Below are 57,671 nucleotides of genomic sequence, written 5' to 3'. Positions count from 1 at the left end.
GTTCCTGGTCGATAGCGAGCTGGTCAACCTGGATGGGCGCTACGAGTGGTTCTTCGAGCCGGGCGAGTATGTCACCGTCGGCGCGTTCTACAAGAGCATCGACAAGCCGATCGAAGCCATCGTCAACGATGCGCCCGGCGGCGGCATCGTGCAGAGCTTCATCAATGCGCCCGAGGCCACCTTGTACGGCATCGAGCTGGAGGCCAAGAAATATCTGGACCTGCCGATCGCGGCCGACTGGTGGGGCGACAAGCGGGTGTTCGTGTCCGGCAACTACACGCGCACCAAGTCGGAGGTGAGTGCCAGCGATGGCGACACCGTGCAGCCCTTCGGCTTCACCGCACCGGTGCAGGCGACCTTGTTCATCCGCGATGGCTCGGCCTTGCAGGGGCAATCCGATGACATCGCCAACCTGCAGATCGGTGTGGAAAGCGAGAGCACCCACAGCCAGGCCACCTTGATCGCCAACTATGTCGGCGAGCGGGTGTCCGCGCGTGGTCGACCGGGGCAACCGGATTACATCGACAAACCCGGCACCTCGCTGGATCTGGTGATCAAGAAGGGCCTGGTATGGTCGGGCAATACGCTGTCGTTGAACTTCGCCGCACGCAACCTGCTCAAGACCAAGTACCAGGAATATCAGAGCCTGGGCAGCAATCGGGTGGACCTGTACGAGTACCAGCCCGGCGTGACGTATGACCTGAGTGTGACAGCGCGCTTCTGATCCGACGCCCGCTGCCGGTATCGCACACGCCCGCCCTGCCTCGCATGGCGGGCGTTTGCATCTGGGTCCGTGTCGCCGTGTGTCGGCCTGTGTCATCACTTTCTTCGAACTGACACATTGCTGCCGCATTCTGTCACCAGACCGCAATCCTGAGACGGATGTCCGCTTTGCAGCGCGCTTTGCCCTCCTTGAAACCCCTGATGTCGGCGCGCGGCCGCAGCGCACTGGCCTGCGTGCTGCTGGCCTTGCTCGCGTTGCAGTGCGCGCGCGTGATGTGGTTGGTGATCGCCCCGATCGGGCCGTTGGGCACCGCCCAGGTCGCCACGCCTGCACAGGCGCAGCTGCCGGCACTGCGCCGCGACGTGTTCTATCGCAGCGTTGCGGAGGCCAGCAGCGACGGCATCGTGTTGCATGGGGTACGCGCGGGTGGCGCGCAAGCAGCCGCGTTCCTGAGCAGCGGCGACGGCAGGCAGGGGGCGTATCGCATCGGCGATGGCGTGGTGGCTGGCGTGACGGTGCAGGCGATCGCGAGCGATCACGTGCTGCTGCGTACCGGTAGCGGCGTGCGACGTCTGGCCTTGGTGGAATCCACCGCGTCTGCGGCGGCCACATCGCCGGCACCGGCAACGGCAACGGCCGCGCCCGCAGCAGTGGGCGGCGCACCTGCGGTGACCTCGAATGTCGGCACCGCGGCCGGCACGGCCACGGCGGCGGCCGTCGACCCGCAACAACTGCTCACCACCGCCGGTCTGCGTGCAAGCGAAGACGGCAGCGGCTTCACCGTGATGCCGCGCGGCGATGGTGCGCTGCTGCGCCAGGCCGGCCTGGCGCCGGGCGATGTGCTCACCCAACTCAATGGCCGCACGCTCGATGCCGAACACCTGCGCGAGCTGCAGGACGAACTGCGCGATGGCCAGGCGGCCACGCTGACCTACCGCCGCGACGGCCAGACCCACACCATGACCTTGAAGCGCCCGCAATGACTGCCGCCCGCCCAGTATGGCTGCTTTCGGCCACGTTGTTGCTCGCCCTGCCGGTGGTGCCGATGCTGTCGCTGCAGGCCGCCGATGCACCTGCCGTGCGTTTACAAGATGTGGACCTGCGCGCCTTCATCCAGGATGTGTCGCGCGCCACCGGCATCACCTTCATCGTGGACACGCGCGTGCAGGGCACGGTCAACGTGGCGCGTGCGCAGGCGATGTCGGAACAGGATCTGCTCGGCATGCTGCTGGCGGTCTTGCGCGCCAATGGCTTGATCGCGGTGTCCAGCGGGCCGTCGACCTACCGCATCATTCCCGACGATACCGCTGCACAGCAGCCGGCCAGCGCCGCCAACGGCAACCTGGGATTTGCCACGCAGGTGTTCGCCCTGCAACGCGTGGATGCGCGCAGCGCCGCGGAGATCCTCAAGCCCTTGATCGGGCGCGGCGGCGTGATCATGGCGATGCCGCAGGGCAACAGCCTGTTGATTGCCGACTACGCCGACAACCTGCGCCGCGTGCGCGGCCTGGTCGCGCAGATCGACACCGACCACGCAGCGATCGACACGGTGAGCTTGCGCAATAGCTCGGCGCAGGAACTGGCGCGCACGCTGACCTCGCTGTTCGGGCAGGCGGGCGAGCGCAGCAACGTGCTGTCGGTGCTGCCGGTGGAAAGCAGCAATTCGCTGATCGTGCGCGGCGACCCGGCGCTGGTGCAGCGGGTGGTGCGCACCGCGGTGGATCTGGACGGGCGCGCCGAACGTCGCGGTGATGTCAGCGTGGTGCGGCTGCAGCATGCCAGCGCCGAGCAGTTGTTGCCGGTGTTGCAGCAGCTGGTCGGGCAGACCCCGGGCAACGAGGCACAGCCCGGGCAGGACGCGCGCTCCAACGCGGTGGATGTGGCCGCCGCCGCTGCAGGCGCTGCGCAGACGCAGGTGATCACACCGGCTGCCGGCAAGCGCCCGGTGATCGTGCGCTACCCCGGCTCCAACGCCTTGATCATCAATGCCGACCCGGAAACCCAGCGTGCCCTGATGGATGTGATCCGTCAGCTGGACGTACATCGCGAGCAGGTGCTGGTCGAAGCGATCGTGGTGGAGATCTCCGACACCGCCGCCAAGCGCCTGGGTGTGCAGCTGCTGCTGGCCGGGCGCAATGGCACGGTGCCGTTGATTGCCACGCAGTACAGCGGCGCCTCGCCGGGCATCGTGCCATTGGCCGCGGCAGCGGCCGGCACGCGCAGCAACAACGGCGACGACGATTCGGTGCTGGAACAGGCGCGCAATGTGGCCGCGCAATCGCTGCTGGGCCTGAGCGGCGGCCTGATCGGGCTGGCCGGGCAAAGCAACGATGCGGTGTTCGGCATGATCATCGATGCGGTCAAGAGCGACACCGGCTCCAACCTGTTGTCGACCCCGTCGATCATGACCCTGGACAACGAGCAGGCGCGCATCCTGGTCGGCCAGGAAGTGCCGATCACCACCGGCGAAGTGCTGGGCGCGGCCAACGACAACCCGTTCCGCACCATCCAGCGCCAGGACGTGGGCGTGGAGCTGGAAGTGCGCCCGCAGATCAATACCGCCGGCGGCATCACCCTGGCGATCAAGCAGGAAGTCTCGGCGATTGCCGGGCCGGTCAGCGCGCAGTCGTCGGAGCTGGTGTTCAACAAGCGCCAGATCGAAACCCGCGTGGTGGTGGAAAACGGCGCCATCGTCGCGCTCGGCGGCCTGCTCGACCAGAACGACCGGCAGACCGTGGAGAAGGTGCCGCTGCTGGGCGATGTACCTGGGCTGGGAGCGCTGTTCCGGCACAAGTCGCGCAATCGCGACAAGACCAATCTGATGGTGTTCATCCGCCCGACCATCATCCGCGACGCGGCCGATGCGCAGCGCATGACCGCGCCGCGCTACACCTATCTGCGCGATCGCCAGTTGGCCGATGGCGACCCGGAAGCCGCGCTCGATGCGTTGGTGCGCGACTACCTGCGCGCGCAGCCGCCGCAGCTGCCGGCCGCGCCATCGTCGGCCGTGCCCGCACCGGCAACAACGCCTGCGGCCGGCGCGCGTCCCGCGCAGCGCTGATGCCATGAACACCGCGCGCGCCAGCATTTCCTACGCGTTTGCCAAGCGCCACGGCGTGGTGCTGCTGGGCAGCGACAGCGCCGCGCAGATCGGCCTGCGCGAAGGCGGCGACGTGCAGGCGCTGATCGAGCTGCGGCGTGCGCTGGGCATGCCGTTGCAGGTGCGCACGCTGGCGCCGTCGGTGTTCGACCGGCATGTGTCGGAGATCTACGCCGATGCCGGCATGGAGCAGGGCGTGCAGGTCGAGGCGCTGGACCTGCACGGCAGCCTGGATTCGTTGATCGACGACATCCCTACCGCCGATCTGCTCGACAGCCAGGACGATGCGCCGATCATCCGCCTGATCAACGGCATCATCGCCGAGGCCGCGCGCCTGGGCGCCTCGGACGTACATCTGGAATCCTACGAATCGCGGCTGCGCGTACGCCTGCGCGTGGATGGGGTGATGCGCGAGGCGGCCACCTTGCCCGGACGCATCGCGCCGTTGCTGGTGTCGCGGGTCAAGGTGATGGCGCGGCTGGATATCGCCGAAAAACGCATCCCGCAGGATGGCCGCGTGTCGCTGGTGATGGGCGCCAAGGCACTGGACGTGCGCGTGTCCACGCTGCCGACGCGCAGCAGCGAGCGGGTGGTGCTGCGCATCCTGGACAAGGAGCAGGGCACCTTGTCGCTGGCCCAGTTGGGCATGCCACCGGCGGTGATGCACACCGTGCAGCGCGCCCTGCAGGTGCCCAACGGCATCGTGCTGGTGACCGGGCCGACCGGCTCGGGCAAGACCACCACCCTGTATGCGGCGCTGAGCCTGCTCAACGATGGCTCGCGCAACATCCTCACGGTGGAGGACCCGGTGGAATACGCCATCGACGGCGTCGGCCAGACCCAGGTCAACGCACGTGTCGGCATGACCTTCGCGGCCGGCTTGCGCGCCATCCTGCGCCAGGATCCGGACGTGGTCATGATCGGCGAAATCCGCGACGCCGAGACCGCGCAGATCGCCGTGCAGGCCAGCCTCACCGGCCACCTGGTGCTGTCCACCGTGCACACCAACGATGCGGTGGGCGCAGTCACGCGGCTGCGCGACATGGGCATCGAACCGTTCCTGCTCGCGTCGAGCCTGCGGCTGATTCTGGCGCAGCGCCTGGTCCGTCGCCTGTGCACGCAGTGCCGCGCACCGCGCCTGCTGGATGCCAGCACGCGGCAGATGTTGCAGGCGCCCGACGATGCAAGCATCTACGCCGCCGTGGGCTGCGCGGCCTGCCACCACAGCGGTTATGCCGGGCGCGTGGGCATTTACGAAGCCATCGCGGTGGACGATGCGATGCGCCGCCTGATCGGCGACAACGCCGACGAGGATGCCCTGGCGGCAGCGGCCTTCGCACGCGCAGCGCGCCTGGGCGATGCCGCGCGCGCCGCTGTGCTGCAAGGCCTCACCACGCTGGAAGAAGCGCTGCGGGTCACCCGCCAGCAGGACGATGCGCATGCCGCGGTTTGACTACACCGTGCTCGACCTGCATGGGCACAGCCGTCAGGGCGTGATCAGCGCGGACACGGTACAGGCTGCGCGTGCGCAACTGGAGCAGCGGCAGTGGGTGCCGGTACGCGTGGAGGCGGCGGTGGCGGCCAGCAGCGTGCGTCCGGCGCGTTTCAGTGGCAAGGATCTGGTGCTGTTCACCCGTCAACTCGCCACGCTGGTGGAAACCGCGCCGCTGGAAGAAGCGCTGCGCACCATCGGCACGCAATCCGAGCGGCGCGGCGTGCGCCGTGTCACCGGCCAGACGCACGGGCTGGTGGTCGAGGGCTTCCGCCTGTCCGATGCGATGGCGCGCCAGGGCACTGCGTTTCCGCCGCTGTACCGCGCGATGGTGGCCGCGGGCGAGAGTGCCGGGGCGCTGCCGCAGGTGCTGGAGCGCCTGGCCGACCTGCTGGAGCGGCAGGCGCAGGTGCGCAGCAAGCTGCAGTCTGCGTTGGTGTATCCGGCGGCGTTGGCCCTGACTGCCGGTGCGGTGGTCATCGTGCTGATGACCTTCGTGGTGCCCAAGGTGGTGGACCAGTTCGATTCGATGGGCCGCGCGTTGCCATGGCTGACGCGCGCGGTGATCGGCGTGTCGAACTTCCTGCTGCATGCTGGCATTCCGCTGTTGGTTGCACTGGTCATTGCAGTGGTCGCAGCGCTGCGCCTGCTCAGGCGCCCGCAGCTGCGCCTGGTGGCCGACCGCGCGGTGTTGCGTGCGCCCTTGCTCGGCAGGCTGATTCGCGACCTGCATGCTGCACGCATGGCGCGCACGCTGGCGATCATGGTCAACAGCGGGCTGCCGTTGATGGAAGGCCTGATGATCGCCGCGCGCACCGTCGACAACCGCGCCTTGCGGCTGGCCACCGACACCATGGTCACGGCGATCCGCGAGGGCGGCAGCCTGGCCGCGGCGATGAAGCGCGCCGGCGTGTTTCCACCGACGCTGCTGTACATGGCCTCCAGCGGCGAAAACAGCGGGCGCCTGGCGCCGATGCTGGAGCGCGCCGCCGATTATCTGGAGCGCGAGTTCGCGTCGTTCACCACCGCGGCGATGAGCCTGCTGGAGCCGGCCATCATCGTGCTGCTCGGCGGGGTGGTGGCGGTGATCGTGCTGTCGATCCTGCTGCCCATCCTGCAATTCAACACCCTCGCGCTTGGTTGAGCGCGGACGCTTATCCCTGGAGATCCTCATGCAGTCCATCCGTCACCGCCAACGTTCTTGCTCGCTGTCCTCGCAAGCGCGAATGCGCGGCTTCACCCTGGTCGAGTTGATGGTGGTCATCGTCATCATCGGCCTGCTGGCCACGGTGGTGATGATCAACGTGATGCCCAGCCAGGACCGCGCCATGGTCGAGAAGGCGCGTGCCGACGTAGCGGTGCTGGAGCAGGCGCTGGAGACCTATCGCCTGGACAACCTTAGCTACCCGAGCACCGAACAGGGCCTGCAGGCCTTGCTCAATGCGCCGAGCGGATTGACCCGGCCCGAGCGCTATCGCCAGGGCGGCTACATCCGCCGCCTGCCGGAAGATCCGTGGGGCCACGCATACCAATATCGTCGCCCGGGCCGCAGTGGTGGCTTCGACGTCTACTCGTTCGGTGCCGATGGTGCCGAAGGCGGCGACGCCGACAATGCCGATGTCGGCAACTGGCGCTGAGTCGCAGCAGTGCTCGCGCAAACCGCCATCGCAAGGCAAGCACGGGCATGTGCGTCGCGGGCGCAGGCGCGCGGCTTCACCCTGCTCGAACTGCTCGCCGTGCTGGTGATCACCGCACTGGCCAGCACCCTGGTGGTGCTGACCTTGCCGGAGACGCGGCGCGACCTGCACGACCAGGCCGATGCATTGGCCAGTGCCCTGCTGCATGCACGCGACGAAGCCATCCTGAGCCTGCGCATGGTCGAGGTGACCGTGGATGCGGGTGGCTACAGGTTCCGCCGCCAGGCGCAGCAACGCTGGGTGCCGCTGGATGAAAAACCGTTCGCCGCGATGCGCTGGCCTGCCGGCGTGCAGACGCAGTTGCCGGTGGGCGGGACGCAGGTGAGCGTGCGCTTCGATCCCACCGGTGCGGCCACGCCGCAACGCATCGCGCTGGCCGACGGCCGGCAACAGCTGCGGGTGGTGGTGGACGCCGCCGGCGTGGTGCGGGTCGATGCGCCCCTGCGGTAAGCCCGATGCCTGCGCCGGGTTTTCGCTGCTCGAACTGATGGTCGCGCTGGCGATCTTCGGCATGGCCGTGGTTGGCCTGCTGAACCTGTCCGGCGAAAGCACGCGCACCGCGGTGGTGCTGGAAGAGCGCGCCCTGGCTGCGGTGGTTGCGGAGAATCAGGCGATCGACGCAATGCTGGCGCCCACCGCCGCAGCAGTGGCGCCGGCGAACGGGCAGGAAATGCTGGGCGGACGCAGCTGGGACTGGCGGCGTACGTCGCTGCCGGCCGGCACTACCGGCAGCGTGCGCATCCAGGTGCAGGTGCGCGCCGCAGCGCAGGCGCAGGAAATCGCCAGCCTCAGCGTCCTGCGGAGCGCCGAATGATCCGCACACCCGGCAGCGCAGCGGGCAGCCGTGGCAGCGCGGGCTTTACCTTGATCGAGCTGCTGGTCGCCCTGGCGGTGTTCGCGCTGGTGGCGGTCGCGGCGGTGGTGGTGATGCGCCAGAGCATCGACCAGCGCGATGCGGTGCGTGCGCGTTTGCAGCAGGTCCGCGAGTTCCAGCTCGCGCATGGCCTGTTGCGCAGCGACCTGCAGCAGGCCGCAGTGCGGCGCACGCGCAACAGCGGGGGCGGCGCTGCGCGCACCGCGTTCGTCGCCAGCCCGCCCGGTGTGCCGGGGCCGCTGTTTGGTTTTGTACGACGCGGCTGGAGCAATCCGGATCAGGCGCCGCGCGCGTCGCTGCAATATGTGGAATACCGCGTGGTCGATGGGCGCCTGGAGCGCAGTGCACGCCCCGCACTCGACGGTGCAATCGCCGGTCCGCCGCAGGTGGTGTTGCGTGGGGTGCGCGCGGCGGTGGTCGGGTTCCATTATCGCGCGCAGTGGAGCGATGGCTGGAGCGGCGGGCTCGACGCGCTGCCGGATGCGGTCTCGCTGGAGCTGGACCTGGAGCAATGGGGCCGCGTGCGCCAGTTGTTCCTGCTGCCGGAGGGGCGCGGATGATGGCCTTGAACGTACGCCGGCAGCAACGCGGCATCGCACTGCTGACGGTGCTGTTGCTGGTGGCGGTGATGACGTTGCTGATGGTCGCAGTGCTGGACGATCTGCGCTTTGGCCTGCGCCGCAGCGGCAATGGCGAGGCGATGACGCAGGCGCAGTGGTATGCGCTGGGCACCGAAACCATCGCCCGGCAACGCCTGCAGGCACTGGCCAGGCGCGACCCGATGCGTACCACGCTGGAGGGTGGCTGGAACGATCAGCCGCTGACCTTCCCGCTGGACGACGGCGCAGTGAGCGTGCGGCTGCGCGACCGCGGCGGCTGCTTCAATCTCAACAGCGTGGTCGCCGGTGCGCCCGAGCACTGGCAGCGCAGCGACGACGGCGCAGCGCAGTACCGCGCCTTGCTGGAGGTGCTGGGCATCGCACCGCAACAGGCGCAGGCGCTGACCGATGCGCTGGTGGACTGGATCGACAGCGATAGCCAGCCCGGTGCGCAGGGCGCCGAAGACGATCGCTACCTGCAATCGGCAGTGCCGTTGCGCAGCGGGGCGACCCTGCTCGCGGGCGTCAGCGAGCTGCGTGCCATCGCCGGCTACACGCCGCAGGTGATCGCACAGTTGCGGCCGCATGTGTGCGCACTGCCGGAGGCGCGGCTGTCGCCGGTCAACATCAATACGTTGCGTCTGCAGGATGCGCCGGTGCTGGTGGCGCTGACCGAAGGCGCCCTGGCGTTGCCGGCCGCGCGCCGCGTCATCGCCGCGCGGCCGGCCGGCGGATGGCGCGACGTCAGGACCTTCCTGAGCCAGCCTGCGCTGATCCAGGCCGAGCTTTCCAATGCAGTGCTGGAACAGATCGCACTACGCACCCATTATTTCTCCCTCTACAGCCAGGTCGACCATGCCGGCGCGCAGGTCGTGCTGGACGCCTTGCTGCAGCAGGATCCTGCCGGGCGCGTGCGGCTGGTGGCGCGCCAATGGAGTTCCGACGAATGAGTACCAGCTTGCTGTTGCTGCCTGCCGATGCCACGGCGCAGGCGATCGCCGTGCGTGTGGACGCGCATGGCCAGGTACTGTCGCAGCGCGTGGCCAGCGCGCCGTACGAACCGTCCCGGCGCACCGTGCTGGTGGTACCGGGCGTGGATGTGCATCTGCGCTGGCTGAGCCTGCCCGGCCGCAGCATCGCGCAGTCGGTCGCGGCCGCGCGCCTGCAACTGGCCGAACACCTGGCTGTGGAGACGCCGGCGCTGCATGTGGTGATCGCCGAGCGCAGCGAGGCCGATGGCACGCGCCTGGTGGCTGCGGTGGATGGCGCAACGATGCGGCAGTGGTTGGCGCGCGCAACGCAGCTGGGCGTCGTCCCCGATGCGGTGGTGCCCGATTGCCTGTTGCTGGAGCCCGGCGCGGACGCTGCGGCGGCAGTGGTGGACTGGGACGGTCGCTGGTTGATCCGTGGCGCAGGCCTGGCCTGCAGCCTGGAGCCGCAGGCCGCGCGCATGCTGCTGGGCGAGCGCGCGCCGGCACAGCCGCCAGCGCACGACACCGCGCACGCCATTGCCTGCCTTGCGCAAGGCGCCACGCGCGCGCCGATCAACCTGCTGCAGCACGCATTCGCTGCAAGGCCGGCGGCTGCGCACACGGTCACTACGCGCCGTCTTGCGGCGCTGGCCGCGCTGGTGCTGCTGTCGCCGCTGCTGCTGTTGCTGGCGCAGACACTGCGCTACGAAATCGGCGCGCGCCTGCTGCAATCGCGCGCCGCCGCGCAGTTGGGCGTGCGCGATGCAGCGGCGGTGCCGGCCGCGCTGCAGGCACGCCGGCATACCGGTGCAGCGGCCGATCGCCTGGCCGTGCAGCTCGGCGACTTGTTCGCAGCGGTCGATGCCATGCCGGCGGCGGAACTGGATCAGATCGACTATCACGCCACACAGCCGCTGCGCGGCACCCTGCTGCATGCCGATGGCGCCAGCCTGCAACAGCTGTCCACGCGGCTGGCCGGGGAGGGGTGGCAACTGCAGCCCGGCAGCAGCCAGGGCGAGGGCGATCGCCTGCGGACGCCGTTCGCGCTGGAGCCATCGCGATGACTGCACCTGTGCAACGCGGCATGCAGTGGTGGCAGGCGCGTGCGCCGCGCGAGCGGCTGATGCTGGGCGTGATGTGCACCGCCGTGGCCGCGTTCGTCGCCTGGTATGCGCTTTACCTCCCGTTGCGGCAATGGCGTGCCCAGGCGCAGGCGCGCTATGCCGCTGCGGCGCAGCTGGTGCTCGACGTATCTGCGCAGGCATCGGCGAGCAGGCGTATGGCCGCACCTGATACGGCGGCACTGGCCGAGCTCATCGCAAGCAGCGCACACGATGCCGGCGTCGGCATCACCGCCCAGCAGCGCAACGCAGCGGGCGGGGTGGAGGTGCAGATCGAGACGGTCAGCGCCGCCAGCTTGTTCGGCTGGCTGGAGCGGCTGCGCCAGGCGCATGGCCTGGCACCGACGCAGCTGAGCATCGTGCGCGACCAGGGCCAACTGCGGGTACGCTGCGGGTTTGCGGAGCCTGCACCGTGACGCGCCTGCGTTGGATCCTGGTCTTTTTGTTGATGGTGGGCGTTGCACTGCTGGCATGGCTGCCCCTGCGTCTGGTGCTGCCACGCGAGGGCTTGCCGTTCTCGGCGCTGGACGTGGATGGGCCGGTATGGGCCGGCACCTTGCGGCAGGTGCAATGGCAGGGCATCGCCTTCGGCGATGTCATGGTGCGGCCGCGCATCTGGCCGCTATTGCGTGGACAGCGCCAGGTGCACTTGCGGGCCCCGCAGCTGCAAGTGCTGCTGGTGGACGGCGCGCAACACGGTATCGGCGATGCGCAGGGCCAGCTGCTGCTGCGCCAGCCGGCGGGCATGGCCCTGATCGATCTGGCGGTGGAGCTGCAGCTGCAGCAGGTGGATCTGCTGTTCGATGCCACCGGGTGCGTGCAGGCAGGTGGCCGGGTCGGCCTGCAACTGCTGGCGAGCGGGGCGGGCGAGCTGCCCGGTCTGCCGCCGTTGCGCTTGTCCGGGCAGCCGCGGTGCGTGGACGGCGCCGCCGTGCTGAGCCTGCTGCCCGACGCCACGCTGCCTGCCGGCGTGCAGGCCGATGCACAGCTGCACGTGTGGCGCGATGGGCGTTGGCAATTGCAGTCACGCATCGATCCGGGGCAGGACGCAGTGTTGGGTGTGGGCCTGCAGCTGCTGGGCTTTGCCGCCACCCCGGAGCGCAGCTTGTTGCGCATCGACCAGGGGCAATTGCGCTAGCAGTACGGTTGCGCGCGGCGCGGCAGGAAATCTGTGGTCTGCACCATTAGCGTGCATGGGTGATGGCTGGCGGCTTGCCCTCGGTCGATGCAATGGCGCACCTCATCGATCCGTTGACAACGTTGTCTACGTCAAACCGCTGGCAGTCATTGCAACAGTCGACGGGCTGCATGGGTGCAGCAGGGATGCTGCCCCCGATCACGAAGAAGCACGCGGTGACGGACTGTGATGCAGTCCGCAACGCGTGCGCCGCTTCGGGCACATTCCGGATCCGTCAGAATTGGTCTGGTTGCTGAAAATTGGTCAGTCACAGGTCCTGTGACAACGATGCCCGCTACGCACCGGAATGATTCTTTACGCACCGTCGAAGTTCATTAAACACAGGGATTGGGAGCAGTCGCAGCCGCCGTTCGACCACTTTCGACAGTGACTGTTGACAGGATCTTTTAAAGACCATAAGAATCAAATCCACTGAATTGGTATTTGCCAGTCAGGGCCGTTGATCAGCAATGGCATGCGATGTCCGTCCTGGGAGGGAGGCGGCATCGGCACCCACGGGGGGGCCGTACGGGGTGCTCGCAGACAACAGATCGCAGGCGGTTCCGGACGTCCGGAACGGGTGGCCTGTGCGCGTGTGGGCGGGTTGCCCAGCGTCGTGATCTGTCATTGCTGATCGATCGGAATGCCAGCCGCGTCGTCGTCCAGCCCTTCCACTCAGGATCTCCCATGTCACCTGTCCCGCATGCCTCGTTGCGTCGTTGTTCGCCCTCCTCGCTGTCCGTCGCCATCGCGCTGTCGCTGCTTGCCTGCGGTTCCAGTGCGCAGGCGCAGCAATCGCCGCCGCCGGCATCGGCGCAGATCTCCCAGCTCGATACCGTCAAGGTCACCAGCTCCTACCAGAAGAGCCTGATCACCGCGATGGACAACAAGCGCGACGATGTGCGCATGACCGACGGCATCTCCGCACAGGACATCGGCAAGTTTCCCGCCGAGAACATCGCCGAGGCGATCCAGCGCATCCCCGGCGTGCAGATCTCCACCATCAACGGGCGCGGCTCCACCATCAGCGTGCGTGGTCTGGGCCCGCAGTATTCGGCCACCACCATCAACGGCCAGGTGATCAAGAGCGCCGACTTCACCGACGGGTTCCGCTACGACATCATCCAGCCGGAAGTGGCCGCCGGGATCGAGGTGGTCAAGTCGCCGTCGGCGGACATGGATGCCGGTGGCCTGTCCGGCACGGTCAACATCAACACCACCAAACCGCTGGACTACCAGCAGACCAAGCTGTTGTTCTCGGCCAAGACCCAGTACGCCGAGTTTGCCGGCGGCTCGCCGACGCCCAAGGGCGTGCTGACCTATATCGACCAGTTCAAGTTCGGTGGCGGCGATCTGGGCGTGTTCCTCAGTGCCGGCTACCAGAAGCTCAAGGACCGCGCCGATTATCTGTGGATCGACCGCTGGTACACGCAGGCCACCGACGCCGGCACCTTGTACATTCCGCGTCGCCCGCGCTATCGCTCGATCGAGCGCGAGACCACCCGCAAGATGTTCAATGGCGGCCTGCAGTGGAAGCCCAACGCCCAGCTGGAGATGAACCTCACTGCGCTGTATTCGCAGGACAAGACCGCCAACGACATGAACCAGCTGGTGTACTCGTTCGAGCGCAGCCCGCTGACGGTGCTGCAGACCAACGGCCTGACCGCCACGCAGGTGTCGGCATCGGACTACTGGCTGGAGAACAACCGCCAGATCGAACAACACGATCTGTCCACGCAGTTGCTCAGCTACGACTTCAAGTGGAAGGGCGATGCCTGGACGCTCAGTGGCGCGGCCAATTACACCCAGGGCAAGACCGACGAGAACGAACGCGCCGCGATCCTGGGCCGGATTCCCTCGGCAACGCTGCTGGATACCTCCAATCCCGACGCGATCTCGCTGACCACCGATGCCGACGCCACCGATGCCAGCGCCTGGGACAAGCGCAATCTGGTGCGCAGCGAATATCCCAACGGTTCCATCCAGTCGCTCAGCAACAAGGAATGGTCGCTGCAGCTGGATGCCGAACGGTATCTGGAACTGGGTGCATTGAATGCGGTGCGCTTCGGTGCCAAGTACCGCCGCGAAACCTTCGAGCGCGACGTGCGCCGGCGTGACTTCCTGTACCTGCTCAGGACCGGTGCGGTGTCGGGCTTCGACATGTTCCCGGAGCTGTCGGCCGCCAACAGCACGGTGAGCAACTTCCTCGACGGGCAGCTGGCCTCGCAGGACAGCTGGGTCACCCCGGACATCGCCGCCTACGCACGCTCGCTGGCGGCGGCCGGCATCAGCGTGCCGGTGCTGTTCGCACCGCAGAGCAGCTACAGCATCGAGAACGACATTTCCTCGGCCTATGCGATGGCGCGCATCGATACCGACATCGGCAGCATGCGCCTGCGCGGCAACCTCGGCCTGCGCTACGAAAACACCAAGCGCACCACCGACACCTACCTGACCCAGGCGCAGGCGGCCAGCGACGACGCCAATGTGGTGATCGGCACCGCGCGTGCACCGTACGAGTATTCCAACTGGCTGCCCAGCCTGAATCTGGTGCTGGACATGCGCGAAGACCTGCTGCTGCGCTTTGCCGCCGCCAAGGTACTGGTGCGGCCGATCCTGGACAGCAATACCGCCATCGCCTCGACCATCTCCACCGGCACCAATACCGGCGGCACCACCACCTATGTCGTCACCCAGGGCCAGACCGATCTGAAGGCACTGACCGCCGACCAGGCCGACCTGAGCCTGGAGTGGTACTACGGCAACGGCGGCGCGCTGACCGTGGCCGGGTTCTGGAAAAATATCAAGAACGGCACCTTCAACCGCATCGTCTGCCCGGCCGCCTTCAACGGCACCGCGCTGTCCAGCAACGCGGCCGGCGACTGCGTGGACAGTGGCGGGGATATCTACGAGATCACCGCCACCAGCAACGACCCGAGCAAGGTCAAGATCCGCGGTTACGAACTGGGCTGGACGCAATCGCTGGATGCCTGGCTGCCGATCGACGGCTTCGGCGTGACCACCAACTTCACCCGGGTGATTCCGCAGCGCGATACCGATTTCCAGATTCGCAACCTGTCCGAGCAGACCTGGAACGCCACCGCGTACTGGGAGAGCGCGCATTACTCGGCGCGCGTCTCGCTCAACCATCGCAGCGAGTACGAACAGGACAGCAGCGACAGCTTCTTCGCGCGCGAAGGCCACACCATGAAGGCGCGCACCCAGCTGGATGCGGTGCTCGGCTACCAGGTCAACGACAGGCTGAGTTTCCAGCTGGGCGGCCTGAATCTGACCAACCGAAAGGAGGATGCGTACAAGGACATCGCCAGCCGCTGGCAGATGACCGGCGCCACCGGCCGCAGCTACTACCTGTCGATGCAGTGGGACATGCTGTGATGCCGGGCCAGCGAGCACTGCGTCGGCAGGCATCGCTGCGGGCGGCGGCCGGCACTGCAGGCAAGGCCGCAGGCGAGATGGACGCGCGCCACGCAGCGGCCGCGCGCGTGGCTGCGCCGCATGCGTCACGGAGCACGCCTGCGGTGCAGGCTGGCGGGCGCCGTCATGCGCAGGCGTGAGTTCCTTGCCGGCAGCGTCCGCGCCTCGTCGCTGCTCGGCGTGCCGGCGCTGCTGCCGGGCGCGGCGAACGCTGTAGCGACACACGCGGGCAGTGGCGGCACGCCGCGTGCCGCGCCACCGCCAGCGGGCACCGATGACGCTGGCCAGTGGCTGGACCTGGACGAGGGCTGGCGCTTCCATGCCGGCGATCTGCCGTTGCCGCGCCTGCTTGCGCAGGACGAGACCTACGACAACGCCAAGGCCGGCCGTGCCTGGGGTGCGGCGGCGCCGGACTTCGACGACACCGGCTGGCGGCAGCTGCAATTGCCGCACGACTTCGTGGTGGAGCAGGCAGTGCGCGCCGACGCCAATATCGCGCAGGGCTATCGCCCGCGCGGCATTGCCTGGTACCGGCGCACGCTGCGGCTGGACGAGTCCGTGCGCGGACAGGCGGTGGAACTGCGGCTGGACGGCATCGCCAGCCATGCCAGCGTGTGGATCAACGGCATGCTGATGGCGCGCAGCTGGAGCGGCTACAACGGGCTGGTCATCGATCTCACGCCGGTCGCGCGCTACGGCAATGCGGTGAACAGCATCGCCATCCGCGTCGATGCCGAGGCGATGGATGGCTGGTGGTACGAAGGCGGCGGCATCTACCGGCACACCTGGCTGGTGCTGCGCGCGCCCTTGCATATCTCCGGCGATGGCCTGGCGGCGGTACCGCGCGAAGGCCCGGGCGATCTCTGGCAGCTGCCGGTGCAGCTGGACCTGGTCAACAGTGGCGAACAGCCTGCCGAGGCGTGGGTGGATGTGGCGCTGCGCGACCCAAACGGTACTGTCGTGGCGAGTGGCGAGACGCAACTGCGCGTGGCTGCATTCGGCACCGCGCAGGCCGTGATCGACGTGTCGGTGTCGCAGCCGCAGCGCTGGAGCGTGGACACGCCGGTGCTGTATCGCGTGCACGCCAGCGTGCGTGGCGCAGACGGCCGCAGCGACCGTGCCGAGTGCGAGATCGGTTTTCGCAGCCTGCGCTTCGATGCCGACCACGGCTTCTTCCTCAATGGCCGCCCGCTCAAGATCAAGGGCGTATGCCTGCATCAGGACCATGCCGGGGTCGGCGTGGCGCTGCCCGATGCCTTGCACGCGTTTCGCCTGCAGCGCCTGAAATCGATGGGCTGCAATGCCATCCGCCTGCATCACGCGGTGGCGCCGGAACTGCTGCAGGCCTGCGACCGGCTCGGCATGCTGGTGATGGCCGAGAACAGGCTGTTCAATCCCGCACCCGAGTATGTGGCGCTGCTGCAGAACATGGTGCGGCGCCAGCGCAACCATGCCAGCGTGTTCCTGTGGTCGCTGCTCAACGAGGAGCCGCTGCAGGGCACCGCCACCGGTTACGCCATCATGGCGCGCGCCGCCAGCGCGGTGCGTGCGCTCGACGACAGCCGCCCGATCACCGCCGGCATGAACGACGGCATGTTCGCCACCCGTGGCGCGGCCGATGTGGTGGACGTGCTCGGCTTCAACTATCGCCAATACAACTACGACCGCGTGCATGCGGCGCGGCCGCGCACGCCGATGCTGTCCAGCGAGGACACCAGTGCGTTTCAGACGCGTGGCGCGTGGTTCACCGACCTGGACGCGCACGTGGTGGCCGAAGACGACAGCCTGGCCGCGGACTGGGGCAACACCCACCGCCGCGCCTGGCAGCTGATTGCCGAACGTCCGTTCGTCGCCGGCGGTTTCGTGTGGACCGGCTTCGATTATCGCGGCGAACCCACGCCGTTCGAATGGCCGTCGGTGGGCGCGTTCTTCGGCATCATGGATCAATGCGGATTTGCCAAGGGAGCCTACTGGTTGCGCCGCGCGCTGTGGATCGACGACGCGCCGGTGCTGCACCTGTTGCCGCACTGGAACTGGCCCGGCCGCGAAGGCCGGCCGATCAAGGTGATGGCGTTCTGCAATGCCGCGCAGGTGGAGCTGTGGCTCAATGGCCGCTCGCTGGGCAAACAGGCGGTGGATCGCGCGCAGATGAATCAGTGGCAGCTGGACTATGCGCCGGGCGTGCTGGAAGCGGTGGCCTGGCGCGACGGCCGCGAAGTGGCGCGTACGCGGGTGGAAACCACCGGCACGCCTGTCGGGCTGCGGCTCACGCCCGACCGCCCCCAGCTGCGCGGCGATGGCCGCGATGCGCAGCCGGTGACCCTGGAAGCGGTGGATGCGCAGGGTCGCCACGTGCCCGATTGCAATGCGATGCTGACGCTGCAGGTCAGCGGCGGCCGCTTGCTGGGTGTCGGCAATGGCGACCCGAATGCGCACGCCGCCGATCAGGGCTCGCAAGTGGCCCTGTTCAACGGGCTGGCGCAGGCGATCGTGCAGGCCGGGCGTGGCGCAGGCGTATTACGGCTGCAGGCGCGCTGTGCAGGCGTGCGCGATGCGGCGATCGGGATCGCGTGCGTGGCGGTGCCGCTGCCCGCCACGGTGCCGATCGTGGCGCCGGTGATGGTGGTCGAAAGCTGGCGCCACACCGCTGCCTTCGCGCAGCCGCCGGCGCCGGATCTCTCGCGCCGCCCCAACGACAACAACAGCTGGAGCAATACGTTGCCCGGCACGCTGGAAAGCGCGCCCGAACGCGCCGGCTACGTGTTGTACCGCACCCGGTTCACGCCATGGCAGGGCGTGCAGACCCACGGCGGCATGCTCGACCTGGGCCGCCTCAGCGGGCCGGCGCAGGTGTTTCTGGATGGCCGCGCGGTGGCCCAGGCAGCGGCCGGCACCCCGATCACCGTGACGCTTGCGCCGGCCGCCGGCGCGCGCACGCTGGCGGTGATCCTGCAGGTCGCTGCCGATCAACCGTTTGGATTCCACGACGTCGTCACCGTGCAGTACCGGAACTCGCCATGATTAGCTCATCGTTTTTCCCGTCCTCGCCCGCGCGGCTGTTCGCCGGCACAGTGCTGGGCGCCTTGCTCGCCATTCCCGTTACCGTGCTGGCCGCACCGCCCGCACAGGCGGTGCTGCAACGCCTGATCGGTGCGCGCGCCGCCCAGTTCGAGATGCGCGTGGCACCGCGCGGCGACGACGCGGACTGGTATCGCATCGATGCCGGCGGCGACACGGTGCGCATTGCCGGCTCCTCGCAGGTGGCCTTGGCGCGTGGCGCCTACGCCTATCTGGGCCAGGCCGGTGCGGCCTCGATGAGCTGGGAAGGCGACCGCGTGGCGCTGCCGGCGCAATGGCCGGCCTACAGCAGCGGCCAGGTGCGCACGCCGTTTGCCCATCGCGCCTATCTCAACACCTGCACCTACGGCTACACCACGCCGTTCTGGGACTGGCCGCGCTGGCAGCGCGAGATCGACTGGATGGCGCTGCACGGCATCGACATGCCGCTGGCGATGGAAGGGCAGGAGGCGATCTGGCAGGCGCTGTGGCGCGAGTTCGGCGTGGGCGATGACGCGCTGGCGGAGTATTTCTCCGGCCCCGCCTTCACCCCATGGCAGCGCATGGGCAATATCGAAGGTTATCGCGCACCGTTGCCGCAGCAATGGATCGACAGCAAGCGCGTGCTGCAGACGCAGATCCTCACCCGCATGCGCGAGCTGGGCATGCAGCCGGTGCTGCCGGCGTTTGCCGGCTACGTGCCCAAGGCATTCGCGCAGGCGCATCCCAACGCGCGCATCTACCGCATGCGCGCCTGGGAAGGTTTCCACGAAACCTACTGGCTGGATCCGCGCGATCCATTGTTCGCCCAGGTCGCGCGCCGGTTCCTGGAGCTGTACACGCAGGCCTACGGTGCAGGCGAGTTCTATCTGGCCGACGCCTTCAACGAGATGCTGCCGCCGGTGGCCGACGACGGCAGCGACGTGGCCGCCGCCAAGTACGGCGACAGCATCGCCAACTCCGATGCCGCACGTGCCAAGGCCGTGCCGGCGGCGCAACGCGATGCACGCCTGGCCGAGTACGGGCAGGCCTTGTATCGCTCCATCGCCCAGGTCAATCCGCAGGCCACCTGGGTGATGCAGGGCTGGCTGTTCGGCGCCGACCGCGAGTTCTGGCAGCCGCAGGCGATTGCTGCGTTTCTCGGCAAGGTGCCCGACGCGCGACTGATGGTGCTGGACATCGGCAACGACCGCTATCCCGGCACCTGGAAGGCCTCGCAGGCGTTCGACAACAAGCGGTGGGTCTATGGCTACGTGCACAACTACGGCGCCAGCAATCCGTTGTACGGCGACTTCGCGTTCTATCGACACGATCTGCAGGCCTTGCTGGCCGATCCGGACAAACGCAACCTGAGCGGCTTTGGCGTGTTTCCGGAAGGGCTGCACAGCAATTCGGTGGTCTACGACTATCTCTACGCGCTGGCCTGGGAGGGTCCGCAGCAATCCTGGTCGCAATGGCTCACGCAATACACCCGCGCACGCTACGGCCGCAGCGATGCGGCCTTGCTGCAGGCCTGGTCGGATCTGGAAGCGGGCATCTACCAGACCCGCTACTGGTCGCCGCGCTGGTGGAACAAGCGCGCCGGCGCGTATCTGCTGTTCAAGCGGCCGAGCGCCGACATCGTCGGCTTCGACGACCGCCCCGGCGACCCGCAGCGCCTGCGCCGCGCCATCGACGCGTTGCTGCAGCAGGCCGACCGCTATATCGACGCGCCGCTGTACCGCTACGACCTGATCGAAGACGCGCGGCACTACCTGAGCCTGCACGCCGACCGTCGATTGCAGGCGGTGGTACAGGCCTACGATGCCGGCGACTTCGCGCGCGGCGATGCGCTGCTGGCGCGCACCACGCAACTGGTGCAGGGGCTGGATGCACTGGTCGGCGGCCAGCACGAAACCCTGGCCGACTGGACCGGCCAGGCCGCTGCGGCCGCCGGCAACGATGCCGTGCTGCGGCGTGCCTATGTCGGCAATGCGCGTGCGCAGGTCAGCATCTGGGGCGGCGACGGCAATCTGGCCGATTACGCATCCAAGGCATGGCAGGGCATGTACGCGGATTTCTATCTGCAGCGCTGGACGCGCTTTCTCGGCGCATACCGCGCTGCACGCAAGGCGGGCACGCCGTTCGACGCAGCGGCAGTCAACGCGCAGCTTGCCGCGTGGGAGCGCCAATGGGCCGCGCAGGACGCGCTGCCGAAGCGACGGCCACCCCGCGACCCACTGACCCTGCTACGCAGCTTGCTGGCGCAGGTGGACGCGCCTGATGGCTTGCAAAGCGCCATGCAACGCAATGTGCAAGGCGGTACGCGCGATGCAACCCAAGGCGTTGCCCAAGACGACGTGCACGGCATGGCGCACGGTGCCATTCGCAGCAGCACGCAAGGCACTGTCCAATGAGCGGATCCGTATCGCACATCGCTGTCATGCATGAGCGCTGCAGCGCCGAGGCAATGACGCCCGCCACGGGCAGCACGTCTGCATGCCGCCTCCACCTGCAGTCGCTGGGCAAGGAACTGCAATGAGCGCACACACACTCCCCGCTGCAGCTGGCGCAGCAACCGCAGCACCCAGGCGCGAACGCTTCCTGTCGCTGGACGTGTTCCGCGGCCTGACCATCTTCCTGATGATCCTGGTCAACACCGCCGGGCCCGGCGCGCAGCCATATGCGCAGCTGACCCACGCGGCCTGGTTCGGCTTCACGCTTGCCGATCTGGTGTTTCCCTCGTTCCTGTTCGCCGTCGGCAGCGCGATGAGTTTTGCGCTGGCCACCGGCACGCCGCACCGGCAGTTCCTCGCCCGCGTGGGCAAGCGCGCCGCGCTGATCGTGATGTGCGGCGTGCTGATGTACTGGTTTCCGTTCTTCCACCCGCAGCCCGGCGGTGGATGGGCGTTCACTGCGGTCGATCAACTCCGCCTGACCGGCGTGCTGCAGCGGATCGGCCTGTGCTATCTGCTCGCGGCGCTACTGGTGCGCTATCTGCCGCCACGCGCTATCGCGCCGGTTTGCGTCGCGCTGCTGCTGGGCTACTGGGCGTTGCTGTACGTCTTTGGCGAGCCCGGTGCGGAGCTGAGCAAGACCGGCAACGCCGGCACCCGGCTGGACCTGTGGCTGTACGGGCATGCGCATCTGTATCGCAAGGATGGCGGCTTCTGGCACGCTGCCGGCCACGGTCAACGTGCTGGCCGGCTACCTGGGCGGGCGCTTCCTGCAGCGGCACGGCAAGACCGGCGCCGCCACGCGCAGCCTGTTGCTGGCAGGCGCGGGGCTGGTGCTGCTGGCGCTGCTGTGGCAGCCGGCCTGGCCGCTGTCGAAGAAGCTCTGGAGCGGGTCGTTCGTCGCCTGCACGGTAGGCCTGGATCTGCTGGCGCTGGGCGTCCTGGTCTACCTGCTGGAGTTGCGCGGCTGGAGCGGCGGCAGCGGCTTCTTCACCGTGCTGGGGCGCAACCCGCTGGCGATCTACCTGTTCTCCGAATTGTTCGTGGTGGTGTTGCGGCTGATTCCGGCCGGCAGCTCCGGGCTGGACCTGTACGCCTGGGCCGGCATCCGCGTGTTCCAGGCCATCGCGCCGGGCCCGCTCGGCTCGCTGCTGTGTGCGCTGAGCTACACGCTGCTGTGCTGGGGCGTGGGCTGGTGGATGGATCGGCGGCGCTGGTATCTGCGGCTGTGATCGCCCGGCCCGGCAATCGGTGACGCAGCCCCGGGGCGCGGACGGTGCCGCACCGGCCTGGTCTCATCGGCATGCATGCCCGCCTACGGCTGACTTGCGCGGTGGACGCCTGCGTCAGCCAGGGCCTGTCACCGCTACCGACGATCCACAGCCGCTAATGCGCTGCGGGCAAATTGGTACTATATTGGACCTAACGAATCCAAGTCGGTCCGGAGGACAGGCAATGGCCAAACCGAAAACCGAAGCCAGGACGGACACCGACCCCCGGATGGACGCGCTGACGCTGGACGCCTCCGCGCCGACGCCGCTGTATCTGCAACTGGCGAGCAGGCTGGACGAGCAGATCCGCGGCGCGCAGTGGAAGGCCGGCGAGGCGCTGCCGGCCGAGCGCCAGCTGTGCGAGCGGCTGCAGATCTCGCGGGTGACGCTGCGCCAGGCCGTGGACGTGCTGGTCGAACAGGGTTTGGTCTCGCGCCGGCAGGGCGCCGGCACCTTCGTCACCACGCAGATCCAGCACCAGCTCAGCGGCCTGACCAGTTTCAGCGAGACCCTGCGCATCAAGGGTTACGAGCCCGGCACGCGCTGGCTGGAGCGGCGGCTGCGTCCGGCGCATGGCGAAGAGATCCTGCGGCTGGGGTTGTCGCCGGATGCGGCGGTGGCTTCGCTGACCCGCCTGCGCAGCGCCGACGACCGGGTCATGGCCTACGAGCATGCGGTGTTGCCGCAGCGCATCGTCGCCGACCCGCAGCAGATCGGCGATTCGCTCTACAGCTACCTGGATGCGCAGGGCACCCCGGTGGTGCGCGCGCTGCAGTACTTCCGCGCGATCAATCTGCCTGCGCGGCTGGCCGAACACCTGCGCATGAAGACCGGCGAGGCGATCCTGCATGTGGTGCGCGTGGGCTATGCGCGCGACGGCAGCGCGATCGAATTGACCGACACCTATTGCCACAACGACTTCTACGATTTCGTCGCCGAACTGCGCCGCTGATCCAGCGCGGCGCCCCCCAACCGACAACTCAAGAGCCCGCCGATCCATGACTACCGCCAGGCCCGCAAATCCCGTTGTCTCGATCGCCATCGTCGGCGTGCTGTTCTTCATCATCGGCTTCTTCACCTGGATCAACGGGCCGCTGATCACCTTCGTGCGGCTGGCGTTCGATCTCAACGAGGTCAATGCCTTCCTGGTGCTGATGGTGTTCTACCTGTCGTACTTCTTCCTGGCGCTGCCGGCGTCGTGGATCCTCAAGCGCACCGGCATGAAGAAGGGGCTGGCGCTGAGCCTGGTGGTGATGGCGGTGGGCGCGGCCGGCTTCGGCCAGTTCGCCACGCAGCGCTGGTATCCGGGCGCCTTGGGCGGCCTGTTCGTGATCGGCAGCGGCCTGGCGCTGCTGCAGACCGCGATCAACCCGTACATCAGCATCCTCGGGCCGATCGAGAGCGCGGCGCGGCGGATCGCGCTGATGGGCATCTGCAACAAGATCGCCGGCATCCTGGCGCCGATCCTGATCGGCTCGCTGGTGCTGCACGGCATCGGCGATCTGTCCGCGCAGGTGGCCAGCGCCGATGCGGCGACCAAGCAGCAGTTGCTCACGGCCTTCGCCGCCAAGATCCACGCACCGTATCTGGTGATGTCCGGCGTGCTGCTGTTGCTGGCGATCGGCGTGCTGTTCTCGCCGCTGCCGGAGCTGCGGGCCTCCGAGGCCAATGCCACGCCCGGCAGCGCGGTTGGCGTGCAGAAGTCCAGCATCTTCCAGTTCCCGCACCTGTGGCTGGGCGTGTTGTGCCTGTTCGTCTACGTGGGCGTGGAAGTGATGGCCGGCGATGCGATCGGTACCTACGGCCACGGCTTCGATCTGCCGCTGGACAGTAGCAAGATCTTCACCTCCTACACGCTGGGCGCGATGCTGGTTGGCTACATCGTCGGCCTGGCGCTGATTCCGGGCGTGATCTCGCAGGCGCGCTACCTGAGCGTGTCGGCGCTGCTGGGCGTGCTGTTCTCGCTGGGCGCGCTGCTGACCCACGGCTATGTGTCGGTGGGCTTCGTGGCCGCGCTCGGTTTTGCCAACGCGATGATGTGGCCGGCGATCTTTCCGCTGGCCATCCGCGGGCTCGGCCGCTTTACCGAGATCGGGTCGGCCTTGCTGGTCATGGGCATTGCCGGCGGCGCGATCATTCCGCAGCTGTTCGCCATTCTCAAACAGCACTACGACTTCCAGGTCGTGTTCGCTGCGCTGATGGTGCCGTGCTATCTGTACATCCTGTTCTATTCGCTGCGCGGTTACCGTGTGGGCCTGCCGGCCCAGGCCAAGTGAACCAGGCAGCATGATGCGTTCCGACGAACAAGGCACACCCATGCGCAGGCCCACCATCAAAGACGTCGCCGAGCGCGCCAAGGTCTCGTTGAAGACCGTGTCGCGGGTGATCAACAACGAGCCATCGGTGATGCAGGCCACGCGTGCGCGCGTGCTGCGCGCCATCGCCGATCTCGACTACGAACCGGATCCGTCCGCGCGCAACCTGCGCAGCGGCACGCCGTTCGTGATCGGGCTGGTCTACGACAACCCCAACCCGTACCACATCATCGGCATCCAGAACGGCGTGCTGGCGGCCTGCCGCGAAACCGGCTTCGGCCTGCAGATCCATCCCTGCGATTCCACCTCGCCATTGCTGGCCGAAGAACTGGCCGAATGGGTGCAGCGCTCGCGGCTGGCCGGCGTGGTGCTGACCGCACCGATGTCCGAGCGCCCCGAGCTGATGGCCGGCCTGGCTGCGCGCGGCATCAAGAGCGTGCGCATCATCGCCGCCACCGACGATCCCGGCGACGGCTCCTGCGTCTATATCGACGACCGCGCTGCCGCCTACGAGATCACCGAGCATCTGGTCCAGTTGGGCCATCAGCGCATCGGATTCCTGTGGGGTGGCCCGCAGCACCGCTCCAGCGGCGAGCGCTACGCCGGTTACGAGGCCGCGTTGAAGGACTACGGCATCACCCTGGACAAGCACCTGGTGATTCCCGGCGATTACACCTTCGACGACGGCTTCCGTGGCGCGCGCCGGCTGCTGTCGTTGCGCGAGCCGCCGACCGCCATCTTCGGCAGCAACGATGAAATCGCCGCGGGCGTGCTGGCCGCGGCCAAGTCCACCGGCATGAACGTGCCGTATCAATTGTCGATCGCCGGCTTCGAGGACAGCCCGTTCTCGCGCCAGTCCTGGCCGGCGCTGACCACCGCCAAGCAGGCCACCGACGACATCGCGCGGCATGCCGCACGCCTGTTGATCAGCCAGCTGCGCAGCGATGCCTACGACGACCAGCCCGCGCAGTTGCAGAACCGCGGCTTCGTGCCGCAGCTGGTGGTGCGCGGTTCCACTGCGCCGGCGCAGACGCCGTCCGCCAAATCCCTTCCCCCCGAATCCGCCTGAGCACGATGAGCCTTCCCACCGAAACCGAGACCTTGATGTTCCGCGAGGCGGCGCAGACCGCCGACGTGGTCGCCGCACAGTTCGCCCGCAATGCCGACACCGTCGCCGCCCTCGCGCAGTCGCTGCGCGACACGCCGCCGCCGTTCGTGGTGACCTGCGCACGCGGCAGTTCCGATCATGCGGCGACCTACGCCAAGTATCTGTTCGAAACACAACTCGGCATCGTGACCGCCTCTGCATCGCCGTCGGTGGGCTCGGTCTACGCATCGCCGCTGCAGTTGCGCGGCGCGCTGTACATCGTGATTTCGCAATCGGGCAAGAGCCCGGACCTGCTGCGCAATGCCGAGGCCGCCAAGGCGGCCGGCGCGCGCGTGGTCGCGCTGGTCAACGTCGAGGATTCGCCGCTGGCGCAGCTGGCCGAGGTGGTGATTCCGCTGGGCGCAGGCCCGGAAAAAAGCGTTGCCGCCACCAAGAGTTATCTCGCCTCGCTGGCTGCGCTGCTGCACCTGGGCGCGGTGTGGAAGAACGACCCGGCCCTGCTGGCGGCGGTGGAGGCACTGCCGCAGCAGTTGCGCGCCGCCTGGCAGGCCGACTGGTCCGCGCTCACGGCCGGCCTGGTGCCGGCACACAACCTGTTCGTGCTCGGTCGCGGCCTGGGCCTGGGCGCGGCGCAGGAAGCGGCGCTGAAGTTCAAGGAAACCTGCGGCCTGCATGCCGAGGCGTATAGCTCGGCTGAGGTCAAGCACGGCCCGATGGCGCTGGTGGGGCCGGGCTTCCCGGTGCTGGTGTTCGCCCAGCCCGACGAAACCGGCGCCGGCACGCGTGCGCTCGCGGCCGAATTCCGTGCGCGTGGCGCGCAGGTATGGCTGGCCGCGCCCGACGGCGACCTGCCGCTCGTGGATGCGGCGCACCCGGCCAGCGCGCCGCTGCTGACCGTGCAGAGCTTCTACCGCGCGATCAACGCGCTGGCCCTGCAGCGTGGCAACAATCCCGATCTGCCGCCGCATTTGAACAAGGTCACGGAAACCGTTTGAACATGGATGCTCCCCCGATTCAAGCGTTGTGCAATGCACGCGTGCTCACCGACGATGGCTTGCAGGATGGGCAGGTGGTCCTGCTGGCCGGCACGCAGATCCAGGCGGTGGTGGCGGCCGACGATGCGCCCGTTGTGCAGGCGCAGACGCGCGTGGATCTGGGCGGCGCCACCTTGCTGCCCGGCTTCATCGACATCCAGGTCAACGGCGGTGGTGGCGTGTTGTTCAACAACGCGCGCGACCCGCAGGCGCTGGCCACGATCGCGGCCGCGCATCGCCGCTACGGCACCACCGGCATGCTGCCGACGCTGATCAGCGACACCGCCGAGGTGATGGCCGAGGCGATCGCCGCCACGCGCCAGGCCATCGCGCAAGGCGTGCCCGGCGTACTCGGCATCCATCTGGAAGGCCCGTACCTGAGCCCGGCCCGCAAGGGCACGCACGACGCGCACAAGTTCCGCCTGCCCGACGCGCACGAGATTGCCGTCGATACCTCGCTGGACAACGGCGTCACCCTGATCACGCTCGCACCCGAGCGCGTGCCGCTGGACGACATCCGCGCCTTTGTCGCCGGCGGCGCGATCGTGTTTGCCGGCCACACCGCGGCCAGCTACGAGCAGGCGCGCGACGGCATTGCCGCCGGCGTCAGCGGTTTCACCCATCTGTACAACGCGATGTCGCAACTGGCCGGGCGCGAGCCCAGCGCGGTCGGCGCCGCACTGGAAGACCCCGATGTGTGGTGCGGCATCATCGTCGATGGCGTGCACGTGCATCCTGCCAGCCTGCGCGTGGCGCTGGCCGCCAAACCGCGCGGCAAACTGTTGCTGGTTACCGACGCCATGCCGATGGTCGGCGCCGACAGCCCCGGTTTCGACCTGTACGGCGAAACCATCACTGCCGTGGACGGCGTGGTGCGCAATGCCGACGGCGCACTGGCCGGCTCGGCGCTGGACATGGCCACGGCCGTGCGCAACAGCGTGCAGTGGCTGGGCGTGGACCTGGCCGAAGCCGCGCGCATGGCATCCACCTATCCGGCGCAGTGCATCGGGCTGGGCCAGCGCCTGGGCCGCATTGCACCCGGCTATCAGGCCGATCTGGTGCTGGTGGATGCCGACGTGCAGGTGCTTGCCACCTGGGTGGCCGGGCAGCGCGAGTAAGTCCGCGCGCCGCCGCACGAACCCGTTCGTGCGGCGCGATGCGTTTGAAACCTTGTTTGCGGTCGTGTCCGCAGCGAACCGCCATCGTCGGTACGCTGCAGCATGAGCGTGCGTGCGTGCGCGAGTGCAGGGCGTGCTTTCGCCAAGCTCCGGAAAGGCATCAGTGTCGAACGATGGAGCAGCCAAGCGGAACTCGGGCGCTTCCGGCGTCACGCAACACGTAGTGCAACCGACGCGCTTTCCGTTGCAGTAGACGCTCGACGATGACTGCAGCCGCATGCGCTTGCAGCACGTCAGCACTGCAATCGCAGTGGTTTGGCAATGCGCTGCATACACCATCCACTACATCAAAGCCTGCAACACACTCTGCATCGCAACATCCGGCTGCGCAGCCTTGTGGCATCGGGCCGCTACGCGCAGTGGTCTGCTCATCGATGCAATGAGTGCGAACGCGATCACGCCGTCATTCCAATATCTGCGTCGTCGGTGCGGTTTCAGGCATGAAACCGGCCATTTGTGGCAGCGAGTTGACAGCCCCGGCTGCGAAAGGCACCTTCGCTGATAACGTTGTCAGCGAGCAGGAGCCACTTGTGAAATCTTGAAAGCGTTGTCGTCCGGCCGCTGGTCGGACTGGCGCTGACCCGCATGCCGCTACGGCGGTGCGGGACGCTGCTCGCATCCGGCACAGGGGACGGAGTGCGGGCATGTCACGCGCATCGCGCGTTGTCGTGCAACCACATGGTTGCCACCTGACATCCGTCAAGAGGTCTACGCAATGCCGTCTTCCCGTGTGTTCGAGTTGTCCCGTCACCTGTTCTGTCATGCGCACCCGCTGCGCCGCACCCCATTGAGTACTGCAGTCCGCACTCTGTTGATCGGTGGCGCTGCCCTGGCAGGTCTTGCCGCGTTGCCTGCAGGTGCGCAGGAGCAGGCTGCAGCCCCGCAGGAACAGGCGCCCGCGCAAACCAATCCTTCGGTGTCCACGCTGGACGAGGTCAAGGTCGTCGGCTATCAGGCCAGCCTCGGCAAGGCACTCAACGTCAAACGCAATGCCGATGCGATCGTCGATGCGATCAGCGCCGAAGACATCGGCAAATTCCCCGACACCAATGTCGCCGAGTCGCTGTCGCGCCTGTCCGGCATCACCGTGGATCGCCAGTTCGGCGAAGGCGAAAAGGTCAGCATCCTCGGCACCGATCCGGCACTCAATCGCGTGCTGCTCAACGGCCAGACCATTGCCTCCACCAGTTGGGGCGGCGATCCCAACGACCCGGACAGCCGCTCGTTCAACTACAGCACGCTGGCGCCGGAAGTGGTCGGCCTGATGGAGGTCTACAAGACACCGGAAGCACGCATCGACGAGGGCTCGATCGGCGGCACCGTGATCGTGCACACGCGCAAGCCGCTGGATCTTGAGCGCAACACCCTGACCGGCACGCTGAGCTACGGCTACAACGATCGTTCCGAGGAGGGCAAGCCGAATGCCTCGGCGCTGTACAGCTGGAAGAACCAGGATGAAACGCTCGGTGTGCTCACCTCGGTGATGCATTCGCAGCGCGTGCTGCGCCGCGATGGCGTGGAACTCTTCGGCTACGACAACGTGCAAGGCGCAGGGTTTCCGGCGGCCGTGGTTGGCAACAACACCGGGGTGTTTCCGACCTCGATCAACACCGCGTTGTTCCAGCAGACGCGCAAGCGCGATGGCGTCAGCGCGGCGTTGCAGTGGAAGCCGGATGCCGATTTCGAGCTCAACCTGACCGGTTTGTACGTCAAGGAGAGTTTCGACAACTACAACCAGAGCCGCTACGGCTACTGGGGTTCCACCCCCGGCGATGCGCAGGCGCTGGGCTTCGAGAACGGGGTGGCGACCTCGGGTACGTTCGGCGACCAGTCCAACACCTACCTGGACGGCTACCTGCGCAACAGCGAGGTCAGCACCGGCAGCATCCATCTACGCGCCGACTGGCATGGCGATGGCTGGAATGCGTCCAGCCAGGTGGGCTACACCAGTTCGCAGGGCGGTGCCGAGCGCATCTACGGCATCCAGTTCCGCAACCTCGCCGGTTACAGCTACAACATCGACGGGCGCCGCACCGCGATGGACTACAGCACCGACCCCACCAACGCGGCGGCGATGCAGCTCAACAATGCCTCGGCCAGCCACAGCCCGCAGTACGACAAGGAACGCTACCTGCAGCTGGACTTCGACCATGCGGTGGAGTGGGGGCCGTTCACCCAGATCCTGACCGGCATCAAGCTGACCAATCACGCCACCGGGCAGTCCTCCTACAGCCGCACCTGGACCCCGAACGACGGCAGCACGCTGGCCGCGTTCTCGCCGGGCACCACGCCGTCGGGCTATCTGGACGGCTTGTCGACCAGCGCCGACATGCAGCGCTGGTCGACCATCAACAGCGCCGCCATCAGCCAGTACATCGGTGGCCTGGAAGGCGATGACGGCTTGCCGATCAGCTACGCCGGCAACTACAGCATCGCAGAACAGAACCGCGCCTGGTTCCTGCAGGGCAATTTTTCCGGCGAGCGCTACCGCGGCAACGTTGGCGTGCGTTACGTGCACACCCGTGATTCCACCGATGGTTTCAGCTACGCGCCCGGTGGCGGCTATACGCCGGTCAACTTCCTCAACAGCTACGGCAAGTGGTTGCCGTCCTTCAACATCGCCTACGACCTGCGCGACGATCTGATGCTGCGCTTTGCTGCCTCCAAGGTGATCGCACGGCCGCGCTACACCAACATGACCCCGTACGTGGCTACCGACGACACCACGCTCACCGCGTCCACGGGCAATCCTGGATTGAGTCCGTACGAGTCCACCAACCTGGGCGCATCGCTGGAGTGGTACTTCTCCGACAGCAGCCTGCTCAGCGGCGAGTTCTTCTCGCGCGATATCTCCAACTACATCCTGACCACCGTGGAAGACCGGGTGTTCTTCAACAACGCCACCGGCGGCTCGAGCACCTATCAGACCTCCGTGCCGACCAACGCCGGCGATGCCAAGGTGCGCGGCGTGGCGCTCAACCTGCAGCACAACTTCGGCAACGGCTTCGGCGTGGTGGCCAACTACACCTATTCCGATTCCGAAACCGACGGCGATTACAGCCTGCCGTACAACTCGCGCAACGCCTACAACATCAGCCCGTACTACGAGCAGGGCAAATGGAGCGCTCGGGTGAATCTGGGCTGGCGCTCGGAATACTTCACCCAGATCGGCCGCCTCAACGGCCAGCAGATGACCGATGCGTTCACCCAGGTCGATGCCTCGTTCGGCTACCAGGCCACCGAGCGCCTGCGCGTGGCGCTGGAAGCCACCAATCTGCTGGATGAAACCTACTTCAGCTATATCGGCAACAAGAACCAGCCGTACTACATCTACAAGAACGGTCGCTCCTTCATGCTGAGCCTGAATTTCAAGCTGTGACGTCGGCCGGGCGGCTGCTCTCGGGCAGCCGCCTTGTTGCGATGGCGGCGACTCGCGGTTGCAATGAGTCGCTGACGGTTGCCGGCGGATCTTTCGCCAGCCAGTTTCGGTGCAGCAACGCTTTGCTTGGCACGGCTACATCCCTGTCGCGTTTCGACAATGGTATGCGCGATGCATCGGCTACGTGCCGGGCTTTCTTGCGGCCGCAATCGCCGCAATCCGCGCCTTCGCCAATGCCTCGCCGATCTGCGGGCCCTGCAGGCCTTGTGCCGCCAGGTCGCGCGCATTGATGGCCAGCGCAGCGGCATGCAGGCGCTTGAGCTGTTCGCCCTGTGGGTATGCGGCATCTTCGCTGCCCAGTCGGCCACGCTTGTCGGCTTCGCAGACCAGCGCGAGTTGTGCGATGCGCTCGGGGCGGCGGAACGCGTCGCAGCGCACCAGCAGCTCGTGCACGGTGCGGTCGCGCAGCTCGGCCAGGCGATGCACGTTCAAGTGTTCGCGGCAGGCGGCGATGGCGAGCTGGCGATAATCCTGCGGCACTTTGAGCCGCTCGCACACTGCCTGCAGCGGGGCAACGCCGCGCTGTTCGTGCATGATGTGGCGCGGCCATTCTTCCGCTGGCGTGAGTGCCTTGCCCAGGTCGTGGGTCAATGCGGCAAAGCCCACCAGCGCGTCGCCGGGCGCCAGTCGCGCAGCCATGTCGCTGACCATTTCCTGGTGAATGCCGGTATCCACCTCCGGATGAAACTCGGCACGTTGCGGCACGCCATACAGTGCATCGATCTCGGGCAGGATGATGCGCAGCGCATCGGTGTCGTGCAGCGTGCGCAGGAATGCCGACGGCTGCGCACTTTCCAGCACGCGGCGCAATTCCTGCCACACGCGTTCGGGCACCAGGCTGTCCAGCTCGCCGCTGGCGGCCATCTCGCGCATCAGTGCCGCAGTCTCTGGCGCGACAGTGAAACCCAGCGGTGCCAGGCGTGCCATGAAGCGGGCAGCGCGCAACACGCGCACGGGATCTTCGACAAAGGCCGGCCCCACGTGCCGCAGCACGCGCGCCTGCAGATCGCGCGCGCCGCCATACGGATCGAACAGCTCGCCGGTGTCCTCGTCGCGCGCGATCGCGTTGATGGTGAAGTCGCGGCGCAGCAGATCCTCTTCCAGCGTCACCGACGGATCGGCATCCACCACGAAGCCGCGATAGCCGCGCCCGGACTTGCGCTCGGTACGCGCCAATGCATACTCCTCGCCGCTGCGCGGATGCAGGAACACCGGGAAATCCTTCCCCACCGGTTTGAAGCCCAGGCGCTCCATCTGCGCCTGATCGGCACCGACCACCACCCAGTCGCGGTCGCCAGCGGGCTGGCCAAGCAGGGCATCGCGGACTGCGCCGCCAACAAGATAGATCTTCATCGCGACATGATGCCCGATGCGGTGCGTGCGTCGTAGGGCGACTGATCCGCGGCTTGGCTGCAGGGCCTTTGCCCGCCCATCATCGCGGACATGCCGTAAGGCACAGTGGACGATCTACGGCTTTGCGGATAGATCAGCTGTAGAGCCGGTGCGGTGTGGCTTTGCTGCAGGGTCCTTGCCCGCCCGCCATCGCGGGACATGCCGCAAGGCAGTACGGCTTTGCGGATAGATCAGCTGTAGAGCGGGTGCGGTGTGGCTTTGCTGCAGGGCCCTTGCCCGCCCACCATCGCAGGACACGCCGCAAGTACGTCCCTGTAGGCTCTTACGCGGCATCCATGCCGCGTAAGGTCCCGCGACGGTGAGCGGGCAAGGACCAGTCGAGATGGTCGGTGTGCACAGCTAAGCGCAATGCTTGATGCGCGTTGCTTGATGCCGATGCGCCGGTTCAATGCGCGATGCGCGTTGAGCGGCAACCAGTCGGGATGTCTGCTGCGCATGGGCAAGAGCAGTGCGTGATGTGCATTTTGGATAGTGTACTTGCCCGGCCCAAAGGCCAACGTCCAATGCACGTCGTGCAACAAGCTGCTTTCAAGTGACTACCGACCAACTTTCTGGTGCGGTGTCCTTGCCGGTTGCGGGACCGTGTGGCGGCACGGACGCCGCCACCGAGCCTCCACGGACGGATTCACGGCGTGTCCCGCAAGCGGTGAGGGCACCGCGCCCTCGACGACCCGAGCCTTCGATGCACCGAAACAACGCAACGACGGGAAAAGCTTGGTTGGCCTCAGAGCCTCAGAGCCCCAGAGCCCCAGAGCCTGAAGCCTCAAAGCCCGAAGCTTAGGAACCTACCGAAAGGCAAGTATCAGGGCGGCATCGCCTAGCTTGCGCCCCAGGCCAAGACAACCACGCGCAACCGCGCAAGCACGACCACCTCATCCAGCCGCAATGCTTGGCGGCTGACTGGGAGCTCAGTCCTGCGCCGCGTTATTGGTCGCCTGGCCTGGCGTGCACACCGGCTTCAGGCGCCTGTCCACCAGCTTGCCCATCAGGCGATCGCTCAGCGGCAGCATGTCGCCGTTGAGCCGCCAGTCGTAGATCACGCTGAAAGCCAGCACGCGCGCGACGTACTCGCGGGTTTCCTTGTAGCTGATGGTCTCGATCCAGAAGTCCGGCTCGAAGTTGGGCCGTTGCGATTGCCAGCGCCCGGTCGGCCCCGGGCCGGCGTTGTAGGCGGCGATGGTGAGGTAGGGCAGGCCGTAGGTATTGAGCAACTGGCGCAGGTAGGCGGTGCCGATGGCGATGTTGGTGTCCGGCTCGTACAGGCTGGTGGCGCCCGCGTAACCGGGCAGGGCGATGCCCTTGGCCACGGCCGCGCCGGTGCCCGGCAATACCTGCATCAGGCCCATCGCGTTGGCAGGCGAGCGCGCGCGCGGATTAAAGATGCTTTCGGCACGGATCTCCGCTGCCACCCAGGCCGGGTCGATCGCGTTCTTGGCCGCTTCGCGGCGAATGCTGTCGTCGTGATGCAGCGGAAAGCGCAATGCATACAGGCGTTGTTCGTCCGGCTGCTTGCCGAGCGCGAACACTGCGCGATCGAACCAGCCATTCTCGCTGGCCACCTGCACCGCCAGCCGGCGCTGGGTGTCGTCGAAGCGGCTGGCGGCATCGTTCCACTCGGCCACGGCCCAACCGGGGCGGTCGATCTGGAACAAGGCGATGGCGCGGAGCAACGCCGGATCGCGCGCGACGGCGGCCTTGGCCTGCGGGGTGTCCTTGGGCTCCCACGGGCACAGCCGATAAGGCTGCTGCAGACGATCGGCGGCCAGGAAGCCGTGGAAGGTCGGTGATTGCGCGGCTGCGCGATACAGCGGCTGCGCGGCCGCGGCAGCGCCGGTCTTCTCGGCCAGGCGCGCCTCGAAATACTGCCAGCGCGAATCGCTGCGCTGGGTGGCGGGCATCTTGCGGATCGCCGCCAACGCGGCCGGCCAGTCGCCACGCGCCATCGCCTCGCGCGCGCGCCATTCGTGCAGGCGCTCGTCGTACGAGGCATCGGGCACTGCATTGAGGCGACGCGCCGAATCCGGCAGGTAAGACGCCACCGTCCACAGCGCGATCTGGTAAAGCACCTGGCCGCGCTGCGCCTCGCTGAAACCAAGCGCGCTGGCCAGCTGCGGCAACTGCTGCTCGGCCGCATCCGGGTCGCTCTTGGCGAGCTTGGCCAGGCCATCGACCGCGATGCGCCGGCTGCGCTCGGTCCTGGGCCAACCTGGTGCACGCGGGTGAACCTTGTCGAGAAAGGCAGCGTAGTCGGTGGCCAGTGCCAGTTCGGCCGCCGGCAGGCCACGCGCAGCGGTGCGCATCACTGCGGGCTGCTGTGCATCGGCTGCGGCTTCCACCCGTTCCCACCGCAGTGCCGGTGTCAGCTCACCGCGCGACTCCAGCCCGGCGACCACCGGATCGCAGGCGTCGGGCAGGCCCTTGCCGGTGCGCCATAACGTCAACGCATCGCGACTCCACTGCGCATCCAGCTTGCCGGTTGCCTGTCGCGCGGTCAGCTGCGCACAGCGCAGGCCGACGTTGTCGGTGGGTTTCCAGTTGGCCAGCAACGTGGTCCAGTCCTGACGACGCGCCACCGCCGGCAACCAGGTGCTGCGGAAGCTTTCGGCCACCGGCTGGCCTGCATAACGCTGCAGGAATCCCTGCGCCTGCGTGTTGGAGACGTTGTCGATGTTGCGCTTGAGCGTGGCAAATTCCAGCCAGCCATAGAGCGGGTGACGGCTCAGGGCACCGAGCTGACCGGCATCGGACTGGCCGCGCTCTGCAGCGGCGATGGCATCGCGCATGGCGGTCAGTTGCGGGTCGAGGCTTTGGGCATGCAGCGTGGTGCTGCCAAGGCACAGCAGGCTGACGAAAACAGTGGCAAGACGGGGGGCATAAGTCATTGCGCGATGATACCGAAGCGCGCCTGCGCGCCTGAGTGAATACGCGCAAGATCGATTCCCGTCAGCGCTGTCGGCAGCGACATGCGCCGCAAGGTGCAGAAGCGTCCCGTTGGCGCGCGGTCTTGGTCTGCGGCCCGGCGCGCAATGGGAAGCGTCTCTCACTGCCTGCATGGTTGGCTTGCGGGGCGTTAAGGTTTCGTTTAAAAGTTGGGGCGGACCGCAGGGCACGGGGGCGTGCGGACACTTAGCAGTCCTTCTGGAGAGAGAAAGGATGAAGCGTCTGATTGGCTCCCCGCGGTCATGCCTGGCCGTGCAGTTGTCGTTGTGTCTGATTCCCACACTCGCCTGGGCGCAACAGCCCGAGGCCGCCCCGAGTACGCGCACGCTCGACAGCGTGCAGGTCACCGGCACCCGCATCAAGACCGCAGAGTTGCAGGGCCAGGTGCCGATCCAGACGCTCAACCGCGCCGACATCGAACGCACCGGCCTGACCTCGATCGGCGAGGTGCTGCAGGAACTCACCGCGTCGGGTTCGGCGCTCAACGCCAAGTTCAATTCATCCGGCAACTTCGGCTTTCCGCCCGATGGCGGCGGTGTGGGCGCCGGCTCGGCGCAGGTGGATCTGCGCCATCTCGGCTCCAAGCGCGTGCTGGTGCTGGTCGATGGCATCCGCTGGGTCAACGAGTCTTCGGCCTCCGGCGTGGGCTCGTCGACCGATCTCAACACCATTCCGTTGGCGATCGTGGAGCGCATCGAGGTGCTCGAAGACGGCGCCTCGTCGCTGTACGGCTCGGATGCGATCGCGGGCGTGGTCAACATCATCACCCGGCGCAGCTTCGACGGTGCGCAGGTCACGCTCAACTACGGGCAATACGGCAAGGGCGACGGTGCCAACCAGGGCATGGACCTGGCCTGGGGCACCAGTGGCGAGGATTTCAGCCTGTTTCTGGGCGCCAGCTACGTCAAGCAGGATCCGATCTACGCACGCGACCGCGCGCAGGCCCGCTTCCCGATCCCGGGCACCGGGCTGACCTTCGCCAGCTCGGCAACGCCGGATGGTCGCTTCCAGTTCGTCGACCCTAACACCGGCGCGCGCCAGAATCTCACGCCCAATGCCGGCGTCGGCACGCCGCAATACGATGGCAGTGCCGGCTGTGCGCGTAGCGACGACTACCACTGTTTCGGCACCGCAGACCGCTACAACTTTGCCCAACAGAACCTGTTGCTGACACCGTCCGAGCGCAAGGGCGTGTTCGCGCAATTCCGCTATTACTTCAACGACGACGTGCAGTGGTACGTCAAGGCGCTGGGCAACCGGCGCGAGTCGACCAACCAGGCGGCGCCCGAGCCGATCTTTCTCGGCCCCGATGCCGGCACCGGCAACCCGCTGGCCGACAACATCGTGATTTCCGCGCTCAATCCGTTCAATCCGTTCGGCTTCGAGTTGAACTCGGCCACCAACCTGATCCAGATCGGCCGCCGCCCGGTGGAAGGCGGGGTGCGCCGTTTCGAGCAGCAGGTCGACACGCAATACTTCGGCACCGGCCTGGTGGGCACCTTCGAAGGTGCGGCGCGCACCTGGTTCTGGGACATCAACGGCATGTACAGCAAGAACAAGGCCGAACAGACCAACTACGGCAGCTACAACCTCTACAACATCAACCTTGGCCTGGGCGATCCGGCCGCGTGCGCGGCGGTGGCCGGCTGCGTGCCGCTGGATATCTTCAGCGGCGCCGGCAGCATCACCCCGGAGATGTTGCGCTGGATCCAGCCGGTGGTGCGCGACCGCAGCCAGAACGAGTTGAGCCTGTTTACCGCCAACCTGAGCAGCGAGCTGTTGCAGCTGCCCGGTGGTGCGGTGTCGTTCGCCACCGGCTACGAATACCGCAAGTACGAAGGGTCTTACCAACCCGATCCGCTCACCGTGGCGGGGCGCTACAACGGTGTGCCGTCGTTGCCGACGTCAGGCAGCTACGACGTCAACGAGGCCTATCTCGAACTCAATATCCCGATCTTCGCCAATGCGTCGTTGGGCGACAAACTCGACTTGAATATCGCCGGCCGTTATTCGGATTACTCCACTTTCGGTGGCGAGTTCACGCCAAAGTACGGCTTGCGTTGGCAGGTCACCGATGAGTTGGTGCTGCGCACCAGTTATGCAGAAGGCTTCCGTGCGCCGACCATCGGCGAGCTGTTCGGTTCGGCCGCGCGCGCCGATCTGCAGTTGTCCGATCCATGCTCGATCGGATTGGGCGGCACTGCGCCGCGTGGCAGCGCCTCGAATTGCGCATCGCTCGGCGTACCGGTCGGCTATCAACAGGCCAACCAGCAGATCTCGGTCACCACCGGCGGCAACGAGCAACTGGATCCGGAACGTTCGCGCAGCTTCAGTGCCGGCTTCGTGTTCAGCCCGGGCTTTGCCAGCAATGCCGGCTGGTCCGATCGCCTCGATCTGGAGATGACGTTCTATCGCCATCATGTCGATGGCGCGATCCAGGCGATCAATGCGCAAACCCAGCTGGATCTGTGCGTGGATACCCTGGACGCACTGTATTGCAATGGCATCGGGCGCGCCTCCACCGGCGGCATCAATGCGTTCAACAACCGGTTGACCAATCTGGGTTCGATCAAGACCGACGGTTGGGATGTGGACCTGTTCTGGACGCTGCCGGAGACGGCGTTTGGCCGTCTCAAACTGTCCTGGCAGAACACCTTTGTGGGCCGCTACGAGGCACTCGGTGCGGCAGGGCAGCGCCAGCCGCAGGGGCCGGGCATCGAAGTGGTGGACAGCGCAATCCCCGAATGGACCAGCAACGCGGTGCTGGATTGGTCGCTGGGCAACTGGACCGCATCGTGGACGGCGCGCCACATCTCCAAACTCACCGAGCAATGCGGCGATGCGGTGGAATTTGCGGTGTGTTCCGATCCTGCCGCAGGCACCAATCGCCTGGATGCGATCACCTATCACGATGCACAGCTGGGCTATCGCGTCGATTGGCTCAAGGGGCTGCAGCTCACGGCCGGCTTGAACAACGTCTTCGACAAGGATCCGCCGCTCTGCCTGTCGTGCTCCCTCAATGGCTACGACGCCTCCACCTACGACATTCCCGGCGGGCGTTTCTGGTATGCGCGTGCGGATCTGAAGTTCTAGGTCTGCGATCCCCGCATTGCATGCTTTCGTGCCATGGCCATGGCCATGGCGGGCTACGGCTGGCGCAGCATCGCCGCAGCGCGTCGTGGCTGTCCCGGTGGATGGAGGGAAATGGGGCGGGGTGCCAGCACGTCGGGTATCGGCGTCCGGCGATGAGGTGCCTGGCACGACTGGGCCTTGGTGTCTCGCGCGACATCTGCCGGATGCTGTCGGCGACGTGTCTCGATTTTCTGGATCCAACGCGTTGGCGCCATCGAAGTGAAGTAGAGAGTGGGGGCGACAGGTGATAGCGTATGGCCGACGCCATCGAGGGATGAGTCACCTAGCATGTTCAAGTTGACCAGAAGTGGTCTGATCTATGGCGCTTCCAGCCATCCGGATGGCCGCAATGTGCGGCTTCGGCTCGCGATGTTGCAAGAAATGGCGGCTTTCCCATCTGGTGGATTTGCCGACATCGGCGGCGGTGAAGGCAGCTATGCACTATGGCTTCTGGAGCACTGCCAACATCTCTGCCTGATCGACGTGGACCCAAGGGCATTGGAGCGCGCGCGACAGCGTCTTGCCCATGCCGCGCAGGCGGCATTCGTCGAAGCACCGGCCGAGGCTACCGGCTTGCCTGGGCAACGCTTTGACGCCGCGTTTTTGATTGAAGTGCTCGACCATGTGGATGATCCGTCCGCGGCACTGGCCGAAGCATTCCGGCTGCTCAAGTCCGGAGGGGGGCAGCTCTATCTGACCGTTCCCAACAAGGCGTTCCCCGTGGAGACCCATCCTGTCCGCCTGGGCAAAGCGTTTCTTTCGCCGCGCTGTATGCCATTGCTCCCCTGGTTCGGCTGGCTGCACAGACGCCTGGCTACTGCACGGGTGTTTTCTGCGACGGCGCTGGTGCGGATGATCGAGCAGGCGGGCTTCGTGGATGTCAGGATCGATTACCTGATGCCTCCGTTCGAACGCCATCCCTGGCTGCAGCCGCTATCGGCGTGGTTTGCCCGCACGCCGCTGCGCAGGTTCGGGGTCAGTCTGTGTGCGGTTGCGGTGAAACCTGCATCAGCCTTTGATTACGCCAGCTAGACGAAGCGTCGTGCTGTTCGTCTCCGCATCCGGCGTGCCCAGCTTGCCGTCCAGCGCGGGCTTCCGCGTCGCGCCGCGTCCGCCCACCGTGTTGTATTGCCGGGAATGGTCACTGTCGTGCGGGATTCGGGGGATACTGAAATATGCGATGGTCATGTCCATCCAGTACGGCACGTTCTCGCCGGGAAACACCAGCTCACGCGTGTGCGCACCCACGCCTTCGGCGAGCACGACAGCGTCGTAGCGCGCGCAGTGGCCGCTGTGGAAGGTGATGTCGACGCCGTCGTGGTCCTGCGCGAGGTCGCAGATGCTGTCGCCGACGCGATCGGGCACGCGCTCGTGGGTGGCGTCGTACAGGATGCGCGCAAGGTCGCCGCGACGGATTTCCAGGTCGGCAGTGGGCCCGCTGTCGGTGTCTGACTCGTCTGCTTTGAAACGCGCAATGACCCGATTGTCTTCGCTCGCCCAATCGGCGCCGAGCTCCTTGGTGCTGCGTTCGAATGCGCGCGCTTCCAGTCCCATCCGGCGCAGCAGCTCGCGGGCATTGCCGCGCACGTCGAGGTTCTGGCCGCCATCTCGAAACGCCGGCGCGCGTTCGACAACCTTGACTCCGTAGGCGTCAAGCCACCATGCCGCAGTGGTTCCAGCGACGCTTGCGCCGCTGATGAGAATCCGACGGGCCATGATGCCGCTGCTGCAATGGATGCTCCACGCATGATGCTATTCGCCTGCAGCGGATTCCAGGTTGTCGATCAGTCGAGCAAGCAGAACGGTCAGCAGCCTGGCTTCTTCGCCGGAAAATCCCGAGACGTCGACGGCATGGAAGTGAAGCAGCGCGGTTCGGCCGGTGGCGGCAGCGTCTTCCCAGCGGCGGTCAACCGAACCGTGGCAGCGCGTTTGTCGCTGGACAGCGCCTCATGCCCAATCAACGCCATCGCTTCGAGCTTGTCCAGCAGCGCGGCCAATGCTCGGAATCCGCATGCGCCACTCGCACACGCCGGTTCTGAGCGCGCCGTCCGCCCCACCTGACGATTGCTCGCCACGTGTGGTTAGCCGCTCTCAGTACGTCGTCGCGCATCCGCAGGCCTCACTCGTGGCCGATCGTTATCGGCGCACCGGCGCATCGCCGGCCACGTAGTAGTCGGCGGTGCTGCGCGGCAGTGGCGTGCGGCCACGCATGCGGTCGGCGATCTTCTCGGCGATCATGATGGTGGTGGCGTTGAGGTTGCCGGTGATGATGCGCGGCATGATCGAGGCATCGATCACCCGCAGGCCGTCCATGCCGTGCACGCGGCCCTGTCCATCGACCACCGCCATGTCATCTGTGCCCATCGCGCAGGAGCAGGACGGGTGATACGCCGTCTCTGCGCGTGCGCGCACGAAGGCGTCCAGCTCGGCATCGGTCCTGCAGTCCGCGCTGGGGCTGATTTCACGGCCGCGGTAGGCATCCAGTGCGGGCTGGGCGATGATCCCGCGGGTGATGCGGATCGCATCACGAAATTCCTGCCAGTCCTGATCGGTGGATTGGTAGTTGAACAGGATCGACGGATGCTGGCGCGGGTCGCGCGACTTGGCATGTACGCGCCCGCGGCTGGGGGTGCGCATCGAGCCCACATGCGCCTGGAAGCCGTGTTCCTTCACCGCATTGCTGCCGTTGTAATTGATCGCCACCGGCAGGAAGTGGTACTGGATATTGGGCCAGTCGAACTGTTCGCGCGTGCGGATGAAGCCGCCGGCCTCGAACTGGTTGCTGGCACCGGTGCCGGTGCCGGCGAACAACCACTGCGCACCGATCGCCGGCTGATTCCACCATTGCAGCGCCGGGTACAACGATACCGGCTTGGTGCAGGCGTACTGGATATAGACCTCCAGGTGGTCCTGCAGGTTCTGGCCGACGCCGGGTAGGTCGTGCACCAGCTGCACGTCGAGTGCGCGCAGCAGGTCCGGCGCGCCGACACCGGAGCGTTGCAGCAGCTGCGGCGAGGCAATCGCGCCAGCACACACCAGCACTTCGCGGCGCGCATGCGCGTCGATGCCCTCGCTGCTGTTGCCGACCAGGTAATGCACGCCGATCGCGCGCTTGCCGGCAAACAGGATGCGGTCGCTGGTGGCATGGGTGACGATGTGCAGGCCATCGCGCGGGCGCGCCATGTCCAGATAGCCGCGCGCAGTGCTTGCGCGGCGCCCCTGCGGCGTCACCGTGCGGTCCATCGGCCCGAAGCCTTCCTGCTGGTAGCCATTGAGATCGTCGGTGCGCGGGTAACCGGCCTGCACGCCGGCGTCGACCATGGCATGGAACAGCACGTTGTTGTCGTTCTTCGGCGTGGCCACGCTGACCGGGCCTTCGCCGCCGTGATAATCGTTGGCGCCGATGTCGCGCGTCTCGGCCTTGCGGAAGTACGGCAACACATCGCGGTAGCTCCAGTCCTCCAGGCCCGGCCGCTTGGCCCAATGGTCGAAATCCAGTGCATTGCCGCGGATGTAGCACATGCCGTTGATCAACGACGAGCCGCCCAATCCCTTGCCGCGCCCGCATTCCATGCGCCGGTTGTCCATATGCGGCTCCGGCTCGGTCTCGTAGGCCCAGTTATAGCGACGGCCCTGCAGCGGGAACGCCAATGCCGCCGGCATCTGGGTGCGGAAATCCAGCCGATAATCCGGCCCGCCGGCTTCCAGCAGCAACACGCTGATGCCCGGATCTTCGGTCAGGCGCGCGGCCAACACGTTACCTGCCGAGCCGGCGCCGATGATGATGTAGTCGTATTCGCGTCGCATGGGGTTCTCCTTGTTGCGGTGCCGGTGTGGAGCGGCTTTCAAGACGATTGCGTGGTGGGCGGATGTCGTGATTCGACACGACAGCGACCGAAATGGCAGCGCGATCCGCAGGCTGCGGATCGTGCAGCTCGCCGGCGTCGCCGGTGACGGCCTGCCAGGTGGTGTCGGCCGGTCAAAATACCGACGCGTAGCGTTCCAGTTCGACCTGGATGGATTTGGTGCGGGTATAGGCCTGCAGCGTGGCCAGGCCGTTCTCGCGGCCCACGCCGGATTGCTTGTAGCCGCCCACCGGCATCGGGGCCGGCGACTCGCCCCAGGTGTTGATCCAGCAGATGCCCGCCTGCAGGCGATGGATCAGGCGATGCGCGCGCGCCAGGTCGGGCGTCACCACACCTGCGGCCAGGCCGTAGGTGGTGGCATTGGCGCGCGCGATCGCTTCGTCCTCGTCGTCGTAGGTGAGCAGGCTCAGCACCGGGCCGAAGATCTCCTCGCGCACGATGGTCATCACGTCGGTGCAGTCGCTGAAGATGGTCGGCGCGACATAGCAGCCCTGTGCCAGCGCGCCATCGCGCAGACGTTCGCCGCCGCACAGCAGGCGCGCACCCTCGGCCTTGCCCTGTTCGATGTAGTCCAGCACGCGCTGCATGTGCGCGGCGCTGACCAGTGGGCCAAAGGTGGTGCGCGCGTCCAGCGGGTCGCCGATGTGGATGCGTTGCACGCGTGCCAGCAGCCGCGCCTCGAAGGCGTTGCGCAACGCGCGCGGCACGAACACGCGGGTGCCGTTGGTGCAGACCTGCCCGGAGCTGTAGAAGTTGGCCATCATCGCGATGTCGGCGGCCAGATCCAGGTCGGCGTCGGCGCAGACGATCAAGGGCGACTTGCCGCCCAGTTCCATGGTCACGTCTTTCAGCGAGGAACTGGAGGCGCTCGCCATCACCTTGCGCCCGGTCGCGGTGCCGCCGGTGAAGCTGATCTTTTCGATCTGCGGGTGCTCGGTGAGCGCGGTGCCCACGCTGGCGCCGTCGCCGGGCAGCACGTTGAACACGCCATCGGGCAGGCCGGCCTCGGTGAAGAGTTCGGCCAGCTTGAGTGCGGTCAGCGGTGTCACTTCGCTGGGTTTGAAGATCATTGCGTTGCCGGCTGCCAACGCGGGCGCTGCCTTCCACAGCGCGATCTGGATCGGGTAATTCCATGCGCCGATCGCGCCGACCACGCCGAGCGGCTCGTGCCGCGTGTAGAAGAAGCTGCCTTCGCGCAATGGCAGCTGTGCGCCCTGCAGCGCCTGCGCCACCCCGGCGTAGTACTCCAGCACGTCCGCGCCGGTGACGATGTCCACGCTGCGGGTTTCGCTCAGCGGCTTGCCGGTGTTGAGCGTTTCCAGCTCGGCCAGCGCATCGTTGCGCTCGCGCAGCAGCGCCACTGCACGCAGCAGGATGCGCGAGCGTTCCACCGCGGTCAGTGCCGCCCATTGCTGCTGGCCGGCCGTGGCGCTGTCGACCGCGGCATCCAGGTCGTCGGCACCGGCGTTGTGCACATTGGCCAGCACCTCGCCGGTGGCGGGGTTGACCACCTCGAAGGTGTGGCCGCCGCGGGCGGGAACATAGCGGCCGCCGATATACAGCAACTGGTCGGGGAAACGTGGCATGACAAACCTCCTGTGGGGCGCACGCGGCAGCGGCGGCACCTCAGCGAGTGAGATGCAGGAACTGCAGGTGACGCTCGTATTGATCGATGATGTCGTTGATGATCTGCTCGCGGCTGTAACCGACCAGGTCGTAATCCTGGCTGCCTTCGTACAGATGCACTTCGGCGCGGTAATAGCGTTGGTTGCGCAGGCGTTGCGCGGCGAAGGACGGCGTCAGGTAACCGCGCATCACCACCTGGTAGCGGAAACCCTGCTGCTCGCCGTGGTCGACGCTGATGTCCATGTCGCCGTCGTCCAGCCGGCTGCTGACCTGCCAGCCTTCGTCCTGCAGCTGTGCGGTGACCGCTTCGATCGCCGGGCGCACCTGGTCGTGCATGAAGCGGTAGACCTCATCGCGCGCCGGGAAATGCATCGCCTGGCCCAGGCGCTGACGCCAGCCGCGGTGATGCTGCGATTGCCCGATCAGCGGGCTGGGGCTGTAGCGCTGTGCGCGTTTGCGCTGCGACTCTTCGCCGAGCGCGCGCGACAAGCCCCAGGCCATCAGCAACAGCACCGCAGAGAACGGCAGCGAGGCCAGCACCACCGCCGATTTCAGCGCGTCCATGCTGCCGGCCAGCAACAGGCCGCCGGTCACCACCGCGGTGAGTAGGCCCCAGAACACGCGCAACCAGCGCGGGCCATCGTCGTGCGGCTCGCCGCCGTGCGAGGACAGCGTGGACAGCACCACCGTGCCGGAATCGGCGGAGGTCACGAAGAACACGAAGCTGATCGCCACCGTCACCGTGATCACCGTGCGGCTCCACGGGTAACTCTGCAACAGCGAATACAGCACCGTCTGCGGCGCATCGATGGCCTGCTGCGCCAATGCGCCCTGGCCGTGATGCAGCAACTGGTCCAGCGCGCTGTTGCCGAAGATCGACAGCCACGCCAGGGTGAAACCGAGCGGTATCAGCAACACGCCGAGCACGAACTCGCGAATGGTGCGGCCGCGCGAAATGCGCGCGATGAACAGGCCCACGAATGGCGCCCAGCCGATCCACCATGCCCAGTAGAACACCGTCCAGTTGCCGAGCCAGTCGCTGCGGCCGCCGTAGGCGTACACATCGAAACTCTTGTTGACCACGCTGCCCAGGTAGTCGCCCAGGTTCTGGATCAGCGCGTTGAGCAGATACTGCGTGGGGCCGGCGAACAGCATGAACAGCAGCAGCGCGATCGCCAGCAGCATGTTGATGTCGGACATCCAGCGCACGCCTTTCTCGACGCCGGACACCGCCACCACGATCGCCGCGCCCATCATCGCCACGATCAGCGCGACCTGCACCCAGTGGGTGTGCGGCACATCCATCAGGGTGCTCAGGCCGGCGTTGAGATGCAGCACGCCAAAGCCCATGTCCGCGCCCAGGCCGAACACGGTGGCCACGATGCCCAGCGCATCCACCGTGTAGCCGATCGGCCCGTTGATGCGCTTGCCGATCAGCGGATACAGCGCCGAGCGCAGGGCCAGCGGCAGGTTGTGGCGGAATGCGAAATACGCCAGCGCCATCGCTGCCGGCGCGAACACGCCCCAACCATGCAGCCCCCAATGCAGGAACAGCAGCTGCATCGCCTGGCGTGCAGAGGCTTCACCGCTGCCGGTGCCACCCTGTGGCGGCTGCAGATAATGCGTGAGCGGCTCGGAGACGCAGAAGAAAAACAGGGTGATGCTGATGCCCGCGGCGAACAGCATGCCGGCCCAGGAGAGGTAGCTGAATTCCGGTTCGTCGTGATCGGCGCCGAGTTTGATGTTGCCGTAGCCGGACAAGGCCACGCCCAGCACGAACACCAGATACACCGTCATCGCCAACAGGTAGTACCAGCCGACATTGCGCGAGGCCCAGGTCTGCGCATCCAGCAGCACCCGGCCCGCTTCAAGCGGAAACAACGACACCAGCAAGGCAAACGTGCACACGACGGTGGCTGCCAGCACGAACACCGGGCGCAGCGTGCGGACCGGCAAGCTGTGCGGCGCTGTCGCACTCATGGCCACGCACTCATACGATGCGTATCACGTGCTGTGCTCCCAACGAAAAATCGCCTGCGTTATCGCACAGGCGGTGTCGAGGGGGTGTCATCGGTCGAGTCCGCCAGTGCGAACCCGTCGCCGCGTTGCGTGGTGGCTAGCGCAGCAAGTGCAGCGGCACGCGGATATCCATGCCCACCGCAAGATGGTCGGAGAACGCTGCGGGAATCGCTTCGATATGCTCGATGGTGAGGCTGTCGCTGACCAGGATATGGTCGATCGCCCGGTCCGGACGCCAGCTCGGAAACGTATGCACTTCGCAGCTCGGCGGCTGCAGCCGCGTGTGCCGGTACAACGCCTGCATTTCCGGCCGGTCGGCCATGCAGTTGAAATCGCCCATCAACATCGCGTTGGGATGCTCGGACAGCAACTCGGCGATGAAGGCCAGCTGCGCCATGCGCGAATTGGCGCCCAGCGACAGATGCGCCACCGCCACTGCCAGGCCTTCGCGCCCCTGCCCGAACTTGGCCAGCAGCATGCCGCGCCCGCCGATCCGGCCCGGCAGGGCGTGATCCTGCACTTCCAGCGGTTCCAGCTTGCTGAGCAGGCCGTTGGCGCTGGAGGCCACCCCGCCCATGCGGCGGTTGGGCTGGTGGCTCCAGTAATGGAAGCCGGCGCGCTCGGCCAGATAGTGGGTCTGGTTGGTGAAGCCCGAGCGCAGGCTGCCCGGGTCGGCCTCCTGCAGGCCGACGATGTCGCGCTCGCCGGCCAGCTTGGCGATGCTGTCCAGGCTGGTGCGCTTGCTGCCCAGCGGCAACGCATGCGACCAGCTACGCGTGACGTAATCGCTGTAACGGCGGGTGCTGGAGCCGGCCTGGATATTGGCCGTCAGCACCCGCAGGGTGCGCGAATCCGAAGCGTTCACAGGGCGGCGATCGACAGGATCACTTGGCCAGCGTGGCGCGTTCGCGCGCAATCAGGTGATCGGCGATGCGCAGCATGTCCGGGAAGCTCTGGCCCTTGACCAGGTACTTGCCGTTGACGATCAGCGACGGGGTGCCGGTGAGCTTGCTGCGGGTGGCGAACTGCTTGGCGCGGTTGGTCTTGGCCGACACGCCGAAGCTGCTCATGGTGTCGATGAAGGTCTTCTGGTCCACGCCGTACTTGGCGTAGAACGCGGCGATGTCCTGCACCGAATCCTTGCCGCGCTCGCCCTTGAGGGTCTGCTCGGTGTGGATGGCCTTGTACAGCGCTTCGTGGGTCTTTTCCTGCACGCCCAGGGTTTCCGCGGCGTAGAACGCACGGCCGTAGTCGTCCCACGGACCGCCGAACATCGCCGGCACGTAGACGAAGTGCACGTCCGACGGCAGGCCGGCCTTCCACGGCCCGATCAGCGGCTGGAACGCGTTGCAGGCGGGGCAGACATAGCCGAACACCTCGGCCACCTCGATCTTGCCGGCGGCCTGCTGGTACGGCTGGCCGCCTTCGATATCCAGATAATCGGTGCCGGCGACCGGCTCGGGGCCGTTCGGCGCGCGCGGTGCGGCGCTGGGGGCGGCGGCTGGCGGGGTGCTGGCGCTCTCGCCAACCGCAGGCGGTGCGGCGGGGTCGGTGGCCGGCGTGGCAGCGGCCGGAGCAGGCGCCGTTTCGGCAGCCGGCGTGGTGGCGGCAGGTGCGGTGTCGGACGAGCCGTCCTGGGCCTTGCAGGCGACCAGGATCGGCAGCAGCGCCATCAGCGTCAGGGCGAAGCGGGTCTTCATCGGATTGGATCTCCAGCGTGGGGCGAGGAAAGGGCCGGACGGCCGCGGGGCGCATGATGCCACGGGCGGCCGTCGCTGGCGGTTACGCGGTTCAGCGCTTGGCAGGCGCGGCGTGTTCGCGGGCGATCAGATAGTCGGCCACGCGCAGCATGTCCGGGTAGTTGCGCGCGCCGATCAGATAGCGCCCGTTGACGATGATCGCCGGGGTGCCGGGCAGCTTGCTGCGCTTGGCGAATTCGCGCGCGGCATCGAGCCTGGCGTCGACCGCCTGGCTCTTGTAGGTCTCGACGAAGCGCTGCTGCGGCACGCCGTAGCCGGCGTAGAAGGCGGCCAGTTCCTCCGGGGCGACGTTCTGGGTCGGCACGGTCTGCTTCTCGTGGATCGCCTCGAACATGGCGCGATGGCTGCGCTTGGCCACGCCCAGGATGTCGGCGGCGAAGTAGGCACGCGCGAAGGCATCCCAGAACCCGCCGAATGCCGCCGGCACCGGGGTGAAGCGCACATACGACGGCTGCCTGGCCACCCAGGCCTCCAGGGTTGGCTCGAAGTGCGCGCAGTGCGGGCAGGTGTAGCCGAACACCTCGACCACTTCCACCTTGCCGGCCAGCGGCGCGTACGGCTGGCCGCCGTCGATGACGATGTAGTCGTCGCCTTCGACCGGCGGGGCGTTCTTGTCGGCGGCACAGGCCGCCAGCGGCATCAACAGCAACAACAGCAGGGACAGGCGGGAAAGCAGATTCATGCAGGCTCCGTGGGGGTGGGAAGGGCAGGGCGGGAAACGACGACGCCGGTCGCGGGACCGGCGTCGTGACACGCTGTGGCGGTTGCGGCGGTCAGCTCATGAGCGTGCGGGCGTTGCTGCGGGCAGTTGCGCGGCGGCGGCATCGTCGGCGCGGTCGTGCAGGCCCTGCAGATAGCTGGCCAGCGCCTGGATCTCCTGCTCGGTCAGCGGGTGCGCCACCTGCGCCATGATATTGAACAGCGCCGGGTTGCGCTCCTGGGTGGTGCCGGCCTGGTATTCCTTCAGGCGCCGCGCCACGTACTCGGCATGCTGGCCGCCCAGGCGCGGATACGCCGGGCCGGGATTGCCGCCGCCGGACGGCCCATGGCAGGCCATGCAGGCCGGCACGCCGCGCGCGACATCGCCGCTGCGGTAGAGCTTCTCGCCCACCTCGTAAAACTTCATGCCCTGGTAGGGACCCTCGGCGATCGCCGCGTCGTCGGCAACGCCGGCAGCGGACTTCTGGGTGGCGAAGTAGGCGCCCAGATCGCGCATGTCCTGCGCGGTGAGGTCCTTGACGAACGGCACCATCACCGCCGACATGCCGGTATTGCGCTCGCCACTGGCGATCAAGGCGACCTGGTGCGCCACGTAGCGCTCGGTCTGGCCGGCGATGCGCGGGTACATGGCCACCGCCGGATTGCCGTCCGGGCCATGGCAGGCCGCGCAGGCGGCGGCCTTGGTCTGGCCGGCCTTGGCATCGCCCCAGGTGGTCTTGGACAGGTCCACCTCCAGCGGGGCAATGCGCACCGGCGGCGGATCGGGGATCGGCGTGACCGCCGATTGCGCAAACGCCACGGCGGCGATGGCCGGCACGGCGAGGGCGGCGAGGACAAGCACACGAGCATGGCGCATCAGCTAAAGCTCCGTATGGACCCGGCCCGCGCGCGTTGGGTGCTGGCTGTGGCAGGCGTGCTTCGATTATCGACACGCCTTTGCGCCAGGGTCAACGAACAGTGCAGCAAAACCGTCAGGCCCCGAACGTGCGATCCTAGGGAGATGTCGCTCCTTATCGAACAAGCCCGCTACCACCTGTCCGCCCACAACGCCCGGCAATTGCCCGACGATGGCGGCTACGAGGTCGCCTTCGCCGGCCGCTCCAATGCCGGAAAATCCAGCGCGCTCAATGCGCTGACCCGCCAGAACGCGCTGGCCCGCGTGTCCAAGACGCCTGGCCGCACCCAGCAGCTGGTGTTCTTCCAGATCCAGCCCGAGCGCTATCTGGTGGATCTGCCCGGTTACGGCTACGCCAAGGTGCCGCAGGACCTGCAGGCGCACTGGCAGGCCTTCATCGACCGCTATTTCCGCACCCGCGAGGCCTTGCGCGGGCTGGTGGTGGTGATGGACATCCGGCATCCGCTCAAGGATTACGACCTGCAGATGCTCGGCTATGCGGCCGAACGCGGCCTGCCCGCGCACGGCTTGCTGACCAAGGCCGACAAGCTCGGCCGTGGCCAGCAGATGCAGACACTGCAGAAGGTCAAGAAGGAAGTGACCTCGCGCTTCGGCGACAGCGTGACCGTGCAGACCTACTCCGGCGAATCGCGCCAGGGCGTGGACGAGTTGCGCGGCATCGTCGGCGGCTGGCTGGGTCTGGACGTAGCGCCGCCCGCAGCGGAGTGATCCGGGACGGCAGGGCGCCCGCCGCCTGGCCGTTCAGACCATCGGGACGTGATGCGTCCTGCGCCTGCTGCCATCACTCACGGCGTCGTCGACATCGGGCCGAATTCGGTCGGCACCCAGGCGAACGCCTTGCCCTCGCGACGCACATGACCCAGGCCCGGGAACGGCAGATGCGCGCCGGCCACCCACCAGCGGCCGTCGGCGGCCTGCGCCAGCAGGCGACGACGCGAGGCGATCGCCTTGCTGCGGTCGCTGTCGGCTTCGAACGAGGCGTCCGGCCGGGCAAACTGCACGGCGTGGTAGTGCAGGACATCGCCCCACACCAGCAGGGTGTTGCCGGCGCCGCCGTCGAAGCGATAGGACACGTGGCCGGGCGTGTGGCCCTGGCTGTCCAGCGCGGTGATGCCGCCCGGCAAGGCGCTCGTGCCGGGCTGGAAGCGGCGCAGCCGACCCTGGGCCTGATACGGCGCGACGGCCGCACGTGCCAGCGGGAAGGCGAATCGCAGCGTCGGCGCCGCACCGGCCCCCGATGCGGGATCCAGCCAGTACGCGGCATCGGCGTCGGACAGCCACACCGTGGCGTTGGGAAAGGCCGCCGTGCCCTGCGCATCGAGCAGGCCACACAGGTGATCCGGATGCGCGTGGGTGAGCAGCACATCGTCGACCTGGGCAGGGTCGACACCGGCGGCGCGCAGGTTGCTCAGCACCTGGCCCAGGCCGGGCCCCAGGCATTGCGCGGTGCCGGTATCGACCAGGCTGAGGTGGCTGCCGTCCTGGATCAGATAGGCATTGACTGCGGTCTGCAGCCCCTTGCTGTCTTCGGGGACGTAGCCCTGCGCGAGCAGGCGGTCGCGCTCGGTCGGGTCCACATTGGACAGTTGTTGACGCGTCAGCCCCACGCGGCCGTCGAACAACGCGGTGACGCGCAGCGTGCCGATGCGCTGCAGGTAGAAACCGGGAACCTGCGCGCGGGTGGATACGGGCGCAGCGGCGTGCGCCAGCGTGGCGCTTGCGGCCAGTAGCAGCGGCACCAGCGTACGCAGGACGGAAACAGACATGAGCAACTCCAGGACAGGCGGCAACTGCCGCGGTGTCGCCATGCTGGCGGCAGCGAGCTGCGCGATTCGCTCAATGCGCTGCGCCAAGCGCTCGCGTTGGCGCCCTAGCGGCTATTGCCGATGCTGGCCGGGTCCAGCCCGTAGCGCTGCTGGAAGCGCTGGCTGAAGCTGCGGGTGGAGCGATAGCCGGCGCGCGCGGCCACGGTCTTGAGCGGCCAGCGCGTGCTGTAGAGCAGGGCCATCGCGTGCGCCAGCCGCGCATCGGTGATCAGTTCGCGCAGCGAGCGTTGTTCGGCGGCCAGATGCCGGCGCAAGGTGGCGCCACTGATGCCCAGGCTGTCTTCGATATCGCGCGAGCGCCACGCCCGCTGCGGTTGCGCGACGATCAGCGTACGCACCTGCTCGGCGATGCTTGGCGCCGGCGGCAGCAGCAGGCCGCCGTGGCCGCGACGGCAGACATGGATGACCAGTGAGGCCAGTGCCAGGCGTGCTTCGGTATACAGGCCGCGTTGCAGCGCATCGCGCCATTGCCGCAGCGGCAGCGCGACATCGATCGCCGGCAGCCGCGCGATGTCGGCGCCGGCCTCTGGCAGCGGCTCGTTCCACAACGCGCGCGCAGCGGCCAGTGCCTCCTCGCACAGGGGTACCACCGCGCTCATGTAGAGCCCGGTCTGCGGGTCGGGCGTGTTGATCAGATCGATCCGGCAACGGCGCGTTGCCAGGAACAGATCGCCCGGCACGAGTTGCAGCGACTGGGTCGCGCTGCGCACCTGTTGGCGGCCCTGCAGCACAATCGCGAACTGCGGCTGGGTCAGGTCCACCGAGCGCGCCCCATGTTCGCGCCGTGCGCTCACGCAGGCGTAGCCATCGGCGCGCTCGCAGTGCATCAGAGTGGCCATCTGCGCGAGCAGGGCGTCGGTGGGTGTGGGCGCAACGGTCATGGCCGGGCGATGCTACAGGATCTCGGGTGCGCGGCCGGGGCGACCGAACGGCGTGCAGCCGCGCGTGCGGGGATTTGCGGGCGACTGCTTTCATCTGGGCGATTGCGGCCTGCTGCCTCCGCCGTGCCCGCCCCGGGTCGGGGTCACGCCAGCGCTTGCTGCCTGACCGGGCCACGCCGTGCGCATGGATGGAAATGTCAGGCCCGGCCGATGGCAGCAATTCTTTCCATGCCCTGCGGTTATAGTGCGGGCCTTGCGGTGGCAGGGGAGGACCCCCACATCGTTCCCCTAAATTTTCCTGCGAGCCTGCCCTTGTCGAGTCCCAGCCACGTTGCCGAAACGCCGATCACCGAACGCGCGGAGCTGGTCCAGGTGCTGGCCTCCGGCGAGAAGCCCAGCGCTGACTGGCGGATCGGCACCGAGCACGAAAAGTTCGGCTTCCAGCTCGACGACCTGCGCGCGCCCACGTTCGAAGGCGAGCGCGGCATCCAGGCGCTGCTGACCGGGTTGACCCGCTTCGGCTGGGAGCCGGTGCAGGAAAACGGCCACACCATTGCGCTGCTGCGCGACGGCGCCTCGGTGACGCTGGAGCCGGCCGGCCAGCTGGAACTGTCGGGTGCGGCGGTGGAAACCCTGCATCACACCTGCGTGGAAACCGGCACCCATCTGGACGAAGTGGCGCAGGTGGCCGGTGAGTTGCAGCTGGGGTTTCTGGGCATGGGCTTCCAGCCCAAGTGGCGCCGCGATGAAATGCCGTGGATGCCCAAGGGCCGCTACCAGATCATGAAGAACTACATGCCCAAGGTCGGCTCGCTCGGCCTGGACATGATGACCCGCACCTGCACGGTGCAGGTCAACCTGGATTACGCCACCGAAGCGGACATGGTGAAGAAGTTCCGCGTGTCGCTGGCGTTGCAGCCGATCGCCACCGCGTTGTTCGCCGATTCGCCGTTCACCGAAGGCAAGCCGAACGGCTACCTCAGCTACCGCTCGCACATCTGGACCGACACCGACGCCGACCGCACCGGCATGCTGGACTTCGTGTTCGAGGACGGCTTCGGCTACGAGCGCTATGTCGATTACCTGCTCGATGTGCCGATGTATTTCTCCTACCGCGACGGCGTCTATGTCGATGCCAGTGGGCAGAGCTTCCGCGATTTCATGCAGGGCAGGTTGCCGGCATTGCCGGGCGCGTTGCCGACGCTGCGCGACTGGTCGGACCACATGACCACCGCGTTCCCGGAAGTGCGCCTGAAGAAGTACCTGGAAATGCGCGGCGCCGACGCCGGCCCGTGGGACCGCCTGTGTGCGTTGTCGGCGTTCTGGGTGGGGTTGCTGTACGACGACACCGCGCTGGATGCGGCCTGGGATCTGGTCAAGGATTTCAGCACCACCGAGCGCCACGCGCTGCGCGACGGCGTGCCCAAGCATGCGCTCGGCCTGCTGTTCCGCAATGGCACGGTGCGCGATTTGGCGGTGGACGCGGTCAGCATCGCCCGCGAGGGCCTGCGTCGGCGCGCGCGCCTGAATGCCGACGGTCAGGACGAAACCGGCTTTGTGGATGTGATCGCCGAGATCGCCGAGAGCGGTGTCACCGCGGCCGAACGCAAGCTGGCGCTGTATCACGGCGCATGGAATGGCGATGTCGATCGCGTGTTCCGCGAGTTCGCGTACTGAGCATGGAGTGATCGCAGCGGTGGTCGCGCGCGGCTGATCAATCGCGCGGATCGTTGCCTGCGGGCGCGGACTCGGGTGCGCCCCGGCATCGTCGAAATCACCTGAGAAAGAACGCGCTCCAGCCTAGCGCTAGCGCCGCTCCGGCATGCACGGCAGGCGCACCGTCACCCGCAGGCCGCCACCTGCTGCACGGTTGTCCAGGCGCAGGTCGCCGCCATGCGCCAGCACGATGCTGTGCGCCACCGACAAGCCCAGCCCGATGCCGCCGGTGTCGCGATTGCGCGAGGACTCGCCGCGCACGAACGGCAGCAGCACCTGTTCGCGCTGGGTCGGGTCGATGCCGGGGCCGTCGTCGTCGATCCACAGCACGCCCTCTTCGCCATCGCGCTGCAGTTGCAGGCGCGCGCGCTTGCCGTATTTCAGCGCGTTCTCCAGCAGGTTCATCACCGCGCGCCGCAAGGCCAGCGGATCGCCATCCAGGGTGATCGCCGGGCCGGGCAGCAGTTCGGCATCGGCGCCGATGTCGGTGGCGTTGTCGACCACGCTTTCCACCAGCAGGCGCAGATCCAGCGGCGCGCGTTTGCCGCGGTGGCGATCGTTCTGGATGAAATCCAGCGCGGCGGAAATCATCGCCTTCATCTCGTCGATGTCGGCCAGCGCCTTGTCGCGCAACGGCGGCTGCAGGCCGTCCAGGCGGAACGACAGGCGCGCCAGCGGCGTGCGCAGGTCGTGCGCGATCGCCGCCACCATGTGGGTGCGCTCGTTGATCAGGCGGTTCAGGCGGGCCTGCATCGCATTGAACGAATCGGCCGCGCGCACGATCTCCGGTGGGCCGCTGCGTTGCAGTGCGGCGGCATCCGGATTGCGGCCCAGCCGGTCGGCGGCTTCGGCAAAGCGCTTGATCGGCGCCGACAGCGCACGCGAGAACCACCATGCCAGCGGCACGTTGGCCAGCAGGCCGGCCAGGAACAGCAGCACCACATGGGTCTTGAACTCGGCCGACAGCCGCCGCGGTGGCGATTCGACCGTGCGCCAGCGGCCATCGGGCTGTTGCAGCGCGGCGGTGAAGCCGTCCAGCAACGGCACGCCCGGGGTCAGGCGCTCGCTTTCCCAGGCGCTGGGGCTGTCGTCCGGACGCAGCCCATTGCCGAGCGGTGGGGCACCGGGGGGGCGCTCGTGCGGCCAGTCGCCTGGCGCCGGCGGCGAGCGCTGCGAGGCCTCGTGGCGATTGCCGACGGCGCTGGTCGCGTCGTCGTCGGCGCCGGATGCTTGCGGTTGGCCGGGTATGCGCGGCTGTGGAGACATGCCGATGCGCGGGCCCTGGCGCTCGTCGGCGCTGCGGTAGAAGCGCACGCGCTGCTCGGGGACATCCAGCCAATGGGCCAGCAGCATTTCGGCAAACCCGTCGCGCACCTGGCCTGCCGGCGGCAGCGGGGCCTGGGCCGATTCGTGCACCGTCAGGGTCTGGGTGCCGGCCGGCATGCGCGTGGACAGCAGCGCCACCACTTCCGGCGGATGCACCGGCGGCTCGTAGACCGGGGTGCGCATCATCAGCAGGGCGATGCCGATGACCTGGGCGGTGAGCAGCGCCACCGCCAGCAGCACGAAGGTACGGGCAAAGATCGATAGCCCGCGACGTGCCGGTTTGCTCACAGACGCGCAACGCCCGGCAGCAGCATGTAGCCCTCGTTGCGCACGGTGCGGATCAATTCGGTATGCACGCGCTCGTTGATCTTGCGGCGCAGGCGGCTGATCTGGCTGTCGATGGCGCGGTCGTAGACGTCGGTGTCGCGGCCGCGGGCGTAGTCCAGCAACTGGTCGCGGCTGAGCACCCGCTGCGGATGCTCGACGAAGGTGCGCAGCAGCGCGAACTCGCCGTCGGAGAGGTTGATGAAGATGCCGGTGGGGTCGCGCAGGTCGCGGCGCACCACGTCCAGCCGCCAGCCGGCGAATTCGTAGACGTTGCCGCGCTGGTCGGCCTGCTCGCTGCTGGCCTGGCTGCGGCGCAGCAGGGCGCGTACCCGCGCCAGCAGCTCGCGCGGATTGCAGGGCTTGGCCAGGTAGTCGTCGGCGCCCACTTCCAGGCCGATGATGCGGTCGGTGTCGTTGCCCAGTGCGCTGAGCATGATGACCGCAGGTGAACCGCGCTCGCTGGCCAGTGCCCGCGCCGCGCTCAGGCCGTCTTCTCCAGGCATCATCACGTCGAGTACGATGAGATCCGGGCGGCGCTGGGCGATGCTCTTGCGCATCTCCGCCACGTTTTCGGCCACGTCCACCTGGTAGCCGTGGGCGCTGAGGAACTCGCCGATCAGCTTGCGCAGGTCCGGGTCGTCGTCGACCACAAGAACGCAGGGTTGTTGCATGTCCATGGAAATCATCGTCGGTGGCGCGGCGCTTGGCCCGCGCAGGGTGGTGGCGACCGGATACATGGTGCTCGCAGTTGCAGGGCTGGAACACGCATCATAATGATTGAATTTGTCAACCTTTGGCATACGTGTGACGCACCATGACAGAACGGGACATCGCGCAGGAAACCGGGCCATCGACACTGTGCCGCAGCAATGGCGAGTGTACGCATGACAAGGCGTTTCCGATGATGCGGGTGATCAGCCGCGACAACGGCGTGGGCCTGACCCGGGACATGGTGCTGATGGCGCAGACGCTGCGTGCCGGCGGCATCCCGGTGCAGGAGGTGGGCTTCACCAGTCAGCGGCTGCACGACACGGCGCGCGAAGCCCGCCTGTGGGCCACCCGCGCGCTGTTCGGGCGGGTGCCGGTACAGATCTTTTCCGAGCGCGTGTATGCGCGCTGCCTGCCGTTGGGCCAGACCAACCTGCTGGTGCCCAATCCGGAATGGTTGCTGCCCAAGTGGCTGCCGCGGCTGCCGCAGTTCGACGCGGTGCTGTGCAAGACCCACCACGCGGAGCGGATTTTCCGCAGTCTGGGCTGCACCACGCGGTTCATCGGCTTCACCAGCCCGGATCGCCACGACGCACAGGTCGCGCGTCAACGTGCGTTCTTCCATCTGGCCGGGCGCAGCACCGCCAAGGGCACCCGCGTGCTGCTGGAGACTTGGCAGCGGCATCCGGAATGGCCGCTGCTGACGGTGGTGCAGAATCCGCGCACGGCCGGCAAGCCGGTGGTGGCGCCGAACATCGACCACCGCGTCCGCTATCTCGACGACGCCGAACTGCGCCGGCTGCAGAACGCGCACCTGTTCCATCTGTGTCCCTCCGAGGCCGAGGGCTTCGGGCATTACCTGATGGAAGCGCTGAGCGTGGGTGCGGTGACCCTGGCCACCGACGGTGAGCCGATGAACGAACTGGTCAGGCCCGAGCACGGCGTGCTGATTCCGGTGGCCGAGGTGCGCCAGCGGCGGCTGGCGTCGTACTACTACGTGGACGCGGCGGGCATTGCGCAGGCGGTGGAAACCGCGTTGGCATTGCCGCAGGCGCAGCTGGATCAGCTGTCGGCCAACGCGCGGGCGTTCTACCAGGCCAACGATGCCGCATTCGCCGCGCGCTTTCGCAATGCAGTGCTGGCATCGTTGCCCGTAGCTGCGGCGGAGATCACCGCAGATGTGGCCCCGGCGGTCGTCGAGAACTAGGGCCTGTTAACACATCCGAAGCCCATCAACGACCAGGACGAAGTTGAGGAATCCAAGGAACATGACGTCCAACTTCTCGAAGCGCGTGAAAATCCGGCGGTAGCCCTTCAAGCGACGGAACAGCCTCTCCACCTCATTGCGCCGCTTGTACATTTGTTGGTCGTACTCCCATGGATCGACCCGATTGGACTTGGGTGGGACCACCGGCACGAAGCCAAGATCAAGCGCCAACTGGCGGGTTTCATTGCCTTCGTAAGCGCG

At 67.2% G+C, this 57,671-nt stretch carries 41 protein-coding genes, 1 other RNA gene and 4 pseudogenes (1 of these 46 running past the window's edge); 29 read left to right on the top strand and 17 right to left on the bottom strand.

All coding sequences use genetic code 11. From position 1 onward, the window contains the following. From XarbCFBP7408_RS11985 to XarbCFBP7408_RS11870, 23 genes and pseudogenes are all read left to right on the top strand, one after another. Positions 1 to 724 carry the end of a TonB-dependent receptor domain-containing protein gene (locus tag XarbCFBP7408_RS11985; protein ID WP_104563144.1) on the top strand. It extends 1,931 nt beyond the left edge of the window, so the window shows 724 of its 2,655 coding nt (coding positions 1,932–2,655); the start codon falls outside the window, past its left edge; it ends in the stop codon at positions 722 to 724. A 158-nt stretch (positions 725 to 882) separates the two neighbouring features. Beyond that, the gene (locus tag XarbCFBP7408_RS11980; RefSeq protein WP_104563143.1) at positions 883 to 1,707 is read left to right on the top strand and encodes a type II secretion system protein N; all 825 of its coding nucleotides are present in this window, start codon (positions 883 to 885) and stop codon (positions 1,705 to 1,707) included. Next, positions 1,704 to 3,785, top strand: coding sequence for a type II secretion system secretin GspD (gspD, locus tag XarbCFBP7408_RS11975; protein ID WP_104563142.1), 2,082 nt, complete (start codon positions 1,704 to 1,706; stop codon positions 3,783 to 3,785). Before XarbCFBP7408_RS11980 ends, gspD begins: the two co-directional genes overlap by 4 nt. Before the next feature lie 4 nt (positions 3,786 to 3,789). Then, positions 3,790 to 5,277, top strand: coding sequence for a type II secretion system ATPase GspE (gene gspE / locus XarbCFBP7408_RS11970; RefSeq protein ID WP_104563141.1), 1,488 nt, complete (start codon positions 3,790 to 3,792; stop codon positions 5,275 to 5,277). After that, complete coding sequence (gspF, locus tag XarbCFBP7408_RS11965) at positions 5,264 to 6,460, top strand: type II secretion system inner membrane protein GspF (RefSeq protein ID WP_104563176.1); 1,197 nt, start codon at positions 5,264 to 5,266, stop codon at positions 6,458 to 6,460. Before gspE ends, gspF begins: the two co-directional genes overlap by 14 nt. A 28-nt stretch (positions 6,461 to 6,488) precedes the next feature. Then, positions 6,489 to 6,953, top strand: coding sequence for a type II secretion system major pseudopilin GspG (gene gspG, locus XarbCFBP7408_RS11960; RefSeq protein ID WP_104563140.1), 465 nt, complete (start codon positions 6,489 to 6,491; stop codon positions 6,951 to 6,953). 27 nt (positions 6,954 to 6,980) lie between these two features. Then, entirely contained in the window at positions 6,981 to 7,463 is a 483-nt protein-coding gene (locus XarbCFBP7408_RS11955; protein ID WP_104563175.1) for a GspH/FimT family pseudopilin, read from the top strand. Continuing rightward, positions 7,447 to 7,827, top strand: coding sequence for a type II secretion system minor pseudopilin GspI (gene gspI, locus XarbCFBP7408_RS11950; RefSeq protein WP_104563139.1), 381 nt, complete (start codon positions 7,447 to 7,449; stop codon positions 7,825 to 7,827). Before XarbCFBP7408_RS11955 ends, gspI begins: the two co-directional genes overlap by 17 nt. After that, positions 7,824 to 8,447 carry a type II secretion system minor pseudopilin GspJ gene (gspJ, locus tag XarbCFBP7408_RS11945; RefSeq protein ID WP_104563138.1) on the top strand — a complete coding sequence of 208 codons (624 nt, stop codon included), beginning with the start codon at positions 7,824 to 7,826 and terminating at the stop codon, positions 8,445 to 8,447. Before gspI ends, gspJ begins: the two co-directional genes overlap by 4 nt. Continuing rightward, complete coding sequence (gene gspK / locus XarbCFBP7408_RS11940) at positions 8,447 to 9,436, top strand: type II secretion system minor pseudopilin GspK (protein ID WP_104563137.1); 990 nt, start codon at positions 8,447 to 8,449, stop codon at positions 9,434 to 9,436. The genes gspJ and gspK overlap by 1 nt, the downstream gene beginning before the upstream one ends. Further along, positions 9,433 to 10,521, top strand: a complete 1,089-nt coding sequence (gspL, locus tag XarbCFBP7408_RS11935; RefSeq protein ID WP_104563136.1) for a type II secretion system protein GspL — start codon at positions 9,433 to 9,435, stop codon at positions 10,519 to 10,521. Before gspK ends, gspL begins: the two co-directional genes overlap by 4 nt. Next, the gene (gspM, locus tag XarbCFBP7408_RS11930) at positions 10,518 to 10,994 is read left to right on the top strand and encodes a type II secretion system protein GspM (protein ID WP_104563135.1); all 477 of its coding nucleotides are present in this window, start codon (positions 10,518 to 10,520) and stop codon (positions 10,992 to 10,994) included. The genes gspL and gspM overlap by 4 nt, the downstream gene beginning before the upstream one ends. A 32-nt stretch (positions 10,995 to 11,026) precedes the next feature. Next, positions 11,027 to 11,716: a type II secretion system protein N gene (gene gspN, locus XarbCFBP7408_RS11925; protein ID WP_429001383.1), complete on the top strand. Its 690-nt coding sequence runs from the start codon at positions 11,027 to 11,029 to the stop codon at positions 11,714 to 11,716. 726 nt (positions 11,717 to 12,442) lie between these two features. Beyond that, positions 12,443 to 15,151, top strand: a complete 2,709-nt coding sequence (locus XarbCFBP7408_RS11920; protein WP_104563134.1) for a TonB-dependent receptor — start codon at positions 12,443 to 12,445, stop codon at positions 15,149 to 15,151. Positions 15,152 to 15,316: 165 nt separating this feature from the next. Then, the gene (gene galA / locus XarbCFBP7408_RS11910; protein ID WP_104563132.1) at positions 15,317 to 18,211 is read left to right on the top strand and encodes a beta-galactosidase GalA; all 2,895 of its coding nucleotides are present in this window, start codon (positions 15,317 to 15,319) and stop codon (positions 18,209 to 18,211) included. After that, on the top strand, positions 18,208 to 20,643 hold the full coding sequence (locus XarbCFBP7408_RS11905) for an alpha-N-acetylglucosaminidase (RefSeq protein ID WP_104563131.1): 2,436 nt from the start codon (positions 18,208 to 18,210) through the stop codon (positions 20,641 to 20,643). Before galA ends, XarbCFBP7408_RS11905 begins: the two co-directional genes overlap by 4 nt. A gap of 121 nt (positions 20,644 to 20,764) precedes the next feature. After that, positions 20,765 to 21,914 (top strand): annotated as a pseudogene (locus tag XarbCFBP7408_RS11900) (acyltransferase family protein). 268 nt (positions 21,915 to 22,182) lie between these two features. Next, complete coding sequence (locus XarbCFBP7408_RS11895) at positions 22,183 to 22,905, top strand: GntR family transcriptional regulator (RefSeq protein ID WP_181106484.1); 723 nt, start codon at positions 22,183 to 22,185, stop codon at positions 22,903 to 22,905. A gap of 46 nt (positions 22,906 to 22,951) precedes the next feature. Beyond that, positions 22,952 to 24,229 (top strand): sugar MFS transporter, encoded by a 1,278-nt coding sequence (locus XarbCFBP7408_RS11890; RefSeq protein ID WP_104563129.1) that lies wholly within the window; start codon positions 22,952 to 22,954, stop codon positions 24,227 to 24,229. Positions 24,230 to 24,269: 40 nt separating this feature from the next. Next, positions 24,270 to 25,337 carry a LacI family DNA-binding transcriptional regulator gene (locus tag XarbCFBP7408_RS11885; protein WP_104563173.1) on the top strand — a complete coding sequence of 356 codons (1,068 nt, stop codon included), beginning with the start codon at positions 24,270 to 24,272 and terminating at the stop codon, positions 25,335 to 25,337. 5 nt (positions 25,338 to 25,342) lie between these two features. Further along, on the top strand, positions 25,343 to 26,371 hold the full coding sequence (locus XarbCFBP7408_RS11880; protein ID WP_016900885.1) for an SIS domain-containing protein: 1,029 nt from the start codon (positions 25,343 to 25,345) through the stop codon (positions 26,369 to 26,371). A 2-nt stretch (positions 26,372 to 26,373) separates the two neighbouring features. Beyond that, positions 26,374 to 27,528 carry an N-acetylglucosamine-6-phosphate deacetylase gene (gene nagA / locus XarbCFBP7408_RS11875; protein WP_104563128.1) on the top strand — a complete coding sequence of 385 codons (1,155 nt, stop codon included), beginning with the start codon at positions 26,374 to 26,376 and terminating at the stop codon, positions 27,526 to 27,528. 775 nt (positions 27,529 to 28,303) lie between these two features. Further along, entirely contained in the window at positions 28,304 to 30,967 is a 2,664-nt protein-coding gene (locus XarbCFBP7408_RS11870) for a TonB-dependent receptor (protein ID WP_181106475.1), read from the top strand. Positions 30,968 to 31,147: 180 nt separating this feature from the next. Here the strand turns inward: XarbCFBP7408_RS11870 and XarbCFBP7408_RS11865 are convergent, their stop codons facing one another. Then, entirely contained in the window at positions 31,148 to 32,380 is a 1,233-nt protein-coding gene (locus XarbCFBP7408_RS11865; protein WP_104563127.1) for a multifunctional CCA addition/repair protein, read from the bottom strand. A gap of 968 nt (positions 32,381 to 33,348) precedes the next feature. Then, positions 33,349 to 35,322, bottom strand: a complete 1,974-nt coding sequence (locus tag XarbCFBP7408_RS11860; RefSeq protein WP_181106474.1) for a transglycosylase SLT domain-containing protein — start codon at positions 35,320 to 35,322, stop codon at positions 33,349 to 33,351. Positions 35,323 to 35,593: 271 nt separating this feature from the next. Between XarbCFBP7408_RS11860 and XarbCFBP7408_RS11855 the strand changes: the two genes are divergently transcribed. After that, a complete protein-coding gene (locus tag XarbCFBP7408_RS11855) occupies positions 35,594 to 38,473 on the top strand; it encodes a TonB-dependent receptor plug domain-containing protein (RefSeq protein WP_104563126.1) in 2,880 nt (959 codons plus the stop codon). A gap of 327 nt (positions 38,474 to 38,800) precedes the next feature. Beyond that, on the top strand, positions 38,801 to 39,544 hold the full coding sequence (locus tag XarbCFBP7408_RS11850) for a class I SAM-dependent methyltransferase (protein ID WP_104563125.1): 744 nt from the start codon (positions 38,801 to 38,803) through the stop codon (positions 39,542 to 39,544). Here XarbCFBP7408_RS11850 and XarbCFBP7408_RS11845 read toward each other — a convergent pair. Together XarbCFBP7408_RS11845 and XarbCFBP7408_RS11840 are read right to left on the bottom strand one after the other, a co-directional pair. Further along, positions 39,521 to 40,228 carry a hypothetical protein gene (locus tag XarbCFBP7408_RS11845; protein WP_181106472.1) on the bottom strand — a complete coding sequence of 236 codons (708 nt, stop codon included), beginning with the start codon at positions 40,226 to 40,228 and terminating at the stop codon, positions 39,521 to 39,523. The two genes, XarbCFBP7408_RS11850 and XarbCFBP7408_RS11845, sit on opposite strands and share 24 nt — an antisense overlap. A gap of 89 nt (positions 40,229 to 40,317) precedes the next feature. Next, the gene (locus tag XarbCFBP7408_RS11840) at positions 40,318 to 40,509 is read right to left on the bottom strand and encodes a MarR family winged helix-turn-helix transcriptional regulator (RefSeq protein WP_104563124.1); all 192 of its coding nucleotides are present in this window, start codon (positions 40,507 to 40,509) and stop codon (positions 40,318 to 40,320) included. A 14-nt stretch (positions 40,510 to 40,523) separates the two neighbouring features. Here XarbCFBP7408_RS11840 and XarbCFBP7408_RS11835 point away from each other — a divergent pair. Beyond that, positions 40,524 to 40,599, top strand: a non-coding RNA gene (locus tag XarbCFBP7408_RS11835) — sX9 sRNA. A gap of 49 nt (positions 40,600 to 40,648) precedes the next feature. Here XarbCFBP7408_RS11835 and betA read toward each other — a convergent pair. From betA to XarbCFBP7408_RS11800, 7 genes are all read right to left on the bottom strand, one after another. Further along, on the bottom strand, positions 40,649 to 42,319 hold the full coding sequence (gene betA / locus XarbCFBP7408_RS11830) for a choline dehydrogenase (RefSeq protein ID WP_104563123.1): 1,671 nt from the start codon (positions 42,317 to 42,319) through the stop codon (positions 40,649 to 40,651). Between the two features lie 172 nt (positions 42,320 to 42,491). Beyond that, a complete protein-coding gene (betB, locus tag XarbCFBP7408_RS11825; RefSeq protein ID WP_104563122.1) occupies positions 42,492 to 43,964 on the bottom strand; it encodes a betaine-aldehyde dehydrogenase in 1,473 nt (490 codons plus the stop codon). 40 nt (positions 43,965 to 44,004) lie between these two features. Beyond that, positions 44,005 to 45,984 (bottom strand): choline BCCT transporter BetT, encoded by a 1,980-nt coding sequence (gene betT / locus XarbCFBP7408_RS11820; RefSeq protein WP_104563121.1) that lies wholly within the window; start codon positions 45,982 to 45,984, stop codon positions 44,005 to 44,007. A gap of 136 nt (positions 45,985 to 46,120) precedes the next feature. Then, positions 46,121 to 46,858 (bottom strand): endonuclease/exonuclease/phosphatase family protein, encoded by a 738-nt coding sequence (locus tag XarbCFBP7408_RS11815; protein WP_104563170.1) that lies wholly within the window; start codon positions 46,856 to 46,858, stop codon positions 46,121 to 46,123. Positions 46,859 to 46,907: 49 nt separating this feature from the next. Next, positions 46,908 to 47,723, bottom strand: coding sequence for a thiol:disulfide interchange protein DsbA/DsbL (locus XarbCFBP7408_RS11810; protein WP_104563120.1), 816 nt, complete (start codon positions 47,721 to 47,723; stop codon positions 46,908 to 46,910). A 91-nt stretch (positions 47,724 to 47,814) separates the two neighbouring features. Then, the gene (locus XarbCFBP7408_RS11805) at positions 47,815 to 48,465 is read right to left on the bottom strand and encodes a thiol:disulfide interchange protein DsbA/DsbL (protein WP_104563119.1); all 651 of its coding nucleotides are present in this window, start codon (positions 48,463 to 48,465) and stop codon (positions 47,815 to 47,817) included. 96 nt (positions 48,466 to 48,561) lie between these two features. Further along, on the bottom strand, positions 48,562 to 49,359 hold the full coding sequence (locus XarbCFBP7408_RS11800; RefSeq protein WP_181106470.1) for a c-type cytochrome: 798 nt from the start codon (positions 49,357 to 49,359) through the stop codon (positions 48,562 to 48,564). 144 nt (positions 49,360 to 49,503) lie between these two features. Here XarbCFBP7408_RS11800 and yihA point away from each other — a divergent pair, with 144 nt between their 5' ends. Continuing rightward, positions 49,504 to 50,127 carry a ribosome biogenesis GTP-binding protein YihA/YsxC gene (gene yihA / locus XarbCFBP7408_RS11795; protein WP_104563118.1) on the top strand — a complete coding sequence of 208 codons (624 nt, stop codon included), beginning with the start codon at positions 49,504 to 49,506 and terminating at the stop codon, positions 50,125 to 50,127. Between the two features lie 77 nt (positions 50,128 to 50,204). Here the strand turns inward: yihA and XarbCFBP7408_RS11790 are convergent, their stop codons facing one another. Next, entirely contained in the window at positions 50,205 to 51,185 is a 981-nt protein-coding gene (locus tag XarbCFBP7408_RS11790; protein WP_104563168.1) for an MBL fold metallo-hydrolase, read from the bottom strand. 104 nt (positions 51,186 to 51,289) lie between these two features. Next, a complete protein-coding gene (locus tag XarbCFBP7408_RS11785) occupies positions 51,290 to 52,126 on the bottom strand; it encodes a helix-turn-helix transcriptional regulator (protein WP_104563117.1) in 837 nt (278 codons plus the stop codon). A gap of 312 nt (positions 52,127 to 52,438) precedes the next feature. On the opposite strand from XarbCFBP7408_RS11785, the gene XarbCFBP7408_RS11780 reads away from it, so the two are divergent. Beyond that, positions 52,439 to 53,803, top strand: coding sequence for a glutamate--cysteine ligase (locus tag XarbCFBP7408_RS11780; RefSeq protein WP_104563116.1), 1,365 nt, complete (start codon positions 52,439 to 52,441; stop codon positions 53,801 to 53,803). Between the two features lie 129 nt (positions 53,804 to 53,932). Here XarbCFBP7408_RS11780 and XarbCFBP7408_RS11775 read toward each other — a convergent pair. The 3 genes and pseudogenes from XarbCFBP7408_RS11775 to XarbCFBP7408_RS11770 all read right to left on the bottom strand — a co-directional run. After that, a pseudogene (locus tag XarbCFBP7408_RS11775) lies at positions 53,933 to 55,015 on the bottom strand (ATP-binding protein); the annotation flags it as partial. An 80-nt stretch (positions 55,016 to 55,095) separates the two neighbouring features. Continuing rightward, a pseudogene (locus tag XarbCFBP7408_RS23485) lies at positions 55,096 to 55,456 on the bottom strand (two-component sensor histidine kinase); the annotation flags it as partial. Further along, on the bottom strand, positions 55,453 to 56,172 hold the full coding sequence (locus XarbCFBP7408_RS11770; protein ID WP_104563114.1) for a response regulator: 720 nt from the start codon (positions 56,170 to 56,172) through the stop codon (positions 55,453 to 55,455). The gene XarbCFBP7408_RS11770 and the pseudogene XarbCFBP7408_RS23485, both read right to left, overlap by 4 nt. A gap of 137 nt (positions 56,173 to 56,309) precedes the next feature. On the opposite strand from XarbCFBP7408_RS11770, the gene XarbCFBP7408_RS11765 reads away from it, so the two are divergent. Further along, positions 56,310 to 57,410: a glycosyltransferase gene (locus XarbCFBP7408_RS11765; protein WP_104563113.1), complete on the top strand. Its 1,101-nt coding sequence runs from the start codon at positions 56,310 to 56,312 to the stop codon at positions 57,408 to 57,410. A gap of 6 nt (positions 57,411 to 57,416) precedes the next feature. On the opposite strand, the pseudogene XarbCFBP7408_RS11760 reads toward XarbCFBP7408_RS11765, so the two are convergent. Beyond that, positions 57,417 to 57,671, bottom strand: a pseudogene (locus XarbCFBP7408_RS11760) (IS5-like element ISCARN85 family transposase); the annotation flags it as partial.

It is taken from the genome of Xanthomonas arboricola pv. guizotiae, assembly GCF_002940205.1.
In the GTDB taxonomy this organism is placed as follows: Bacteria; Pseudomonadota; Gammaproteobacteria; order Xanthomonadales; family Xanthomonadaceae; genus Xanthomonas; species Xanthomonas arboricola_C.
Note: the sequence above shows the minus strand (reverse complement) of the source record. Positions and strands in the feature narration are given on the sequence as shown.

Excerpts from the sequence above, each read along its gene's own strand:
- XarbCFBP7408_RS11980 (WP_104563143.1), top strand. The coding sequence starts at position 883 with ATGTCCGCTTTGCAGCGCGCTTTGCCCTCCTTGAAACCCCTGATGTCG.
- gspD (WP_104563142.1), top strand. The coding sequence starts at position 1,704 with ATGACTGCCGCCCGCCCAGTATGGCTGCTTTCGGCCACGTTGTTGCTC.
- gspE (WP_104563141.1), top strand. The coding sequence starts at position 3,790 with ATGAACACCGCGCGCGCCAGCATTTCCTACGCGTTTGCCAAGCGCCAC.
- gspF (WP_104563176.1), top strand. The coding sequence starts at position 5,264 with ATGCCGCGGTTTGACTACACCGTGCTCGACCTGCATGGGCACAGCCGT.
- gspG (WP_104563140.1), top strand. The coding sequence starts at position 6,489 with ATGCAGTCCATCCGTCACCGCCAACGTTCTTGCTCGCTGTCCTCGCAA.
- gspI (WP_104563139.1), top strand. The coding sequence starts at position 7,447 with ATGCGCCCCTGCGGTAAGCCCGATGCCTGCGCCGGGTTTTCGCTGCTC.
- gspJ (WP_104563138.1), top strand. The coding sequence starts at position 7,824 with ATGATCCGCACACCCGGCAGCGCAGCGGGCAGCCGTGGCAGCGCGGGC.
- gspK (WP_104563137.1), top strand. The coding sequence starts at position 8,447 with ATGGCCTTGAACGTACGCCGGCAGCAACGCGGCATCGCACTGCTGACG.
- gspL (WP_104563136.1), top strand. The coding sequence starts at position 9,433 with ATGAGTACCAGCTTGCTGTTGCTGCCTGCCGATGCCACGGCGCAGGCG.
- gspM (WP_104563135.1), top strand. The coding sequence starts at position 10,518 with ATGACTGCACCTGTGCAACGCGGCATGCAGTGGTGGCAGGCGCGTGCG.
- gspN (WP_429001383.1), top strand. The coding sequence starts at position 11,027 with ATGGTGGGCGTTGCACTGCTGGCATGGCTGCCCCTGCGTCTGGTGCTG.
- XarbCFBP7408_RS11920 (WP_104563134.1), top strand. The coding sequence starts at position 12,443 with ATGTCACCTGTCCCGCATGCCTCGTTGCGTCGTTGTTCGCCCTCCTCG.
- galA (WP_104563132.1), top strand. The coding sequence starts at position 15,317 with ATGCGCAGGCGTGAGTTCCTTGCCGGCAGCGTCCGCGCCTCGTCGCTG.
- XarbCFBP7408_RS11905 (WP_104563131.1), top strand. The coding sequence starts at position 18,208 with ATGATTAGCTCATCGTTTTTCCCGTCCTCGCCCGCGCGGCTGTTCGCC.
- XarbCFBP7408_RS11895 (WP_181106484.1), top strand. The coding sequence starts at position 22,183 with ATGGACGCGCTGACGCTGGACGCCTCCGCGCCGACGCCGCTGTATCTG.
- XarbCFBP7408_RS11890 (WP_104563129.1), top strand. The coding sequence starts at position 22,952 with ATGACTACCGCCAGGCCCGCAAATCCCGTTGTCTCGATCGCCATCGTC.
- XarbCFBP7408_RS11885 (WP_104563173.1), top strand. The coding sequence starts at position 24,270 with ATGCGCAGGCCCACCATCAAAGACGTCGCCGAGCGCGCCAAGGTCTCG.
- XarbCFBP7408_RS11880 (WP_016900885.1), top strand. The coding sequence starts at position 25,343 with ATGAGCCTTCCCACCGAAACCGAGACCTTGATGTTCCGCGAGGCGGCG.
- nagA (WP_104563128.1), top strand. The coding sequence starts at position 26,374 with ATGGATGCTCCCCCGATTCAAGCGTTGTGCAATGCACGCGTGCTCACC.
- XarbCFBP7408_RS11870 (WP_181106475.1), top strand. The coding sequence starts at position 28,304 with ATGCCGTCTTCCCGTGTGTTCGAGTTGTCCCGTCACCTGTTCTGTCAT.
- XarbCFBP7408_RS11865 (WP_104563127.1), bottom strand. The coding sequence starts at position 32,380 with ATGAAGATCTATCTTGTTGGCGGCGCAGTCCGCGATGCCCTGCTTGGC.
- XarbCFBP7408_RS11860 (WP_181106474.1), bottom strand. The coding sequence starts at position 35,322 with ATGACTTATGCCCCCCGTCTTGCCACTGTTTTCGTCAGCCTGCTGTGC.
- XarbCFBP7408_RS11855 (WP_104563126.1), top strand. The coding sequence starts at position 35,594 with ATGAAGCGTCTGATTGGCTCCCCGCGGTCATGCCTGGCCGTGCAGTTG.
- XarbCFBP7408_RS11850 (WP_104563125.1), top strand. The coding sequence starts at position 38,801 with ATGTTCAAGTTGACCAGAAGTGGTCTGATCTATGGCGCTTCCAGCCAT.
- XarbCFBP7408_RS11845 (WP_181106472.1), bottom strand. The coding sequence starts at position 40,228 with ATGGCCCGTCGGATTCTCATCAGCGGCGCAAGCGTCGCTGGAACCACT.
- betA (WP_104563123.1), bottom strand. The coding sequence starts at position 42,319 with ATGCGACGCGAATACGACTACATCATCATCGGCGCCGGCTCGGCAGGT.
- betB (WP_104563122.1), bottom strand. The coding sequence starts at position 43,964 with ATGCCACGTTTCCCCGACCAGTTGCTGTATATCGGCGGCCGCTATGTT.
- betT (WP_104563121.1), bottom strand. The coding sequence starts at position 45,984 with ATGAGTGCGACAGCGCCGCACAGCTTGCCGGTCCGCACGCTGCGCCCG.
- XarbCFBP7408_RS11810 (WP_104563120.1), bottom strand. The coding sequence starts at position 47,723 with ATGAAGACCCGCTTCGCCCTGACGCTGATGGCGCTGCTGCCGATCCTG.
- XarbCFBP7408_RS11805 (WP_104563119.1), bottom strand. The coding sequence starts at position 48,465 with ATGAATCTGCTTTCCCGCCTGTCCCTGCTGTTGTTGCTGTTGATGCCG.
- XarbCFBP7408_RS11800 (WP_181106470.1), bottom strand. The coding sequence starts at position 49,359 with ATGCGCCATGCTCGTGTGCTTGTCCTCGCCGCCCTCGCCGTGCCGGCC.
- yihA (WP_104563118.1), top strand. The coding sequence starts at position 49,504 with ATGTCGCTCCTTATCGAACAAGCCCGCTACCACCTGTCCGCCCACAAC.
- XarbCFBP7408_RS11790 (WP_104563168.1), bottom strand. The coding sequence starts at position 51,185 with ATGTCTGTTTCCGTCCTGCGTACGCTGGTGCCGCTGCTACTGGCCGCA.
- XarbCFBP7408_RS11785 (WP_104563117.1), bottom strand. The coding sequence starts at position 52,126 with ATGACCGTTGCGCCCACACCCACCGACGCCCTGCTCGCGCAGATGGCC.
- XarbCFBP7408_RS11770 (WP_104563114.1), bottom strand. The coding sequence starts at position 56,172 with ATGGACATGCAACAACCCTGCGTTCTTGTGGTCGACGACGACCCGGAC.
- XarbCFBP7408_RS11765 (WP_104563113.1), top strand. The coding sequence starts at position 56,310 with ATGACAGAACGGGACATCGCGCAGGAAACCGGGCCATCGACACTGTGC.